The organism is Ruegeria sp. CDSA141 (assembly GCF_059612005.1).
This window is the reverse complement of sequence record NZ_JBXWPT010000003.1, coordinates 1-55,892: the sequence shown is the minus strand read 5'-3', so window position 1 is coordinate 55,892 and position 55,892 is coordinate 1. Positions and strand designations below refer to the sequence as shown.

53 protein-coding genes, 2 tRNA genes and 5 pseudogenes (1 of these 60 running past the window's edge) are annotated in these 55,892 nt (G+C 57.1%); 25 read left to right on the top strand and 35 right to left on the bottom strand.

Annotated features, from left to right (window positions below; all coding sequences use genetic code 11):
- The 4 genes in view from AC2FLP_RS06725 to AC2FLP_RS06710 are tightly spaced (at most 19 nt apart) and all read left to right on the top strand, a layout consistent with a single transcriptional unit that may run on beyond the window.
- Positions 1-185: the final stretch of an aromatic ring-hydroxylating oxygenase subunit alpha gene (locus tag AC2FLP_RS06725; protein ID WP_299899336.1), read on the top strand. Its footprint begins 904 nt before the window's first position; the window shows 185 of its 1,089 coding nt (coding positions 905-1,089); its start codon lies off the left edge, out of view; its stop codon occupies positions 183-185.
- A gap of 19 nt (positions 186-204) precedes the next feature.
- Positions 205-1,023: an aspartate racemase/maleate isomerase family protein gene (locus AC2FLP_RS06720; RefSeq protein ID WP_496682397.1), complete on the top strand. Its 819-nt coding sequence runs from the start codon at positions 205-207 to the stop codon at positions 1,021-1,023.
- Positions 1,024-1,037: 14 nt separating this feature from the next.
- Positions 1,038-1,784 (top strand): sulfotransferase-like domain-containing protein, encoded by a 747-nt coding sequence (locus AC2FLP_RS06715; protein WP_496682395.1) that lies wholly within the window; start codon positions 1,038-1,040, stop codon positions 1,782-1,784.
- Positions 1,785-1,801: 17 nt separating this feature from the next.
- On the top strand, positions 1,802-2,185 hold the full coding sequence (locus tag AC2FLP_RS06710; protein ID WP_299644568.1) for a carboxymuconolactone decarboxylase family protein: 384 nt from the start codon (positions 1,802-1,804) through the stop codon (positions 2,183-2,185).
- Between the two features lie 7 nt (positions 2,186-2,192).
- Here AC2FLP_RS06710 and AC2FLP_RS06705 read toward each other — a convergent pair whose 3' ends face one another.
- Both AC2FLP_RS06705 and AC2FLP_RS06700 read right to left on the bottom strand, forming a co-directional pair.
- Complete coding sequence (locus tag AC2FLP_RS06705) at positions 2,193-3,812, bottom strand: hypothetical protein (protein WP_496682391.1); 1,620 nt, start codon at positions 3,810-3,812, stop codon at positions 2,193-2,195.
- Between the two features lie 32 nt (positions 3,813-3,844).
- Entirely contained in the window at positions 3,845-4,156 is a 312-nt protein-coding gene (locus AC2FLP_RS06700) for a hypothetical protein (protein WP_171171326.1), read from the bottom strand.
- 68 nt (positions 4,157-4,224) lie between these two features.
- On the opposite strand from AC2FLP_RS06700, the gene AC2FLP_RS06695 reads away from it, so the two are divergent.
- Positions 4,225-5,166, top strand: a complete 942-nt coding sequence (locus AC2FLP_RS06695; protein WP_299899344.1) for a YcaO-like family protein — start codon at positions 4,225-4,227, stop codon at positions 5,164-5,166.
- A gap of 7 nt (positions 5,167-5,173) precedes the next feature.
- On the opposite strand, the gene AC2FLP_RS06690 is transcribed toward AC2FLP_RS06695, so the two are convergent.
- Positions 5,174-6,421: a DUF8225 domain-containing protein gene (locus AC2FLP_RS06690; protein ID WP_496682387.1), complete on the bottom strand. Its 1,248-nt coding sequence runs from the start codon at positions 6,419-6,421 to the stop codon at positions 5,174-5,176.
- 144 nt (positions 6,422-6,565) lie between these two features.
- The gene (locus AC2FLP_RS06685) at positions 6,566-8,548 is read right to left on the bottom strand and encodes a phosphatase PAP2 family protein (protein WP_496682384.1); all 1,983 of its coding nucleotides are present in this window, start codon (positions 8,546-8,548) and stop codon (positions 6,566-6,568) included.
- A gap of 641 nt (positions 8,549-9,189) precedes the next feature.
- On the opposite strand from AC2FLP_RS06685, the gene AC2FLP_RS06680 reads away from it, so the two are divergent.
- Positions 9,190-9,678 (top strand): GFA family protein, encoded by a 489-nt coding sequence (locus AC2FLP_RS06680; RefSeq protein ID WP_299899348.1) that lies wholly within the window; start codon positions 9,190-9,192, stop codon positions 9,676-9,678.
- Positions 9,679-9,993: 315 nt separating this feature from the next.
- On the opposite strand, the gene AC2FLP_RS06675 is transcribed toward AC2FLP_RS06680, so the two are convergent.
- The 6 genes from AC2FLP_RS06675 to AC2FLP_RS06650 form a co-directional block, all read right to left on the bottom strand.
- Positions 9,994-10,470: a hypothetical protein gene (locus AC2FLP_RS06675; RefSeq protein ID WP_496682382.1), complete on the bottom strand. Its 477-nt coding sequence runs from the start codon at positions 10,468-10,470 to the stop codon at positions 9,994-9,996.
- A 103-nt stretch (positions 10,471-10,573) separates the two neighbouring features.
- Entirely contained in the window at positions 10,574-11,056 is a 483-nt protein-coding gene (locus AC2FLP_RS06670) for a GNAT family N-acetyltransferase (protein ID WP_496682380.1), read from the bottom strand.
- Positions 11,053-11,775, bottom strand: a complete 723-nt coding sequence (locus AC2FLP_RS06665) for a glutathione S-transferase family protein (protein WP_299899355.1) — start codon at positions 11,773-11,775, stop codon at positions 11,053-11,055. Before AC2FLP_RS06665 ends, AC2FLP_RS06670 begins: the two co-directional genes overlap by 4 nt.
- 28 nt (positions 11,776-11,803) lie before the next feature.
- Complete coding sequence (locus tag AC2FLP_RS06660) at positions 11,804-12,088, bottom strand: cupredoxin domain-containing protein (RefSeq protein ID WP_299899357.1); 285 nt, start codon at positions 12,086-12,088, stop codon at positions 11,804-11,806.
- A 62-nt stretch (positions 12,089-12,150) separates the two neighbouring features.
- Positions 12,151-12,678, bottom strand: coding sequence for a DUF4142 domain-containing protein (locus AC2FLP_RS06655; RefSeq protein ID WP_299899359.1), 528 nt, complete (start codon positions 12,676-12,678; stop codon positions 12,151-12,153).
- Between the two features lie 125 nt (positions 12,679-12,803).
- Positions 12,804-12,935 (bottom strand): hypothetical protein, encoded by a 132-nt coding sequence (locus tag AC2FLP_RS06650; protein WP_366140776.1) that lies wholly within the window; start codon positions 12,933-12,935, stop codon positions 12,804-12,806.
- 160 nt (positions 12,936-13,095) lie between these two features.
- On the opposite strand from AC2FLP_RS06650, the pseudogene AC2FLP_RS06645 reads away from it, so the two are divergent.
- Positions 13,096-13,251 (top strand): annotated as a pseudogene (locus tag AC2FLP_RS06645) (DUF2924 domain-containing protein); the annotation flags it as partial.
- Positions 13,252-13,267: 16 nt separating this feature from the next.
- On the opposite strand, the pseudogene AC2FLP_RS06640 reads toward AC2FLP_RS06645, so the two are convergent.
- Positions 13,268-13,423 (bottom strand): annotated as a pseudogene (locus AC2FLP_RS06640) (IS3 family transposase); the annotation flags it as partial.
- A gap of 105 nt (positions 13,424-13,528) precedes the next feature.
- On the opposite strand from AC2FLP_RS06640, the pseudogene AC2FLP_RS06635 reads away from it, so the two are divergent.
- A pseudogene (locus tag AC2FLP_RS06635) lies at positions 13,529-13,618 on the top strand (integrase core domain-containing protein); the annotation flags it as partial.
- A gap of 194 nt (positions 13,619-13,812) precedes the next feature.
- Here the strand turns inward: AC2FLP_RS06635 and AC2FLP_RS06630 are convergent.
- The 10 genes from AC2FLP_RS06630 to AC2FLP_RS06585 all read right to left on the bottom strand — a co-directional run bounded on the left by AC2FLP_RS06630 (position 13,813) and on the right by AC2FLP_RS06585 (position 25,322).
- Entirely contained in the window at positions 13,813-14,778 is a 966-nt protein-coding gene (locus AC2FLP_RS06630; protein ID WP_496682377.1) for a Rossmann-fold NAD(P)-binding domain-containing protein, read from the bottom strand.
- Between the two features lie 9 nt (positions 14,779-14,787).
- A complete protein-coding gene (locus AC2FLP_RS06625; RefSeq protein WP_496682374.1) occupies positions 14,788-15,855 on the bottom strand; it encodes an aminotransferase class I/II-fold pyridoxal phosphate-dependent enzyme in 1,068 nt (355 codons plus the stop codon).
- Positions 15,856-15,972: 117 nt separating this feature from the next.
- Positions 15,973-16,809 carry an NAD-dependent epimerase/dehydratase family protein gene (locus tag AC2FLP_RS06620; protein ID WP_496682371.1) on the bottom strand — a complete coding sequence of 279 codons (837 nt, stop codon included), beginning with the start codon at positions 16,807-16,809 and terminating at the stop codon, positions 15,973-15,975.
- A complete protein-coding gene (locus AC2FLP_RS06615; protein WP_496682369.1) occupies positions 16,809-17,585 on the bottom strand; it encodes an aminotransferase class I/II-fold pyridoxal phosphate-dependent enzyme in 777 nt (258 codons plus the stop codon). The genes AC2FLP_RS06620 and AC2FLP_RS06615 overlap by 1 nt, the downstream gene beginning before the upstream one ends.
- Complete coding sequence (locus tag AC2FLP_RS06610; RefSeq protein WP_496682366.1) at positions 17,582-18,355, bottom strand: HpcH/HpaI aldolase family protein; 774 nt, start codon at positions 18,353-18,355, stop codon at positions 17,582-17,584. Before AC2FLP_RS06610 ends, AC2FLP_RS06615 begins: the two co-directional genes overlap by 4 nt.
- Positions 18,355-19,572: an NAD(P)/FAD-dependent oxidoreductase gene (locus tag AC2FLP_RS06605; protein ID WP_299899371.1), complete on the bottom strand. Its 1,218-nt coding sequence runs from the start codon at positions 19,570-19,572 to the stop codon at positions 18,355-18,357. The genes AC2FLP_RS06610 and AC2FLP_RS06605 overlap by 1 nt, the downstream gene beginning before the upstream one ends.
- Positions 19,572-21,281 carry a hydantoinase B/oxoprolinase family protein gene (locus AC2FLP_RS06600; RefSeq protein ID WP_117870627.1) on the bottom strand — a complete coding sequence of 570 codons (1,710 nt, stop codon included), beginning with the start codon at positions 21,279-21,281 and terminating at the stop codon, positions 19,572-19,574. The genes AC2FLP_RS06605 and AC2FLP_RS06600 overlap by 1 nt, the downstream gene beginning before the upstream one ends.
- Before the next feature lie 11 nt (positions 21,282-21,292).
- Entirely contained in the window at positions 21,293-23,371 is a 2,079-nt protein-coding gene (locus tag AC2FLP_RS06595) for a hydantoinase/oxoprolinase family protein (protein ID WP_299899375.1), read from the bottom strand.
- A gap of 122 nt (positions 23,372-23,493) precedes the next feature.
- Positions 23,494-24,408 (bottom strand): LysR family transcriptional regulator, encoded by a 915-nt coding sequence (locus tag AC2FLP_RS06590; RefSeq protein WP_117870632.1) that lies wholly within the window; start codon positions 24,406-24,408, stop codon positions 23,494-23,496.
- Positions 24,409-25,058: 650 nt separating this feature from the next.
- Positions 25,059-25,322 (bottom strand): hypothetical protein, encoded by a 264-nt coding sequence (locus tag AC2FLP_RS06585; RefSeq protein WP_117870636.1) that lies wholly within the window; start codon positions 25,320-25,322, stop codon positions 25,059-25,061.
- Positions 25,323-25,727: 405 nt separating this feature from the next.
- Here AC2FLP_RS06585 and AC2FLP_RS06580 point away from each other — a divergent pair, with 405 nt between their 5' ends.
- From AC2FLP_RS06580 to AC2FLP_RS06555, 6 genes and pseudogenes are all read left to right on the top strand, one after another.
- On the top strand, positions 25,728-26,612 hold the full coding sequence (locus tag AC2FLP_RS06580) for a DUF1254 domain-containing protein (protein WP_496682362.1): 885 nt from the start codon (positions 25,728-25,730) through the stop codon (positions 26,610-26,612).
- A 372-nt stretch (positions 26,613-26,984) separates the two neighbouring features.
- Entirely contained in the window at positions 26,985-28,403 is a 1,419-nt protein-coding gene (locus AC2FLP_RS06575) for a circularly permuted type 2 ATP-grasp protein (RefSeq protein WP_496682360.1), read from the top strand.
- A 2-nt stretch (positions 28,404-28,405) separates the two neighbouring features.
- Positions 28,406-29,347 carry an alpha-E domain-containing protein gene (locus tag AC2FLP_RS06570; protein ID WP_117870668.1) on the top strand — a complete coding sequence of 314 codons (942 nt, stop codon included), beginning with the start codon at positions 28,406-28,408 and terminating at the stop codon, positions 29,345-29,347.
- Positions 29,348-29,350: 3 nt separating this feature from the next.
- On the top strand, positions 29,351-30,148 hold the full coding sequence (locus tag AC2FLP_RS06565) for a transglutaminase family protein (RefSeq protein ID WP_117870665.1): 798 nt from the start codon (positions 29,351-29,353) through the stop codon (positions 30,146-30,148).
- Positions 30,149-30,159: 11 nt separating this feature from the next.
- Positions 30,160-30,909 (top strand): proteasome-type protease, encoded by a 750-nt coding sequence (locus tag AC2FLP_RS06560; RefSeq protein WP_117870663.1) that lies wholly within the window; start codon positions 30,160-30,162, stop codon positions 30,907-30,909.
- Positions 30,910-31,251: 342 nt separating this feature from the next.
- Positions 31,252-31,422, top strand: a pseudogene (locus AC2FLP_RS06555) (IS5/IS1182 family transposase); the annotation flags it as partial.
- A 9-nt stretch (positions 31,423-31,431) separates the two neighbouring features.
- Here AC2FLP_RS06555 and AC2FLP_RS06550 read toward each other — a convergent pair.
- From AC2FLP_RS06550 to AC2FLP_RS06535, 4 genes are all read right to left on the bottom strand, one after another.
- The gene (locus AC2FLP_RS06550; protein ID WP_496682355.1) at positions 31,432-32,448 is read right to left on the bottom strand and encodes a DUF2955 domain-containing protein; all 1,017 of its coding nucleotides are present in this window, start codon (positions 32,446-32,448) and stop codon (positions 31,432-31,434) included.
- Complete coding sequence (locus AC2FLP_RS06545) at positions 32,438-33,502, bottom strand: HlyD family secretion protein (protein ID WP_299899401.1); 1,065 nt, start codon at positions 33,500-33,502, stop codon at positions 32,438-32,440. Before AC2FLP_RS06545 ends, AC2FLP_RS06550 begins: the two co-directional genes overlap by 11 nt.
- A complete protein-coding gene (locus AC2FLP_RS06540) occupies positions 33,499-34,578 on the bottom strand; it encodes an AI-2E family transporter (protein ID WP_496682352.1) in 1,080 nt (359 codons plus the stop codon). The genes AC2FLP_RS06545 and AC2FLP_RS06540 overlap by 4 nt, the downstream gene beginning before the upstream one ends.
- Before the next feature lie 176 nt (positions 34,579-34,754).
- Positions 34,755-35,024: a potassium channel family protein gene (locus tag AC2FLP_RS06535; protein WP_234416729.1), complete on the bottom strand. Its 270-nt coding sequence runs from the start codon at positions 35,022-35,024 to the stop codon at positions 34,755-34,757.
- Positions 35,025-35,327: 303 nt separating this feature from the next.
- Here AC2FLP_RS06535 and AC2FLP_RS06530 point away from each other — a divergent pair.
- From AC2FLP_RS06530 to AC2FLP_RS06515, 4 genes and pseudogenes are all read left to right on the top strand, one after another.
- A pseudogene (locus AC2FLP_RS06530) lies at positions 35,328-35,604 on the top strand (IS5/IS1182 family transposase); the annotation flags it as partial.
- Between the two features lie 313 nt (positions 35,605-35,917).
- Positions 35,918-36,007: transfer RNA gene (locus AC2FLP_RS06525), tRNA-Ser, on the top strand.
- A 146-nt stretch (positions 36,008-36,153) separates the two neighbouring features.
- On the top strand, positions 36,154-36,564 hold the full coding sequence (locus AC2FLP_RS06520) for an Arm DNA-binding domain-containing protein (protein WP_299899395.1): 411 nt from the start codon (positions 36,154-36,156) through the stop codon (positions 36,562-36,564).
- Positions 36,565-36,738: 174 nt separating this feature from the next.
- The gene (locus AC2FLP_RS06515; RefSeq protein WP_162896718.1) at positions 36,739-36,927 is read left to right on the top strand and encodes a hypothetical protein; all 189 of its coding nucleotides are present in this window, start codon (positions 36,739-36,741) and stop codon (positions 36,925-36,927) included.
- Positions 36,928-37,142: 215 nt separating this feature from the next.
- Here the strand turns inward: AC2FLP_RS06515 and AC2FLP_RS06510 are convergent, their stop codons facing one another.
- The 7 genes from AC2FLP_RS06510 to AC2FLP_RS06480 all read right to left on the bottom strand — a co-directional run bounded on the left by AC2FLP_RS06510 (position 37,143) and on the right by AC2FLP_RS06480 (position 45,393).
- Positions 37,143-39,053 carry a DUF3604 domain-containing protein gene (locus AC2FLP_RS06510; protein ID WP_496682348.1) on the bottom strand — a complete coding sequence of 637 codons (1,911 nt, stop codon included), beginning with the start codon at positions 39,051-39,053 and terminating at the stop codon, positions 37,143-37,145.
- Positions 39,054-39,552: 499 nt separating this feature from the next.
- A complete protein-coding gene (locus AC2FLP_RS06505) occupies positions 39,553-40,206 on the bottom strand; it encodes a DUF3299 domain-containing protein (protein WP_496682346.1) in 654 nt (217 codons plus the stop codon).
- A gap of 18 nt (positions 40,207-40,224) precedes the next feature.
- The gene (locus tag AC2FLP_RS06500; RefSeq protein WP_496682344.1) at positions 40,225-41,718 is read right to left on the bottom strand and encodes an ABC transporter permease; all 1,494 of its coding nucleotides are present in this window, start codon (positions 41,716-41,718) and stop codon (positions 40,225-40,227) included.
- Complete coding sequence (locus AC2FLP_RS06495) at positions 41,718-42,404, bottom strand: ABC transporter ATP-binding protein (protein ID WP_496682341.1); 687 nt, start codon at positions 42,402-42,404, stop codon at positions 41,718-41,720. Before AC2FLP_RS06495 ends, AC2FLP_RS06500 begins: the two co-directional genes overlap by 1 nt.
- 29 nt (positions 42,405-42,433) lie before the next feature.
- Positions 42,434-43,420 carry an HlyD family secretion protein gene (locus AC2FLP_RS06490; protein ID WP_496682339.1) on the bottom strand — a complete coding sequence of 329 codons (987 nt, stop codon included), beginning with the start codon at positions 43,418-43,420 and terminating at the stop codon, positions 42,434-42,436.
- 205 nt (positions 43,421-43,625) lie between these two features.
- Positions 43,626-45,080 carry a guanitoxin biosynthesis MBL fold metallo-hydrolase GntH gene (gntH, locus tag AC2FLP_RS06485; RefSeq protein WP_496682337.1) on the bottom strand — a complete coding sequence of 485 codons (1,455 nt, stop codon included), beginning with the start codon at positions 45,078-45,080 and terminating at the stop codon, positions 43,626-43,628.
- A gap of 4 nt (positions 45,081-45,084) precedes the next feature.
- Positions 45,085-45,393, bottom strand: coding sequence for a hypothetical protein (locus AC2FLP_RS06480; protein WP_496682334.1), 309 nt, complete (start codon positions 45,391-45,393; stop codon positions 45,085-45,087).
- A gap of 144 nt (positions 45,394-45,537) precedes the next feature.
- Between AC2FLP_RS06480 and AC2FLP_RS06475 the strand changes: the two genes are divergently transcribed.
- Complete coding sequence (locus tag AC2FLP_RS06475; RefSeq protein ID WP_496682332.1) at positions 45,538-46,863, top strand: tetratricopeptide repeat protein; 1,326 nt, start codon at positions 45,538-45,540, stop codon at positions 46,861-46,863.
- A 256-nt stretch (positions 46,864-47,119) separates the two neighbouring features.
- On the opposite strand, the gene AC2FLP_RS06470 is transcribed toward AC2FLP_RS06475, so the two are convergent.
- Together AC2FLP_RS06470 and AC2FLP_RS06465 are read right to left on the bottom strand one after the other, a co-directional pair.
- The gene (locus tag AC2FLP_RS06470; protein ID WP_496682329.1) at positions 47,120-48,187 is read right to left on the bottom strand and encodes a DUF1214 domain-containing protein; all 1,068 of its coding nucleotides are present in this window, start codon (positions 48,185-48,187) and stop codon (positions 47,120-47,122) included.
- Positions 48,188-48,609: 422 nt separating this feature from the next.
- Positions 48,610-49,005 carry a RidA family protein gene (locus AC2FLP_RS06465; RefSeq protein WP_299902749.1) on the bottom strand — a complete coding sequence of 132 codons (396 nt, stop codon included), beginning with the start codon at positions 49,003-49,005 and terminating at the stop codon, positions 48,610-48,612.
- An 87-nt stretch (positions 49,006-49,092) separates the two neighbouring features.
- Between AC2FLP_RS06465 and AC2FLP_RS06460 the strand changes: the two genes are divergently transcribed.
- The 6 genes from AC2FLP_RS06460 (at position 49,093) to AC2FLP_RS06435 (ending at position 55,859) form a co-directional block, all read left to right on the top strand.
- The gene (locus tag AC2FLP_RS06460) at positions 49,093-49,812 is read left to right on the top strand and encodes a helix-turn-helix transcriptional regulator (protein ID WP_496682325.1); all 720 of its coding nucleotides are present in this window, start codon (positions 49,093-49,095) and stop codon (positions 49,810-49,812) included.
- Positions 49,813-50,082: 270 nt separating this feature from the next.
- Complete coding sequence (locus AC2FLP_RS06455; RefSeq protein ID WP_496682322.1) at positions 50,083-50,916, top strand: hypothetical protein; 834 nt, start codon at positions 50,083-50,085, stop codon at positions 50,914-50,916.
- Between the two features lie 180 nt (positions 50,917-51,096).
- Complete coding sequence (locus tag AC2FLP_RS06450; RefSeq protein ID WP_496682320.1) at positions 51,097-51,303, top strand: helix-turn-helix domain-containing protein; 207 nt, start codon at positions 51,097-51,099, stop codon at positions 51,301-51,303.
- A gap of 166 nt (positions 51,304-51,469) precedes the next feature.
- Complete coding sequence (locus AC2FLP_RS06445) at positions 51,470-53,167, top strand: hypothetical protein (protein ID WP_496682318.1); 1,698 nt, start codon at positions 51,470-51,472, stop codon at positions 53,165-53,167.
- Positions 53,167-54,210: a tyrosine-type recombinase/integrase gene (locus AC2FLP_RS06440; RefSeq protein ID WP_496682316.1), complete on the top strand. Its 1,044-nt coding sequence runs from the start codon at positions 53,167-53,169 to the stop codon at positions 54,208-54,210. Before AC2FLP_RS06445 ends, AC2FLP_RS06440 begins: the two co-directional genes overlap by 1 nt.
- Complete coding sequence (locus AC2FLP_RS06435) at positions 54,207-55,859, top strand: recombinase family protein (RefSeq protein WP_496682758.1); 1,653 nt, start codon at positions 54,207-54,209, stop codon at positions 55,857-55,859. The genes AC2FLP_RS06440 and AC2FLP_RS06435 overlap by 4 nt, the downstream gene beginning before the upstream one ends.
- Here the strand turns inward: AC2FLP_RS06435 and AC2FLP_RS06430 are convergent.
- Positions 55,816-55,892, bottom strand: a tRNA-Met gene (locus AC2FLP_RS06430). The genes AC2FLP_RS06435 and AC2FLP_RS06430 overlap by 44 nt on opposite strands.

Sequence of the window (55,892 nt, the reverse complement as noted above, 5' to 3'; positions counted from 1 at the left end):
AACTGGCGGTCCAGGATCGCGAAACGACGGTCGAGGAAGACATCCGCCTTGTGGAATCCGTTCATCGCGGGCTCAAGTCGCGGGGCTATCGCCCCGGACCGCTTGTTCTGGATCCGGGCTGCGGGGTGATGTCGGAACACTCCATCGCGCGACTTCAGCAATGGATGCGCGAGGCTGTGGATTAGTGGCCGAGGTTGCACGCTGATGCTGATGCCTGAAGTCTGGCGCCCGGAACACAAACTGTTCCCCCATCAGGTCGGGTTCACCTGCCCGCCGTTCGACTTTGACGCCGCGCCCTCGGATTTCCTGCGTATGTGCCCCGAAACCGTGGGCGTTCACGGGTGGATGCTGCACGTGCCAGACTACGTGCACGGATTGGATCAGCGGAGACAGAACTTTGGCATGCTCGAAGACTTCGTGCACTGCATGTCCCGCAACGGTGTGGATGTCTGCGGTCAGGTCGGTTCGAATTGGGTCCATGCCTGCGGGCTGGGCGTGGAAGGCGTTCGGCAACACTGCGAAGACCTGTCAGACAAATATGGCACGCGCTTTCACATGGCCGGATATGCCATGGTCGAGGCACTGCGTGACCTGAATGTCGAAAAGGTTGCCCTGAACGCCGCCTATCATTGGCCGGAATGGTGGCAGGGCACGGCCGGCTTCTTGAAGGAAGCCGGGTTTGATGTGGTCTGGGCCGGGAATTTCCACGATCAGGGCTGGTTCGGCAGTCAGGAAGAGGTCAATTCCTGTCGCTGGGTCTTTGACGGCGATCTGGCACTGAAAAGCTTTGAATATGTGGCCGACAAGGCACCCCGGGCCGAAGCGATCTTGATCAATGGCATGTGCAATTTCCGTACCGGGCCCGGTGGCTTGCCGCAGCGCCCACTGCATCTGGCCGATACCCTTGAAGATGCGCTGGGCAAACCGGTGATTGGTCATGATATCGCGCTTTACTGGCGCGTCTTCAAATCCCTCGGTATCGCACCCGGTAAACCGCACGGGCAATTGCTGAAACGTCTTTAGTTATTCGAGAGGCCATGACCATGCACACAATCCTCGCGCTCTGGGCCGTGCCCAGGTCCACGTCAACCGCGTTCGAGTGGATGATGCGGCAACGCGGTGATCTCGACTGCCTGCACGAGCCCTTCGGCGAGGCGTGGTATCAGGGTGAAGACCCGCTTTGGCATCGGTTCCAACCAGGGGACGTGACAACGCCAGGCCTGACATTGGACAGCGTGTGGCTGGACATTCAACAGCGGGCGAAACGGGGGCCAGTCTTCCTGAAGGATTTTCCGCATTACATCAACCACATGTGGAATGCCGGGTTTCTGTCGCATTTCACCCACGCCTTTCTGATCCGGGACCCGGCCAAGACCATCACTTCGATGTACAAACAATGGCCGGACTTTGCCGAAGGCGAGGTTGGCTTTCCCGAACAGCGTGCCCTGTTCGATCTGTTGACCGCACTGAACGGAACTCCGCCGCCGGTTATTGACAGCGATGACCTGCTGGAAGATCCACACGGCATGACCCGGGCCTTCTGTGACGCGGTGGGAATTCCGTTCATCGAACAGGCGCTGAGCTGGGAACCGGGCGGTGATCCGTCCGCCCACAGCTGGTGGGACGGCGGGTCGTTCCATGGCAACCTCGCGAAATCGACCGGGCTTGCGCCGCAGACACGCACGCATATCGACATCGCGGACGCGCCAGACCGTGTGAAACAGGTGCACCGCAGGATGAAACCGCATTACGATCACCTTTACAAACACCGCCTGACACACTGACACACCGGAGACCCGCAATGGCCGACATTTTCGACGAAGACCTGTTTCTGAAAGGATTGGAGCAAAGGAAGAACACGCTGGGCGCAGAGTATGTGGAGAAAAACCTTGCTGCCGCCGACGACTTCACCCGCCCGTTTCAGGAAGCCATGACGGCCTGGTGCTGGGGGTTTGGGTGGGGCGACGACGTGATTGACGCCAAGACCCGGTCGATGATGAACCTCTCGATGATCGGTGCGCTGGGAAAGATGCATGAATGGGAAATCCACTGCCGGGGCGCCATCAACAACGGAGTGTCAAAGGAAGAAATCCGCGCCATCATCCACGTGATCGGGATTTATTGCGGCGTTCCTCAAGCGCTGGAGTGTTTTCGCGTGGCCCGCAAGGTGCTGGACGAAACCTGACGACCCGTCACAGACCAACTGCCGACAAGAACCGCACGCCTTCTTCGTAGTGTCGCCTGTTCTTGAAACAGCCGGGCCAGGCCCAGCGCTCGGCGGTAAAGCCCGGCTGCAATTCCAGAATCTGTCGGGCATGTCGACGCGCCAGGGAATGGTTCCCAGCGGCGGCGGACAGCATGCACAGAACGACCCTGGGACGAACGCGTCCGGGGTCAACCCGCAACACGTTATGGGCATGCTGCCACGCGGCCTTGTCCCCGGTTATCATCATTGCAATTGCCAGGTTTGCTTCGATCCAAATAGGGGGATGCGGCGTCAATGCCAGCGCTTTCTTGCAGACCGAAACGCCTTCTTCAGCCCTGTCATCGTACACCAACAGGATGCCGTAATATCCCAACAATTCCGGGCTTCCGCTGAAACGTTCCACGACGGCAAGCATCAAGCTGCAAGCCTCTGACGTGTTGCCAGCAACACTGTGGGTGAAGGCATGGAGGGCCGAGCAGTACGGGTCCGTTGGGTTCAGATTGCACAGCTTCTTGCATTCGGCCTCTACCATTGCCAGCGTCTCGGTCGGGTTTGCATCCATGCCCAGGCGGATCATGTCCAAATGACAGAAACCGATCGCGACACGTGCCGGAAGGTATCCCGGGTCAAACTCCAGACAGGCGCGATATTGACGGATGGCATCCTGCAACCCGTCTTCTGTTGCCTGACTTTCCAGAATGCGGGCCTTCTGGAACGCCGACCAAGCCTCGGTCGATGTGGCACGACCTGACCAGATTTCTGACCAATACCCGTCGCGCAATCGGAGTTGGAGCGCCTCGACGACCTTCATGGCGATTTCTTCGACCGCGTCGAATGTTTCCTTTGCGCGAAAGCGGAACCGCTGTGTCCACAGGCAAACCTGATCCGCGGTTGACGTCAGTTGAGCGGCCACCCGCAGGCCTTCTGCGCCGACCACACTGCCGCTGAGAACATAGCCTTCAACCGGGCCTTCCTGCCTGCGCGCGTCACGAAGCTCGATCACGTCGGACATTGTGCCCAGAAGAAACATGAGCTCGTCTCGTATGGAGGATGCAGCGATGCTGATATCCGGCGTTTCCCCGACAACTTCAAAAGGCTCTACAACAACCGCTGGACGCAAACGCCCCCAATGCACCGGCAAACCGCGGCCCGCCAGAACCGGACCGTCTGACTCTGTATCGATGTCCCAATAAGCCTGCCGCTCAACCGTCAGCCATGCCTCGAACTCGGGGTCGGCAACGTCCAACCCTTCCAGCAACTCAGCGCGGTCGGAACTGAGCTGCTCGTCAAACAGATCAACCTCGACTGCTGCCAGATTGATCGACACCGTTTCACGGGTTACTTCAAGAAAATCAACTTTATGCTTGGAAAAGTGTTTGCTGAGAACACTAAGCTCTTTGCGCAACGACGCCGCGCCTTGAGCGGGCGAACTCTCGCTCCAGAGCTTGTCCTGCAACCAAGCCCTGCTGCGTATCGCGTTTTTCGACAGAAGCACCAAAGCAAGAAGAGCTTTCGCTTTGGTGCCTCGAGGCGTCACATCCTGACCGTCGTCGCAAATAATCTGAAACGGTCCGGTCAAAAAAACCTTGGTTCTTGCCTCAGTCACTAACGGCCCTCAAAAGCGTTCGGGGGTTGTCGTTAACCGCTGCATCCAAAAATGACGATACCGCCCATCGCTTCATAGGCAAGTTTGCAGCACCATGACTCGTGATCGGGGTTCGGATCCGGCTTTTTGTCACTCAGGTCCGGAACAACGATATGAACCAGATCCTTGGTGTCATAGACAAACCTGACCTCTGGGTTACCACTGTCCGCCAGGATTTCTTGAATTTTGCGTTCCGCCGCATCCTGATCATCTTGCGACCCAAGCGCACGGCCGCGCGCGGCATTCAGAACTTCACACCCCAAGTCTTTCAATGAATAATTCGGGTTGATTGTCAAACGAGCCATGTAAAATCTCCTTCTCAAACAACAATGCCCATTTGTATACCCCGTTACATGCTTATCCGGAAACGAAAATGACCGACACGTTGATTGAACGCGCTGAAACTGCTCGGCTAATTTCCGAACCCTCGTTTGCCGAATTCCCCAAGGGTGCGCCAATCCACGCGGCTTTTCGCTTGATCGAGCTGCGCAACGGGACTCTGCCCCCCAAGGGCGGGATGGGCCATCGCGTGTCTTTCGGCACCGGCCGCACACCGGAGGAGGCGGCGCGGCTGGCCGGGTTTGAGGCGATTGAGCGCTATGCCTTGCAATACAGTACCGAAGCACCACAAACCCGCGAAAGCCTGATCGCGTCGGATGGTGCATCCCATGGGATGTCAACCGAAGCGCTTGCACTGGGTGTTCCGGGCAGCGACAGAACGGTCACTTCGAAAGGTGCCGCTGCCGGTCCAACACACGAAGCCGCCGCCCTTTGGGCGGCGCTGGAGTGTTTGGAACACGCTCTTGGATCACACGGATTTGTCCATCTGGTGCCGGAGACTGCACTGCCCCACGATTTGACGCAGTGGCTGAATGTTCAACTGCGGCAACTGAGCATTCACACCCTCGAAGTCCCGGGCATCGGCCTTCTGCTGCGCGCGGTTTGCGCAGACGCGGATGGCGGCAGGCCCACCTATGGATCGGCGCTTTCCGCAAATCTGGCGCAGGGCGTCTGGCACGCAGCATCCGAGGCGGTGGTGTCCTGGCGCAACATGGTGATGCTTGATCATAACGGTGTGACGGATCACGGCATGGATGCCGAGCAGGCACGTTTATTCCGGCTTTATCGCGGCGCGCTAAATGACCGGCCCACAGCTCCGACAGAGTTGTTCGACGTTCAGGCATGGAAGACCCCGAACCCGTCGCTGACGACTGTATTGACGGCCGCAAGCAGTGCAGTCGGTCGTCCGGTTGCGATTTTTGATATGACGGCACCGGAAATCCCGCTGCCAGTGGTCAAAGCCGTGCCAGTCTGAGCACCTGTCAGGATCCGTCTTTACGAAAGCGCGTCGTGTTGCGGTTGGTCTCTGCTTCGCAACGATCCGCGAATTCCGAGAGCTGCCTGCAACGCTGGGTCTTGGGCGAGCCGCAGACAAACCGTCCCGGGTCAACATGCGGGATTTCAACAAATTCGACACGGGTGATCACGCGTAGTTTGGCAGCAACTGTGATCATGGGTCCAACCTCGATCAGACTGGCGAGTGTATAGCCCGAGACCGGGCGCGCCGATGTGCCTGTTCCCAGCATGATATCGTCCAGAAACCGGGGATCATCGTCGGCAGGCCCGAAGTCAAGGCGCATGGGCATTCCAGGTGCGCCGCGCCCGAACCGGACCCAGTCCAGAGGCACCTTGTGCTCGCCCAAGAACAGTTCTGACGTTTGGAACGACCGAAAATAAAGCCCAAGCGGATCAGAGAACGCCATTGCCTTGCCTGTAGGTGACTTACCACCTTTTCCCACGGCCAGTTCGAGCGTATCGCTCGCCAAACAGACCCCGGCATGCCGGCAGTACAGATCTTTCCGGTTCGCGAAATCAAGCACTTCTTCGGGTCGGGCACGCCGCCTGCTATCGCCATTCTTAACGACGTAAGGGAACGAGAATAAGTGCATGGTCTGGATCAGATCGGTCAAACTGTTCGTATCCTTGGCCAGAAACAAAACATGCTGGATATTCAATGGATGTTCCGGCGGATGCGCGTAATCCGTACCCACCAGCCTTTTGTGAAAACGGGCCGCGCGCTCGGAAACATCCATCGACGTCCATACCGACCGCGAGACTTCAAACAGGTCCTTGCAGGAGTAGAAGCGCCCGGACGCCGACGCGACCACCGACAGGAAGTGATCGAGATCGAAGACCGCCATGGTTCGCCACCATTCCATCAACTCGGTGGTGGCCACAAAACGCTTCGGACGCATTCTGCCGCCGGCATCGGGTCGCATTACCAGCGCGTATTCAAGGTATTCGTTGTGCAGTTCAACCCTGCTGGACCAGCCTTGGTCTGACAGGCGAGCTGCCAGTTCATCGCCCAGACAATCCCGCGGCTCTCGTGGACTGGCGCGCCATCTGAACCGATTCGATGGCTGGCCCGCCTCGATGTCACGCGGATCCATGACCAGAAAAGGGCTGACGCCTTGCCTTTCAAAAGTGTTCTGAATGCTTGAATTCCACGCTGACAGGGCAGCGTCGTTCGCGCGCTGATCGGCAAGTCCAGGCGATTGAAATACAGACATCAACGAACACCGTTGGGCATCAGAAATACAAGAATGGAAAGTCAGAGGCCTATGCCCGCGCGGTTTCATTTCCAATGGGAGGGTCCCGGCGGGTGACGAATACGGGAGCATCATGAAAAACGACCTGTCATGGGGCGGGCACCTTCATCCTGCCCAGCCCGCCTGTTCAGGCAAATGACGGGTCCACCAAAGTTCAGGCGTACTGTTCGCGATATGAATTTCACTACCGGAGGAGCGACCGCTGACGATGCTGAGGCGATCTCCATCAAACGTTTCGAGCGACATTTTCGCGGTGCCCCGGAAGTTCGCCATATGCTCGGCCAAAATGCCGACGGCAACGCGTTCACCCATTCGGACACTGTCGAAGTAGTCGCTGTAGAAATGAACCCCTGCAAAACTGCGCCCGATCGCGATATTCGCAGCCAATTTGTTCAGTTCGCCATTCAGCGTCAGTTTCTCTGAGCTGTCGTCTGGTCGCTCAGAATCAATCAGTGTTTTGCCGCCTGCAGCCGGAACAAAAACGCGCGGCATACCCGCCTCGGCCAAAGACACCCGGGACCCGTCCAGCGCATCGGTCCGGAAAAACCCCTTGAGCAATGTGACGCACGCCCCGGCAACTGCCCCATGCGCCGCGCCGTAGGACGGGTGCATCGGTGAGCCTTCTGGATACGCAATTGGCAACAGCAAGTTGCAATCGATTTTCGGCAGCCCATTATGAGACACCGCGTTGTGCGCGAACCGCCTGATGGACGGTGCAGCGGCAATGGCGTCCATCAGACTGAAGTCTTCGCTGGCGACGCTTTCCAATTTCTCCAGATGCGCTGCGGCAAACGGCTCGGCTGTTCCAAGCACCGCGCCATGACCATTCGCCACCAGAGTAGCAATATTGCCTAGCTTTTCAGGGCGGGCACGGTTGTGCACCTGAAAGGTCTGGCGTCGCACGGCCCGCAACGCCCTGGTCGCAGTTTCCGCCAGCATTGACAGCACATGGGTCCCGCCCCAATCAGCCTTGGCACCATTCGCGCAGGAATGCCCGCCCTCAGGCAGACCGTCATCTGCGTCAACACCTCGGCCCAACATCAACAGGCAAGCGTTGAAAAAAGCCTGATAGATCGTGTCAAAATGTACATAGGTTGCAAGGTCACGCGGCGTTTCAATGAATTTCGGGCCACTCGTCTCAAAGGCTTGTTCGCCGGCTGTGTCTGCCCCGTTCTGAACATCCAGCCATTCGGCCCAGTCCCGCAAATAATCCACGCCAACAGCCTGAGGAGCAACCCTTTGGTCAAGCCGCAATGCACCAAATGGCATTGCCCCTGATGCCGTTGTTTTTGCCAACCGCTGCCCTTGCGCATGCGCTTGGTCTGACGTCAGCGTGTCATGCCCCTGTAAAAGGAACTGCGACACGTATGGCCCTTCCAAGCAGCCTTGGCTCGAGCCGCGGAACAAGGTTCGGGAAGACAGACCCTGGCCATCTCGAACCCGGCGTGCCGAAGGTACTTTACCGATCTCGGCGCCGTTGGCGTCCTTTGGACAACCGTCTTCACGGAACCACTCCAACTTGCCAAGGGCGCCTACCACTTTGTCGGATACCTCGGCACCCTCTCGAATGGTTTCAAACGGCACATCCCGCAAATAGGCCATCGCATAGAGTTCAGCCATTTCTGCTGCAAGTTCATCTGATCCAAGCCTGGGTGCCGGAGCGATACCCAAAACGCCGGCATCCAAACCATTCAGGCCCAACCGGTGACCCAGGATTGGCCCTTCCCACGCACGCCATCTAAATTCACCACCCTCTGATGGCGTGGTGCGGAAGGGCCCGGAATAGGCTGGAGTATCAAACAGCGTCAGCCTGTTTCCATAATTGTCGGTGCAGGTAGGGTCAGCCACTTCTTCCAGAAATTCGGTATAAACCTGCGCGTCAACAATACCATTTTCGTCATGCCGCAAGCCCTTCGAAAAGCTCGTGGGCCAAATCCCGGCAAACAAATCTGTTTCGCCGTTATGTTCTTCGGCCGCCCTCTCTCGGATTCCAACCGGCGCGTTCGAATGACACCGATCCCGGCCCAATCCTTGGATACGCGTCTCGAGGCCCTGCCAGGGTTCAGATGGAACAGTATGTTGGGGCATGTTGTTCTCCCGATCTACCGAACAACGATTCGCATGAAGCCGTTACCGGATCGTGACCGGTAATTCGGAAAGGGTTTTTCTTGTTCTGAAACACCTTAAGACGGTCTTACGATTAAGGAGACTCGCGGCACAGAAGCTATGCGCGACCGTTGCCCTCTAATCTTTCGGGAAGATGCAATACCTAGTGCAAATAGGCATCAAGGGCTCTGACAGCTTCGACCTGCACGCGCCGGACAGAATGAAAAAGAATGTTGAGTGGCGGAGCGGACGGGATCAGAGTCGAACGTTCTCTGGCTGATAAGTCACTGTTATCGTTTGTTTGGATTCACTTGTAGGGGCCAATTGGACAGGAAGCGACTGTCGAACCAATCAGACCTTCGACGATCCACGACAATTCTGCTGCATGGCTGGAGCGGTCCTGCTCTGGAGCCAAACCAAACTTTCGGGCGTATTCCCCAAGAACTGTGCAGAACTCCAAAATTCGACCGCGAATGTGATCTCGGATCTCTTTGCCTTCGCGCTGGCGGAGCTCGAAGGTGAAACGACTTGTCGTAAATCTCATGGCGCACGAGAATTGGCAGAAAGGAAGAAGCCCGGGGAAAATAACGGGCAAGACACTTCGGCGGCAAAAGGAGAAGATGATGACCAGACAAGAAGGGGGCTGCCTTTGCGGCAGCATTCGCTATGCGGTATCGGCACCGCCAAGCCGAGTCACGATCTGCCACTGCCGGTTCTGCCAGAAAGCGACCGGCTCGGCCTACATGGTCGAACCGATTTTCGACGAGGCGGCGCTGGAGATCCTGACCGGGACGCCCAAGGTCTATAACCAGATCTCGGCCGGGTCGGGCAAGACCGTCCATATCCATTTCTGCGCCGATTGCAGCACAAGACTGTGGCTGAGTTTCGAACGCTTCCCCGGCGCGATCGGCATCTATGCCGGCACGTTCGTTGACCCCTGCTGGTTCCCGATTGAACCGGAAACGTCCAAGCACATCTTCCTTGGTGTCGCCCGGGTCGACACGGTCATCCCGCCCGGTCTGCCGACCTTTGTCGAACATGCGATGACGAATGACGGTGAACCGCAGGACGCGACGATATTCGAGAGCTGCCATGTCATCGGCAGCCATTGATCAGCCCCATCGCCTCGACAGGCGAGGCGCGCCTTCCGGCAGCGGGTGACGCGATGCGAAGCGTGCTCTATACCTCCGGGTCCCCCTTCGCGCGTGGCGTGCGGATCCTGCTTGACGAACTCGGGCTCGACTATGACCGCAACGAGGCGCTTTCGGCCCCCCGGGGCCGACGATCCGGCCTCGGCGCCCACCCTGCAGGTGCCCATCCTTCGGGACGGTGCGGTCACGCGTTTTGGAAAACGGGCTGATCGCCGAATACCTGCTGCAAACCTATCCTGAAAGACCGGCGGCAACTCCGTCACTGGCCGCTCTGGCCTACCGGCCCAAGCCCCTCTGGCGCGACAAGATGATCCTGGCCACCATCCAGACCTTCGGCACCGCGGCAACGACGATTTCCCAGATGACCTGGCCGGGGTTCGGGTCAGCGACAACAGCCACCTGGCGCGATCGGCCGAAAAGCTCCATCACATTCTGGCAAGGCTCGAGAAGCAGATCGGCGCGCGCGCCGAGGGTTTCCTGCCCGGAAGTGTCTCTATCCAGGGCATCTTTCTTGCCGCTCATGTCCATTTCATTCAGGCACGGCCGCTGGACATCGACGTCGGGCTCGAAAGGTTCGCCAAGATCGTGGCCCTGCTGGACCGGCTCGACGAGCGAGAAAGCTTCGAGGCCAATCCCGTCTGGTGGTGGACACCCGTCGTAACCGGATACGAGCCCGACGGCACACCGGTTTTGGGCGACAGCGTCTGCCCCGAAGGGTGCGGCGCCGGCCCGTATCCGAAGCGGCTTGTGCATCACTCCACAGGGGGCAGGCGTTCTGATCCGAGCCGAGTTGCCGCAGGGTCCGAACGAGGGATCGCGCCTGGCCGCGAGGGCGGCGAGTGACATTATGACAAGATTAACTGTCTGTCTTCAAACAGAATTTCAGAAAGGACGTTCCCGCACATTGAACCGGGTCGCATGCCCGCGCGCCCAGGCGAGTCAGTGCACCCAGCCTCCTTCGGCTGGGTGGCAGAAGAAATGTCACGTATGGAATGTTCGGTTCCCGGCGCGCAAATTCAAGCGCCTGCCGGGTGATGCACGCGCCAAGGCCAAAGTCCTGCGGGCGCAGGACCAGACCAAAATCCCACTCGGAACCTTCCTTCTGGAAGCAACCCCAGCCGACATAGCGTTCCCCGGCGAAAAAGGCGCAGTGGCCGAGACTGTCACGCGCCCAGCAGGCCTCCTTGGCGGCGACGAAGGCGCGTGCGTCCGTTTCGCCCCAAGGGCCTTTCAGCAAGGGCATGTGCTCGCGCAGGCGCGGGTCCGACATATGTGCGACGAGATCGGCGATTGCGACCTCGGTCAGGCGACCAAAGCGTATGTCGTGGGAAAGGCTCATGTCGACAACCGGGCCTTCGATCCCCCCTCGGTCATACAGCGCGACAGCGCGCTTTCGCGACGGCGCAGGAAAGCCGCAAGCAACGTTTGGTAGTCCGATGACACGACGTCGCGGACTGATGGACGCGGCGCCAGTGTCGCGCGCCATTGCAACACCCTCGCAAGCCCGTCGAACACACCGAAATTCGCGATGCGGTCGAAAGTATCGAAGTGTCGGAAGACCGGCGCAAAGACGGTGTCAACTAGGCTGAACCGTGCGCCCGCAAACCACGGGCCATCGCCAAGCTGATCCTCCACTAGCCGGAAACGCGCGTGCAGTCTGCCGGCCGTGGCCTCCAGCGTTGCGTCGTCGCGGGCCGAATAGAACCCGGCGATGTCGCCCAGGCATTCCGAACCTAAGCTGATCCAGGCGCGATGGCGCGCTCGGTCGATCGGATCGGCCGGGTGCAGGGGATTGAGCCGGGTCTCTTCGAGATATTCCAGGATCGCGGCGGATTCGAACAGTGCCGCATCGCCCACCTTCAGCACCGGCGTCCGCCCGGGCGGCGAGATCTCGAGGAACCAGCCGGGTTTGTCGGCAAGGTCCACAGTCACGCGGTCATGGGCGACGCCCTTTTCCGCCAAGGCTATAGCGACGCGCTGGACATATGGGCAGAGCACATGGCTGACCAGCGTCAGGTTTTCGGTCATGATAGCAGCCTCGTTATTCAACCGGTTCATGGCAGTTTACCTGCATGAACCAGGTTTTTCAGTGGTTGGATTCGGATCGGACGACCACCGTGCCCTGCATCTGCGGGTGAAAAGTGCAGAGGTAAGGGTGTTCGCCCGGCTGGTCGAAGGTGATCGCGGCGCGGGTGTCGCGCGTCATCTCGCCGGTGTCCCAGGAGCTGTCCGCCGCTGTGGCGGTGTGGGGTGCTGGATCGTCATTGATCCAGACAACGGTGTCGCCCATCGCGATCTCGACCAGTGCCGGTTCGAACGCAAATCGGGAAATACGGACCTCGACCACGTGTGGGCCGTCGTGGGCTAGCACGCGTGGGGCCGACCCGGCCAGGGCGAGCGCACAGCCCAGGCCCCGGCCAAAGTCACGTCGCGTCAGCCGATGCATGACAGACTCGCAACCATCCGTTCGGCGTGCTGCTCATGCACACGGAAGGTGACAAGCGCATCCTCTAGCAGTGCCTTCAGGGGTTCGACCGTGACCGTCGGGATGAAGCTTTCGGCGACGGTTTGGTTGACGACCTGATGATAGCCCAGCTCGTTCGTCGCATAGGCGCAATCGAAGGCCTTCCCGCTGAGCGCCATCAGCTCCGCACGCTTGGCCTCGGCACCCTCTACAAGAGCTTGGGAAAGGGCGTTGTCCTGCGGGGTCACGTTCAGTTCGGCGATTAGCGCGCCCGCAGCCTCGTTCACCGCCGAATGGTCACGGATCATCGTCAGCGCAAACTCTCGCACCGACTCGTTCTCGGAAATCGCCAGCGCCAAATGGGCATAGCGGATGTCGAGACCGCCGGCGGTGTAGGCGGTGTGGGCGATCTCGAGGTCGTTCATCGGCTCCGCGGCATGGGCAGCGAGACCGCCGCTGGCAAGGGCAAGGCCGAGGGCAAGGGTCATAGTCTTCATCGGTCATTCTCCGTTTCGTGGTTTCGGTTCCTCCGATCTGCCCGAGGATCTCCGGCGTTTGAATGCTGCCAAGTCCGCATTCCATGCTCGATCGTCCGAAGAACTGGACAATCATGGAAACCATGTTAGACCTGCTCAGCGATATCCTCACCCGCTTGTCGCTGCTCGGCACGCTCTAGTTCCGCACCAGCTTCACCGATCCCCAGGGGGTGCGCGTGCCGGCCTTCCGCGACGTGGCGCGCTTTCATTTCGCGCATCGGGTCGAGGCTCCGGTGCGGGTGGCGCGGCTCCCGGTACCGGCGCAGCTGGCTCAAGGCGACCTGACCGCGCTCAAGATGTCCGACCCCTGCAGTACGCCGAGCCGAGCTATCCGGCCGGCGAATGACGTCATGCAACTCCAACTCGACGGAGAAATACATGACCAATCAAGATCCTATTCCCGCCCGCGTGGCCGCACTCAAGACCAAGTCCACGCCAGACCTGAAGCAACAATGGCGCGAATTGCTCGACAGCGAGCCGCCGCCATTCAATCGTCGCTATTTCGAGAGCCAACTGGCGCACCGCGGACAAGAACCATGCCCTTGTCCTAAAGATAACTTGCCAGATCAGCCGCCACGTAAGACGAGCCGTTGTCGCTGAGCAGCTTCCTCTTGTGCACACCGGTAGCGCTGTTGCGGCCTGAAGTGTCCTATGCCAACTCCAGCGTGTCGGTGACATCGCTCGCCTTCATCGTTGTGCAAAGCTTCTGCTTTTGAACTAAGATTTCCACAGGAACTACGGCTTCATGCGGATCCTGCGCACCGTCTTCTACGTGTGCGAGGAACTGCCTCTACCCTCGGGTTCGGACGGGCATGCCCGTCATCTGATTGCGGCATCGCGCGACGACTACAACCAATACCGCCCGCATTCGAGCCTGAGTGGGTTGACACCAAGGGAATAAGCTAACCGGTCCGCCGTGGGCCAAAACCCGAACAGAGCTAACCAGTCAACGCGGGCTCTTTGGGGAGCGGTTCATTTCTCGCGCATCTTTCGCGGTACGTGACGAAGGTTGCGCCCAGTCAGAAGTGAGCCGATTGGACCCAGGCTGCGCCGCCGGGAAGCAGCGAGCGCATCCAGCATATAGCTGAGAGACCCTTATGGCTCACCAAGGCTTGATGCAACAGCCGAGGCAATTGCCAGGTCCTGGACCCCAAGCCCTGTCAGATCCACGACGGAAAGGCTCGCGTCAGCGAAATTTGCCCCCTCCGACTTGCCCGCAAGAATGTCGCAAAGGGACAGATCTGCCATATCTGAAACGCACCCGGCGCGCACGGCGGCGCCGAAATCGCCGTGATGCAGACATTGCGCGTGATTGTCTGTGGCGATGATGGCGGCGCGCGCCAATACCTCGGGGGCCAGTTCGATCTTGCCGGGACTGTCGGCACCCACCGCCACGATATGGAGCCTGTCCGTCAGATCATCCGCGTGAAGCACCGGCGATGTGGCCGGGGTCGTGGTCACGACAATATCCGCAGCATGGCAGAGATCGCGCCCGGTGGATGCGACCGAGACGGTAAAGCCCTTCTCTTCCATGTCAGTGACATAGGTGCGCATGCTCTCGGGAGAGCGCCCTTTCACGATCAGGCGCGAGATCCCGGTCTCGGCACGGATCGCCTCGGCTTGCAGGCGGGCCTGTGTGCCGGTTCCAACGATACCCAGCGTGGCCTCTCGTTCTGCCGGCTTCAGCGGGGCCGCCAGTGCGCCGGCTGCGGCCGTGCGCATCTGGGTCAGCCAGCCCTCGTCCTGCAGGATCGCAACAGGGCGGCCAGTTTCCGAAGACAGGACCAGAACCAGACCATCATTCACCGGCAAGCCCCGGTACGGGTTTCGGTAGAACCCGGTGGCAAGCTTGACGACGAACCACGGCCGGCCTTTGGCCTTGGCCCCCTTGATGTGGCAATCGCCAAGCAGCTCGCCAACCGCTCCCGGAAACAGGAACTGCATCGGCTCGGGCTGGTCGATCAGCCCGTTTGCCATGTCGATGAACCCTTGTCGCACCGCCGCAATGGCAGCGGGCATGTCGATCAGCTCTCGCAATTCGTCCAGTGCCACAATCCTCATGATGCTGCCTCAGGCCCGGAAATCGGCGTAGTGGGTTTCGAAATGCGCACGCATCGCGGCCAAACCGTCTTCGAACACCTGTTCGCGGCCGAAACCGATGCGGAAATGGTTCTGCGGGATCTCGGTCAGCTCCGAAGCATAGATCGCGCCGGGCAATAGAAGCACACCGCTTTCTTCCAGCAGTTTGCAGCAAAACGCATCGCCCCCTTCCGGCCCGACAAAGCGCGGAAAGGCCACGCACCCGCCCAGGGGGCGCGTCCATTCGATCAAGCCCGGGAAATCGGCGAAGAGCCGTTCCAGCGCCACAACGTTTCGGGACAGAAGCGCGTGGTTGCGCGCAAGGATCCGCTCGCGCGCCTTCAGCGCGATCAGGGCCAGCACCTCAGAGGGGCCGGAATTGCAGATCGACAGGTAGTGCTTGTAGCGTTCGACCCGTTGCAGCAAGTCCCTGTCCTGCGCCGCGATCCAGCCGATGCGCAGGCCCGGCAGGCCATAGGCCTTGGACATCACATTGAGCGAAATACCGCGTTCGTAGATATCGGCGATTTGAGGCATCCGGTCGGCGGGGTCGAGTTCGACGCCGCGATAGACCTCGTCGCTCAGGATCCAGATGCCATGCTCGCGGGCAAGGTCGATCAGCGCCTGAAGATCGTCGCGCGGCATCAACATGCCGGTCGGGTTGTGCGGAAAGTTCAGCGATAGCAGCCGCGTGTTCGGGCGGATCGCGGCGCGGATGTCATCAAGATCAACCCGCCAGCCGCCTTTCATCTGCGTCCGGTGCATGGGCACGCCAGTGGCGTCGCAGACCGACAGCGGAATGGTCTCGGCGCTCGGGTAGTTCGGGGTCGGCACGATGGCATGGGACGCGCCATCCAGCAGAACCTTGGACACCGCGTAAAGCCCCTCGCCCGCGCCCGCGAGGCACAGGATATTCTCGGCCGCCAGTCCGTCATAGGTTGCCGCGATTTCCGCCCGCAGGGCGGGCGCCCCCCATGTCTCGGTACAGCCGAGCCAGAGCTTTTCATAGGCGTCCCGATCTTCGGGTGTGGCAAGCGCCAACAGGTCCGGCACCGACATGCTTTCCAGGTCCTAGGCCGTCATGTGGTGGCGGGCGGTGAATTCCCATTCCGAGAAGAACACTTCCAGGCCGAAATCGCGCATCGGGCGGGGTGCCGTCATCGAGTGGTCCTTCCTTCAGGTCTTTTTCGTATCGTCCACGATTTTCATCGTGGCAAGGCCGCTATTGCCCAATTCCACGGCCGCGAATGGTCCGCCGTGGCACGTGTTACCGGGGTCGCGCGGGTCCAGCGGAGGCGTCTCAGCCAGGATCTGTTCGGCGAATTGCTCGGCATTGTCCTTCGGGCGATAGCCAAGGAAGCTGGCCTTGCTGTTGTCCACCGGGCAGCGGTCGTTGTTGGAAACCCCGTAAACAACGGCGAACCCGGTCACCGGTGTTTCGATGCTGCGCTGCACCAGCTGGATCAGGTCATCATAGGACAGCCAAGACCCAAGCGCGCGGGCACTGGTGACCTGCGCACAGGAGAGGATGCGCATATGCACGCTTTCCAGCCCGCGCTTGTCCCAGTAAAGCGATCCCAGATCCTCGGCGAAACACTTGGCCAGCCCGTAAAAGGTATCGGGGCGATGGCGAACCTCGGTGTCGATGAAATCGGTCTTGGGGTACATTCCGACAGCGTGGATGGAACTGCCATAGACCACCCGCCGCAATCCGTTGCGCGCCGCGGCCTCCCAGATGTTGTAGGCGCCGATGAAATTCGGCCCCAAAAGCTTCTCGAACGGCCCTTCGTCCGCATAGGCGCCCATATGCACGACCATGTCGGCGCCTTCCAGCGCGCGCATCATGTCGTCAAGGCTGGCAAGATCCGCCTTAGCATAGGTTTCGCCGTCATAAAGCGTGCCGATATCGTCCGCGATGTCGGTCGAGACAAGCTGGTCGCACATCATGGTCAGCGGTTCGCGCAAGTAAGAGCCAAGCCGCCCGGCGGCACCTGTCAGGACGAGTTTCTTCATCAGTTGGATTCCTTTTCAAGTTGGGCTACCGCTGACGCAATGCCGGTCATAGCATAGGCCTTGGAAACGCCGTTGACCGTCAGCGTGCGGTCCTTGAGGTCCGAGTTGATCGCAGCGAAAGAGCGGAACTTGCGCCCGTTGCACAGGATGTGTTCATCGATTTCGTCCGACAGGATCATCACCTGCGGATGGTCGGCCAGCACCACGCCCAAGCTGCGCAGATCGTCGTCGGAGTAAACGGCGCCGGCCGGGTTGGAGGGCAGGTTCAGTATGATCCAGCGCGTGCGCGCCGTGATGGCGCGGACAAGATCTCCGAGTTGTAACCGAAACCTGTTTTCGGCCACGCAAGGGATCGTGACGGGCCTGCCGCCAAGGATCAGAACGATATCCTTGTATTGGCCGAAATAGGGCGCGCAGAGCAGGACCTCGTCGCCGTCCTCCAGCGTGGCCCTCATCGCGTTGAAGATCACCTGCTTGGCGCCGTTGGCGACGATGAACTCGTCAACGCCATGGGCGAGATCTTTCTCACGACGCAGCTTGTCGGCCACCGCCTTGCGTAGTGCCAGCGTGCCGCTGGTGGGCGGGTATTTCGTCTGTCCAGCCATGTCAGCAGCATGGGCGGCGTGCTTGATGTGTTCGGGCGTGTCGAAATCCCGCTCGCCGAGCCCGAGGTCAATCACGTCCTCGCCGCGCGAACGGGCCTCATTCGCCGCCTGACTGACCCAGGCTGACGCCGAAGGCTTGACCGGATCCAGCCGCGACGACAGCGCGATCATGCCATGCCTCCGCGCACCTGCGCCAGCAGCGCGTCGGCGCCGCTGGCCAGGATCGAGGCATCGGTGCCGCAGGCCACAAATGTAAAGCCCTCGTTCAAAAGCTCGGTTGCAAAGCCCGGGTCCAACACCAGCGTTCCGACCGGCACGCCCTTGGCGATCAGCTTTTGCGCCGCCGGTTTGATCAGCGCCCAGACCTCGGGGTCCATCGGCTTGCCAAGCTTGCCGATGTCGGCCGCGATATCCGCCGGGCCGAAGAAGATGCCCGAGACGCCATCGACATCGGCAATCGCCTCGGCCTGTTCAACGGCCGCACGGGTTTCCAGCTGCAGCAGCACCGCCGTTTCCGCCTCGACGCGCGCCGTATAGTCGCTAATCCGCCCGAACTTGGTCGCCCGCGTCGCGCCAGAGACACCACGGGTCCCGTTGGGCGGATAGCGCGTGGCGGCCACCGCGCGGCGCGCTTCCTCGACCGTCTGGATCATCGGAAACAAGAGCCCCGGCGCGCCCAGATCCATTAGCCGCTTGACCGCCACCGGGTCGTTCCATTCGACACGCACGATGGCGGTTGTGTCGCTGGCGGCAAAAGCCTGAAGCTGCCCCAGAGTGCTGAAATAGTCGTTCGGGCTGTGTTCCATGTCGATCAGCGCCCAGTCATAGCCCGCGGGCGCTACGACCTCGGCCGAAAAATTGCTGGCAAGGCTGATCCACAGGCCGACCTGTTTGCGCCCCGCCGTGAGCGCCGCTGTAAAGGGATTGGCGGCAAGCTGCATCAGATGATGGCCTTTTCAATGATCGGGCAGTAGTTGGGGATGCGCTCGTAGTTGAAGGGCGTCAGGTCAAGCGCCCGATAGCCGCCATAGGTGATCCATTCCGCCGTACCGCGCCCCATCGCAGGGGATTGTTGCAGCCCGTGGCCGGAGAATCCGTTGAGGAAGAGGAAGTTCTCCACCTTCGTGTGCGGCCCCAAGATTGCGTTGTGATCGAAGGTGTTCATGGCGTAATGCCCGGCCCATTCGGATTGCACCTTGATCGCCTCAAACTGCGGGATTCGGGTGGCAAGGATCGGCCAGACGTGGTTTTCCCACAGCGAGAAATCCATCGCGAAATCGTCGTAGTCCACCGCCGGGTCGATCTCGGAATGGCCGCCGCACTGATAGGTGCCGCCGCCGTTTTCGCGCACATGCACGCCGGATGGGTCGATGGTCAGCGGCAGATCCATCTCCAGCGGCTGTTCGGCCTTGAAAATCCAGGAATAGCGCTTGCGCGGCTCCACCGGGGTCTCGATGCCGGCCATGGCTGCGGTGCGCGCCGCTCTCGGGCCCGAGGCGTTGACCACATGGCCGCAGGCAATTACCTCGCCCGATTTCAGCGTGACGCTGCCCACACGCGTGCCGGCGGGGTTGAGCGTCATCGCCACGACCTCGTTCTCGACATATTCCACGCCGCGTTCGCGCGAGGACCGTCGCCACCAGTCGAACACGGCCGACCCGTCCCAGAAGCCCTCGTCCACCGTGTTGATCGAGCCCAGCACGATGTCATCGACATTGTAGAAGGGATAGGCGGCCCTGATCTGGTCGGGCGTCATCAACTGCGTGCCTGCCCCCGCCGCGACCTGAACCTTGTGGCTTTCACGCAGGACATTGGCGAAGGCGTCATTGTCGGCCAGATACATGTAGCCGAAATTGCGGATGCTGAGTTCCGGCACCCGTTCGTCACCGCCCAAGTAGCTGCGCAGGTTCTTGACAAAATCCGCCGCGAACTGGCTGATCCGCACGTTGAGCTCGGCCGAGAACTGCTGGCGCATGCAGCTGTTGGTGTGGGCTGTTGAGCAGGCCTGGTAGGTCGTGTCGCGTTCCACCACCAGAACCGAGCCGTCGAAATCCTTGTTGTCGCTTAGAAACCAGGCGGTCGAGGCCCCCATGATCGCCCCGCCGACAATCACTACGTCATACTGGGCCTGTTTCGGGCTTTGCGTTTGTCCGGCCATCAGGCGATCTCCCCTTTTGCGACGGCATCCTCGACCGCCTTGATGTCATCGGCCGTCAGGCCGTAATCCCGCGCTGCGGTTTCCGCCGAGATGTATCCCCGCGCCAGATCGCGCAGGACCATATCCCGTGGCCGCTCGGCAGGGTAGCCATAGCCCGCGCCACCAGGGAAAGCCATCACGACGCGGCGCCCGTGGGGCACGAACTGCTTACCCTTGCCGCGCATCGGCGTGCCATCGTCCAGCGCGATGGTGGTGCAGGCCCCGGCCATGCCCCCGCGCCGCCCGCGCGCGGGATGTTCGACCCGATCGAACATCGCCTGGATGTCGAACTCGTGGCCTTCCATTGCGCCGACCTCCATGTATTGGCCCAGCCCGCCACGCGCCTTGCCCGCACCGCCGCTGTCGGGGCGTAGCTCCTTGCGCCAAATGATCACGGGCCCCGCGTGTTCCGTTGCCTCGATCGGCATGGTCATCACGCCCGAAGGGAAGGCGGTTGCATTAAGCCCGTCCAGCTCAGGCCGCGCGCCGGAGCCACCGGAATTGAAGGTCAGCACCTCGGCGCGCCGTGCGTCGACTAGAGTCGGCGCGTCAGAGCGCGGGCGCAGCGAGACTTGAAAATTACACAGGCATCCAGCCCCTTCGGCAGGCACCAGACCCGGCACGATCTTGTCGAATGCGTCATAGACCGTGTCCGGCACGAAGTGACCGACGATGTGGCGCAGCGCGACGGGTGCGGGGTGCAGCGCGTTGACGATGGTATTTTCCGGGGCCGTGATCTCGAACGGGGCCAATGAGGCTGCGTTGTTGGGGATCGAGGGCGCAATGGCGACCTTCAGCGCATAACACGCATAGGCCTTGGCATAGACCAGCGGGCAGTTGATGCCCTTCTTGTCGAGCCCTGAGGAGCCGGTGAAATCCGACACGATGCGGTCTTCGTGCACCGTGACGCGGACTTTCAGCGTGATCGGCGCGTCGAACCCGTCCACCGTCATTTCGCCTTCGGCGGATTTTCGTGGCAGGGCGGCAATGGCTTCCAGCGTGGCGCGGCGCGAGTTTTCAAGGATGAACGCCGCGATGCCATCCAGATCATCCAGATCGAACTCGGTCATCATGTCTATCAGGCGGCGGTGGCCGATCTCGTTGCAGGTGGCCAGCGCGTAGATGTCGCCGATCAGCTGGTCGGGTTCGCGCACATTGCCGCGAATGATCCGCACCAGCGTTTCGTCCACCTCGCCCCGCTCGGCGAATTTCATGATCGGGATATAAAGCCCTTCTTCATAGACGCTGGCCGCGTCCGCTCCGAAGCCGCGCCCACCGATATCGACGATATGCGCGGTGCAGGCGAAGAACCCTACCGGCACGCCGTTGTGGAACGACGGCGTGACCATGGTGATGTCGTGCAGGTGGCCGGTGCCCTCCCACGGGTCGTTGGTGATGTAGACATCGCCCTCGAATATGTTCTGCCGCCCGATGCGGCGGATGAAATGCGCCACGGCGTCAGCCATCGCGTTGACATGCCCCGGGGTGCCGGTGACGGCCTGCGCCAGCATGTTGCCGTGGGTGTCATAGACCCCGGCGGACAGGTCGCCGGCCTCCCGGACGGAGGTCGAAAAGGCCGTGCGCACCAGCGCCTGCGCCTGTTCCTCGACCACCGAGATCAGCCGGTTCCACATGACCTGATAGGCGACCTTTGAATGTTGCTTTGTCATGTCGGCGCTCCTTACCCCTTGGTCACGACGTCGATGCAGCCGTCGGGCTGGCAGATCGCGTCGCGGCTTGCGGGAACGATGATGGTGGTTTCGGCCTCGGTCACGGCGGCGGGGCCGTTGGCGCGCTGGCCGGTCTGCATGGTCACCCGGTCGATGACCTGGGCCTCGACGAAGGCCCCGGACGCGGCATCGAACACCCGGCGCTGGCCTTGCGCGACGGCGGTGCTTTCGCCGGCCGATGCGGCCACAGGCGCGACGGCTTCAGGCGGTGTGGTCGCATTGACCGACCAGACGGTGATCTCGACATCCAGACCCGCGACCGTGCGGCCGAAGAGCTTGGCATAGTCCTCTTCGAAGCGTGCCAGGAAGGTGGCAGCATCGGGATTAATGGCCTGTTCTTCCGTCAGCGCGATGGGAATTTCCCAGCCCTGTCCGGCATACCGCATGTAGACCTTGAACTCCGAAAGGATCTCCGAGGTCTCGTCGCAAGTCCGCACGAAGCCCGTGACCTCGGATTTCAGCTCTGTCAGCAGCGCTTTGATCCGCGCGGGGTCAAAACCGCTGAGTTTCATGTAGACCGAGCGGTTGGCCTCGTAGCTGTAGGGCGCGCGCAGGAACCCGATGGCCGAACCGACCCCGGCACCGGGCGGCACGATCAGGCGGTCGACACCGAGCTTTTCGCACAAACGCCCGGCATGGAGCGGCGCCGCACCGCCAAAGGCTATCATGGTGTATTCCGACAGATCCTCGCCATTCTCGACCGCGTGAACACGGGCCGCGTTGGCCATGTTCTCGTCCACGACCTCGGCCACGCCAAAGGCGGCCTCGATGGTGTCCATCGACAGCGTGTCGCCGACATGGGCGGTCAGCGCCGTTTGCGATTGGTCGGGGTGCAGTTTGATCGCCCCACCAGCGAAATTGTCCGGGTCCAGCTTGCCCAGAACAAGGTCTGCGTCCGTGACCGCAGGCCGCGTGCCACCGCGCCCATAACAGGCCGGGCCGGGTTCGGAGCCCGCGCTCTCGGGCCCGACTCGGATCTGGCGCATGTCGTCCACATGGGCCAACGAACCTCCGCCCGCACCAATCTCCACCATGTCGATCACCGGGATCGAGATCGGCATGCCGGACCCCTTCTTGAACCGGTAGGTCCGCGCGACCTCGAACACACGGCTGGTCTTGGGCGTCTGGTTCTTGATCAGGCAGATCTTGGCGGTCGTGCCGCCCATGTCAAAGCTCAGCACCTTGTCGATGCCGTAGCGCGCGGCGATATGGGCGGCAAAGACCGCGCCCCCCGCCGGACCGCTTTCCACCAACCGCACCGGGAAATCGGCGGCGTTCTGAAGCGAGATGATGCCGCCGCCCGAATGCATCAGGAAGACGAGGCATTTTACGCCTTCGCCGCGCAAACCCTCTTCCAGCCGGCCGAGGTAGGAGGCCATCAGCGGCTTGATATAGGCGTTCGCCACCACCGTGTTGAACCGTTCGTATTCACGCATCTGCGGGCTGACCTCGGACGAGATCGACACCGAGACATGCGGCAGGCGCTCGGTGAGAACCTCGCGCACCATCTGCTCATGCGCCGGGTTCAGGTAGGAATGGATGAGGCCCACCGCGACGCTTTCGAAACCCGCCTTTTCGATCCGCGCGGCCAGCGCCTCGACCTCGGCGCGGTCCAGAGGCACCATGACCTCACCACGCGCGTTCACCCGTTCATTCACGGTAAACCGGGACTGCCGCGGCAAGAGCGGCTCTGGCAGGGTCAGGTTCAGATCGTATTGCTCGAACCGGCTTTCGGTGCGCATTTCAATCACGTCGCGGAAGCCTTGCGTGGTGATCAGCGCCGTTCTGGCCCCGCGCCGCTCGATCAGCGCGTTGGTGGCCAGCGTCGTGCCGTGGATGATCTGCCCGATCTCACCGGGCGTGATGCCGGCCCTGGCGCAGACCTGGTGCATCCCGTCGATGATCGCGTTTTCGGGCGCGGTATAGGTGGTCAGCACCTTGGTGGAAAAGATGTTATCCCCTTTTTCAAGCACGACATCCGTGAACGTTCCCCCAATATCCGCGCCAAGCCGGATCGCACGCCTGTTCATCCCGTGTTTCCTTTCGACCAACCAGAGCAAGCGGCGGCGGGGATCGACCCCGCTCGGCCCTCGGTGCCCAGTCTTAGGGCCTGCTGAGGAAAACGAAAAATTGGAATTTTTTCTTGTTGTGGTTATGTTGTGTTATCCTTGGCCGCCTCGGCCGTCAGCCGGGCGAGTTCGGCGGCATAGCGCACGAACCGCGGCACGCGCCGGTCGTCATAGCGCGCAAAGACTTGCAAGGGGCTGGGCGTCCAGTCGCAGTTGAGTTCGACCAGCCGGCCCTCGGCAACAGCCTCCTGCACGATCGCCCTGGGCAACAGCGCGATGCCCATCCCGTCCACCGCCATCGGCAGGCAGGACGCAAGGCTGCTAGAGTGCACAACCCGATCGCGCGACAGGCCGTTGTGATCGGCAATTTCGGCCAGCTCACGCACGGCCACGGTGTGCCGCGCATGGGTCAGGACAGGATGGGCAAACAGGTCGGCGAGCCCGATATTGCCGCCAATACCTTGTGCCATTTCCGGCGTGGCAACCCAGACGTAGCTGTAACTGCCAAGCGGGATCGTCCCGCGCAATTCGCTGGAAAATGGTGCTGTCTGCAGCGCCAAATCCAGTTGCCCGCTGACAAGGCCACGGTCGATTTCGCGCGACAGATCAACTTCTAGTTCAACGCTGACCGATGCATAAGACGCCCTGAACGCGCGCAGAAAGTCGTGCAGCCATGTGCAGGCGATCAGCTCGGTTACGCCCAGGCGCATCCGCTCCCTGATCAGATCCCGCCGGTTGGCCTGTTCGAGAAACGCCTCGCCTGCCAAAATCACCTGTCGGGCCGCCTCGACCAGCGTCTCCCCGGTTTTCGTCAGCCGGACCGATCCCGCATCCCGGTGCATCAGAACGACCCCGAGAGACTTCTCCAGCGCCGAAATCCGCGCCGAGACATTCGGCTGTGTTGTTCCTAGTGCCGCCGCCGCCTTGCGAAACGTTCCGGTGTCGACCACCAGGACGAAAGCTTCCAATTGTTTGATGGTGATCCGACTTTTTATCATGCGGCTCTCAAGGATAAGAAAAATCTATCCTCATTTTGGCAGATTGACGCCGGAAGGGGAACGGTTCGGCCCGCTCGCGCGATATGGGGGCTGCGAGGGCTCCTTGATCACCATGCCAGTCAGCACTGTTTGATGTGTCCATGTGTTGGCGAAGGAGGGATCTTTGAACGTTTCGTGGAACTAGGCGCAGAACTGGTTCTCACCACCCTTCAGTGGGACGAGGCGTTTGACATAGGTTCTGACACATTGACGGACGTTAACGACGACGATTACCAACCACCGTTCCCACTAACCGCGAAGCTGGAAAAGCTAACGATAAAAATCGACCGGCCCCAGTTGAGTCAAGCCGACATTCAAAAGCTCGAAGACGCGATGCAAAGAGCAAGCGACCTGTTGGCTCAAAGGGTTGAGAGGTTGCCTACTTGCTTGAATCGGGCAGTGGAAAACCGGATGGTATATTTGTCCGCTTCGTCCGAAAAGTAGACGTTCAAGCAAGTTGCCGCGAATGGCCGCTTCGAGCCCAAACTCGACCATATTTATCTGGGCGTAAGGCTGTCAGAGCGAGAGACGAAAGTGGGTGCCAGTTCGTTTACAGCACAAGATGTCTCCAAACGCGCCCCCCAATCCCGGTATTGTATGAGCCTTGCGGGTTATCGTAGATCAGAACTAGCTGCTTCAGACTTTTGAAACACCAGCAAGGTCATAAAAACACCGCCAATTAGCATTGTGTGAGCCGCAGCCGTTACGCCAAAAACAAAGTAGCTTCCAACCATGAGCGAAAAGATAGCGCTCCACATCCAGGCCAGCATTTGCATCAGCAAATGGGCGGTGGGAAGGGACTGGTTTTTTAGAGGATTCTTAGTTTCGTTCATTACTGAATCCCACGTTGATTTAACGTCCAATCTATTAGTCATGTTTCTACTCCCATTACCTTTATCAATGACCCAACTGGAAACGCTTAGGCGTCTCTAGAACCCGCGCTGGCGATGAGAAAAGGTATTGGCCGACAACGCGGTCCACAGTGTGTGGTAATACTGGAGATACGTGCCAAAAGCGTTAGCGGACCAATATAGGCTCAGCTCCGCTGAAAAAGATTGAAGCATTTGCTATGCAGCAACGCCCAAACCGTCTTAGCCCCAAGGGCAGTTTTGTCCGCAACTCGGACATAGACCCGATTTTGCTGAACGACCGGTCCTGGTGAAAGCAGACATCGCTCAGCATCGCCCCGATTTCGTCGGCTCGAACGTCTGCTTCTGGCCGAAAACGTCAATGTTGAAAACTTTGTACGCGCCGAGTCGGATTTCAATATCCTGGGCAACATGCAGACCTTCGGCTTTAGCGTGGGTGAGTTGCATCACCTGCGCGAACCTACGACCACCGAAGACCAGCCGACCATCCGGATGAATCAGGATACCCTGTATTCCGGAATTGTGCTGGACCTGTCAAAGCCTGTGGAGATCACACTGCCCGACCTGGGCGGGCGGTATCAGTCCCTGCATTTGGTCAATCAGGATCACTATATGTTCGCTGAGGCCCAACCCGGAACCTACAGGCTGACCGAAGACAAAGTCGGCACCCGCTTTGCCCTCGTGGCCTTCCGCACATTCGTTGATGTCACCAACCCAGACGACATCGCAAAGGCCCATGCAGCGCAGGACGCGATCGTGACAAGCGGCGGTGGCAAAGGACCCTACGAGGCACCAGATTGGAATCTGGACAACCTTGGGGTCGCGCGCAAGGCGCTGAGTGATGTCGCGGTGCTTGGCTTTGATTCAAGATATGCGTTTGGAACCGAAGACGAGACACGGCCCATTGACCACCTTGTTGGCGCTGCCGCGGGTTGGGGCGGACTGCCTTTCACTGCCGCGTCTTATGTAATCGCCAGCGTTGCCGAAAATGATGGCGCAACCCCGCATGCTGTGACGGTAAAGGATGTACCAGTAGACGCGTTCTGGTCCATCACCATCTACAATGCAGACGGTTATCTGGAACCCAACGATATGGGTGTGAACAGTTATAACAACTTCACTGCAACACCTGACAATGATGGGGCCTACCCGATCCATTTTGGTGGCTGTGACGATGATCGCGTCAACTGTATCCCGATTTCGCCCGGCTGGAACTACACAGTCCGCTTGTATGAGCCACGCGCCGAGATCCTGGACGGCAACTGGACGTTCCCGGCTTTCGAAGCCGTGGATTGAGATAGGCTCGGCCCAAAGTCGTAGCTCAATGCTGACATTTTCGGCGTTCGTCACCATGATCGGCCTTGGGCCGGAAGTGGTAGTTGGACTGGCTTGAATGAAGGTCCGTTCCGTCCGCATAGCGGTCGTCCACACCGAGTGCAGCGAACGTCTGTTTCGAGCCCAAATCCGGACGTTCAGATTCAGCACAAAGCAAGATGCTGTTGAGCGCAAAACTATGAATGTGACTTCAACTGGAAACACGAATAACGCCATCTTGTTAAGATCATCACATTATCCATTTAGCCTGAAAATTAGACGCTACTTCCCGAGGCAGCATCCAACCAAGCCTGAATGACTTGAAAATTCTGATTTATGCGTGAAACTTAAAGCATGAGTGAGTATTATGATGAAATGTTCAACGGCGATGGATCACTCAAAGGTCCATACGAAGAGATCGGCCGTTGGTTCAATGCTGAAGACGCATCACGACTGAGGGCCAAACAGCGCGAAGCCGAAGAGGTTTTTAGGCTGACTGGCATCACCTTTAATGTTTACGGCAAAGTCGAGGCCGAGGAGCGATTGATACCGTTTGATATCGTGCCGCGTGTCATTTCGGCACGAGAGTGGCAGCGGCTGGAACGCGGTATCGAACAGAGGGTGCGGGCAATCAACGCATTCCTACATGACATTTACCACCGTCAAGAAATTGTCCGGGCAGGGCGTGTGCCAGCAGAGATAATTGCCGGAAACGAGGCCTTCCTGCCGCAGATGCTTGGTGTCTCACCGCCCGGTCAGGTCTATACACACATTGTCGGCGTCGATCTGGTGCGAACCGGACCAGACGAGTTTTTCGTTCTGGAAGACAATGCTCGTACGCCATCCGGGGTCAGCTATATGTTGGAGAACCGGGAAACGATGCTAAAGATGTTCCCCGAGCTTTTTAGCGCAACCAATGTTCGGAATGTTTCAGACTACCCCCGTAATCTGAGGCGGTCTCTTGCTGCCTGCGCACCGGCTTTCGCAGACGGAGAACCTACTGTCGCGGTGTTAACCCCCGGCATCTATAATTCAGCCTACTACGAACATGCGTTTCTTGCTGATCAGATGGCCGTGGAGTTGGTCGAAGGCCATGACCTACGCGTTGTCGATGGGCGGGTCTGCATGCGTACCACCAGAGGCTATAAGCCCATTGACGTACTTTACCGCCGGGTAGATGACGACTTTCTGGACCCTTTGAATTTCAACCCCGATAGCGCTTTGGGCGTACCAGGTATCCTGGACGTTTACCGTGCAGGAGGTATCACGATCGCAAACGCACCGGGGACCGGTATTGCTGACGATAAGGCGATTTATTCCTACATGCCTGAAATCGTTGAATTCTACACGGGTGAGAAGCCCTTGCTGCAAAACGTCCCAACCTGGCGCTGCAGTGATCCTGAGTCTCTCTCCTACGTGCTGGACAACCTGTCCGAGCTTGTTGTGAAAGAAGTACACGGGTCTGGCGGCTACGGAATGTTGATCGGACCGACCGCCAGCAAGAAAGAGATTTCGGCGTTCCGCGACAAGCTCAAATCGCGGCCCGGGAACTACATTGCTCAGCCGACGCTGTCGCTTTCGACGGTTCCGATCTTTGCGCGCTCGGGACTTGCGCCCAGACATGTTGACCTAAGGCCGTTCGTTTTGGTGTCACCCGAGGGGATCAAGATCACCCCTGGCGGTTTGACCCGCGTGGCGCTTAGGAAGGGATCTCTAGTCGTTAACTCAAGTCAGGGTGGCGGGACCAAAGACACCTGGGTTCTGGAGGACTGACCATGCTGGGAAAAACTGCAGGTGGGTTGTTTTGGATGTCCCGGTATCTAGAGCGAGCGGAAAACACGGCCAGGCTGCTGGAAACAGGTCAGCGGATGGCGTTGACCCGTACTAAGAACTCCGCTGAGGAATGGGCCTCTGTTCTGAAAACGGCCGGAGTTCTGGATGCGTACTACGCCAAATACGATGATGTTTCAAAAGACAACGCGGTGGATTGGGTGCTGCGCGATGCTGATAATCCATCCTCGATCAAGTCAGTCATCAAACAGGCACGAGACAACGCGCGCCTTGTTCGAACCGCGTTGACCCATGACGTCTGGAGTGCAGTAAACTCCACTTGGATGCAGATCGATGAAATCATGAAGCGCCGTGTGAATGAGCGTGATTTGCCTGCAACGCTGGAACTTATTCGCCAACAGGCGGCTTTGGTTCGTGGTGCCACATTGGGAACCATGCTGCGCAATGACATTTTCGACTTCACCCGTATTGGTACGTTTCTCGAGCGGGCCGACAATACCGGGCGCATTCTCGACGTTAAGTACTATGTTCTTTTGCCCACGGCCTTTTCAGTTGGCTCATCACTGGACAATATACAATGGGAAAGCATCCTCCGCTCTGTTGGTGCGGGTGGCGGGTATCGAATGACCCATGGAGAAAAAACGCGGCCGTCTGATATTGCCCAGTTTCTAATCTTGGATCAGCGCATGCCTCGCAGCCTGCACTTTTGCTGCAGAAAAATTCAGGAGAACCTGTCATACCTGCAGAAAGACTATGGCTTTGCCGGGCCTTCGTGCGAGGCGTCTAAAGTTCTCTACGAGAAATACCTGGATCAGAAAATCTCCGATATTTTCGAGCTCGGACTGCATGAGTACATTCAGGATTTTCTGACAGATCTCGGCAACTTAAGCCGTCAGATAGAAATCGATTATCGGTTTTACGAGTAGCCAATGAAACTGCACATTCGACATGAGACACGATACGATTACGACGCGCCAGTTCCATTCGGGCTGCAGCAACTGAGGAAGACACCAAAGTCATTCCGCAATCAGAACATTGTAAGTTGGAGCACCCAAATTACCGGCGGGCGCAAAGAACTGACATTTGAAGACTATCACCGCAACACCGTGGAGTTGATCAGTTTCGACGCGAACACCCAAAGTATCTCGTTGATCTCTGAGGGCGTTGTCGAGGTGGAAGACACCCATGGCGTCTTGGGGCACCACGAAGGGTCGACGCCTTTGTGGCTATTCAAAAGGGGCACCCCGCAGACAACGCCGGGGAAAGGGGTTGCCGAACTGATAAGCGCGTTGCCCAAAGGTGAACCGCTGGAACAGATACATGCTCTGTCCGAAACAATTCGAGCTCAGGTCGCTTACGAAATTGGAAGTTCGCACCCGGGCTGGAGCGCTGAAGATGCACTCAAAGCTGGGGGCGGTGTGTGTCAGGACCATGCGCATATCTTCATTACATGCGCACGACAGATTGGAGTGCCAGCACGCTATGTATCGGGTTACTTAATGATGAACGAAACGGAACTTCAGGATGCGACCCATGCCTGGGCCGAAGTGCATTTGGACGGGCTTGGCTGGGTGGGGTTTGACGTGTCAAATGGGATCTCACCTGACGATCGATACGTACGCGTCGCAACCGGGCTGGACTATGCCCAAGCCGCACCGGTAATAGGGAATAGAATTGGGGCAGCGGGCGAGCAATTGACAGTGCAGTTGCAAGTCGCACAGCAGTGACGGAGAATTTGATGACCTATGCTGTGGGCATGCGGCTGAATCGCGGGCTGGTATTCATGTCCGATACGCGCACGAATGCAGGCGTGGACAATGTTTCGACCTTCAACAAGATGTTCAACTGGACAGTCGAAGGTGACCGGTCGATCACAATCCTAACGGCCGGAAACCTGGCCACTACTCAGGCCACGATAAGCCTTCTGGAAGAACGAACAAAAGCGCCTGCAGATCGTTCACCATCGATCTTAGAGGCACCGACAATGTTTCAAGTCGCGCAACTGGTCGCGGCAACATTAAACGATGTCATTGAAGAGCACGCCCGGACTGGTCAGCAAGCCGACAGCGCTTTTCATGCGACACTCATTCTAGGCGGCCAAATCAAAGGTGGCCCGTCACGCCTGTTTCTGATCTACCCCGAAGGTAACTTTATCGAGGCCGGCGCCGACACCCCGTTCTTTCAGATTGGTGAGACGAAATACGGTCGCCCTATTTTGGTGCGAGCCTATGATCCGGAAATGAGTTTTTCAGAAACCGTAAAACTCTTGCTTGTCAGTTTTGACTCCACGATTAAGGCCAATCTGTCTGTCGGGGCTCCGCTTGACCTGCTTCTATACGATGAAGACAGCCTTGACGGCGGTACGCGGTCAAGATTCGAATCCGACGACCAGTATTTTCGCATTGTTTCCGATGGATGGGGTGACGCGCTGAAATCGGCCTTGGCCAAACTTCCAGAATACAGATCGGGGCGAAAATCAAACGATTGAGGGTCCGCTATGTCCGCAGCCCTCCGGCACAAGCGGGCCAATTGCGGGACAATCCGCAAGACATCTTCAGCGCTTTTCAACTCTGGGTCTGCCATCCGTCCCAACGCGGTCATTAATTTAAGCAGCTAGGGCATGCGTAAAATTGGCCTACTAGATTCTAAGTTCCACAGACGTTCGGCAAAGGCCAAATCCTGCTCCCGCAACCAAAATTATCAGTAAAATATCAAGAACTTAGCGCTCCAAGGGGCGCTCCTTGCGCTTGGGGCATCCGCATCCGGCGCTGCAACGGTGCTGCGCCACGGAGCAAACTAAAGATACCAAAGAGTACCTACGGGCCTGCATCCCGGTCGAAAACAACGCAAGACGCCGTTCAAGTACGACAAGCGCAGATACAAGCGGCGAAATCGCATCGAGATTTTGTTTGGCAAGCTCAGGGATTGGAGGCGCGTGGCGGCACGCCATGAGCGTTGTCCCAAGGTCTTCATCTCAGCAACCGTCATCTGCTGGTTATGAATCCTGACCCTAGCTGCATTGAGCTGTCTGGCGCTTTTTTTCCGGCCAGAATTCATCCACCACAACATATGCGATGATCACAAAGATAGCGGCGCTGGCAACTTGCATAACCCGAGTGATGCTCTTGACGTCAGCCTCGTCTGAAAACGGCGCAACCGACCCGCCATATACGATCAGAGCCGTTGTAATAGCTGAACCGGCTGCCGCGGCGAGCGGAGCTTGAGATTTTCCAAGCGCTCCGAGTGACAGACAGAAGAAGAAACACAGCAGAATGGGTGTCAGAATAACCGGAGCTATGACGTTTATTTCATAGCATACGATAGACACCGCAGCCCCAAGGAGGTTTGCCGTTAGCATAGATTTTGCAACTGTCTTGCCGGCCGCAGGCATCGCCGCAAGTTGCTGGCTCAGCAACGCGACAAAGAACAGAACCAGCAAAGCAGACGCGCCGGAAACAAAAAACGCCATAGCAAACGGAATGGTGACAAGCGACATCCTGACTATTCGACGATGTGGGTCGAAGTCCGGCGACGATACAGCTTTCTTTTGAGCTGCCGTTTGAGTTTCAGCAGGTATCAGTAAGAACATCAGCGTCGATACCATGCCTGCAAACAGCAGGTTCAACGGAATCCAATACACCAGCACCAAGGCCAGATCCTGTGATTGCAGAACCAAGTTCGGGATCATCAACGCCCCCATGAGAGCTATGACACCCGGTAAAACTCCGGCGCCGGAAACCGACCACATGAAAGATAGGATTATTCCAATTGCCACGAGAATGAGGAACACGAGTGGATAAGGCGAGAAGATCGACGACATAAGGAATGAAATGAACATCAATCCAATAGAGAAGACAAAAAGCTTGGCAAATGCTGCTAAAGGCAATGCGGCAGGTGCTTGCAGAAAAAGGGCCGTGAACACCGCGCCAACAACAGCGAGTGGCCAGCCAAGAAACAGGCCCAAGGAAAACACGCCAGTTACACCCAGTGCAAGCCGGGTGACAGAGCGTTGGTCCTCAGTACGCATAGGACAGAATTGAAACCAAGCGAATGTAGGTACGACCAACGAGGTTCAGCAAAGTGTTGTCACTTAGGTACATAATCACATCGGCCTGTCCGTTGAGCTGAAAGCGAAGGTCATCTTCTGTGCTTCCAGCTTCGTAACCGGGCAAAACAATCCGGACCGGGAACCTTTCAGGCTCTCGCAAAAACCCTTTGGTGCTTGGCGGGCTCGCCAATTGCCCGGGCTCATCACCGCCACTTAAGGAAACGGCCGCACTAAAGCTCTCGATGACGCCCGAAACGATTTTACCGGGATGCATGTCCAACACGACATCAACCGGAGACCCTATGGAGGCTCTTCCAAGGTTGTTCTCGGTAAAATACGCCTCGATCCAGACGTCAGTTGCGTCCAGAAACGTCAATAGATCCTGACCGGATCGCGCATACGTCCCTGGCGCTATCAGCAGATTGGATATGACGCCCGTCGCCGGAGCGCGTAGTTCGGTCCATTCAAGGTTCAGTTCCGCATCCGCCAATGCAGCCAACGCGCGCTGGATTTTCGGGTTTTCAATCCCGTCGTCACCAAGCCTCTGTTTTGCTTTTTCCAGATCCGCTTTTGCGTTCTCAAAGTTTGCCTCAGACTCTGCAAGTTGACCTCGTGCATCATCGGCCTTTGAGACGGCAATCAACCCTTTCTTTTCAAGCGCAAAAACGCGTTCCGTTTGAATGCGCATCGTATCCAGATCACTCTGCGCCCTTGCCAGCTTGGCTTGTGCAGCTCTTACCTCTGCCGAGGATGCACCCACTTCCTGCGTGGCAGCTTCGAGGTCAGCTTCCGCCTTGTCGCGCTGAATTTCATAGGGTCGGGGGTCGATCCGGACAAGGACATCTCCGGCCGAGACAATCTGACCATTTTCGACCAGTACTTCAGTCACGGTACCAGTCACCTGCGGGACGATCTGGGTCGCCACGGCTTTCACTCTGGCGTTCCCGGTAAATGGCGTTTTCCGATCAGCGACCAGGTACCAGACAAGAAAAATCAGAATGACAGCCAGGGTTGTCCAGATCGTCTTCCTCATTTCGCCGCACCTTCTGCAGCGGCCTCGGCTTCGGGCGAGGTATCAATCCAAACCTTGAACAACTCATAAAAGACGGCAAAGAGTACCGGCCCCATGAATACGCCGATCAAACCGTACGCCATCATACCTCCGAGAACACCGATGAGGATGACCAACATGGGAGTCTCGAGGCCTTTTGAGATGAACACGGGTCTTAGGAAGCTGTCCATTATTGTGACGGGCACGGCCAATATGGTGAATATCAAAGCAGTTCCGCCGGACATGGAACTCCATGCGTAGATAATAACCGGTATAAGAACCAATCCGGGCCCGATTTGGATGATCGAGAGTATCAGGCAGATAAATGCCAGCGTGGCGGCCGAAGAAATTCCGAACAAAGCCAGCAGTATCCAAACGAAGACCGCCTGAATGGCTGCTACGCCGATCACGCCTTTTGTCACGTTCCGAATTGTTGCACCTGCCAGTGTTACGAATTCACCGCCGCGCGGTGCGAAAACACGGTTTGCAAAGCGTTGGAGACCTTGGACCAAATTTGGCCCGGGGCTGAACAACGCCCCCATAATCAATACGGACAGGGCCAAGCCAAGAAGCCCGATTCCGATGCCCAACACCTTTCCGAAGAGCGATTTTGTGATTTCAAGGATTTGCGCGCCGTATTTTGCAAGCGCGCCGTCCAGATTCCGCTCGAACATACCCCAAACATCGGAAATTTTGTCTCCAACCAATGGCAGTTCCTTAAGGCCCTCGGGCGCAGGCGGGACTTTCAACTCACCCTTGTCTGCTTGTTCCGCGAACTCAGACCCAAGTTCTGCAGCACCGGATATCGCCGTAGCAACCGGCCCCAAGGTCAAAACAAGACCCACCAAAACCAAGATCGCCGCCGCAAGCTTCTTCCGCCCTCCCAACTTGGATTGCAGCCAATCAAATGCCGGGTACAGCGCAACGCAAAGGATCGTTGCCCAGATAACCACGCTTGCAAGCGGGGCGACCATGATCAAGGCGCTGTAGAGGAACAGTCCGAGAAAGAGCAATCGTATTGCCAGATCGACAATCTTCGCGTCCTGAGTCTTTTCCATTCCATCCCTCCATGTGTTTTTCGAATGTTACACTCAAAAAACATAATATGTATATTTTTTTGAATTTTGGTGATCATCTATCAGCTTGAAGACACAAATGAATCCGGGCCACGGCTTGAGGGTCCCAGTCAAACCAATGCCTGGGCATGAACTCGATTTGGCCAAATTGGGATAATCTACTTGTCCGCTTTTTTGTCGTCCTGGGACAAGATTGTATCCGCCACTGTGGTCGCCGCGGTTACGAAGACACCGAGGCCCACGACGATGTAAATCATTGTGAAGATCTTCCCTGCCGCGGTTTCAGGTGAGAAGTCACCAAACCCCACGGTCGAAATTGTCACGACAGAAAAGTAGATTGAGTCGAGCCAACTCCAACCTTCGACAAAGTGGTAAAAGACCGAGGCCCATAAAATCATTCCAACCGTGAATGCAAGAATGCCTTTCACTCTGCCGTCCTTGAGGGCGACGCCTATCCCTCGTGTTATTCTGGTTAGTGAGTTCATCATGTCCTCATTGTTTGATGAATTCACATATAACAGTTATTGGATGAATGTGGAGAATCCAGGGAAACCGGCTGCCTGTCGGTTGAAGGATGCGTCGACCCGCCAAAGGGTCCTGACCCCTTGATTTCCGTTTGGCAGAGTAACTCACGTTCGATAACGAGCGATAAACACGTCTGATCTCTTGGGGGCGGCCGACGCCTAGATGGCGCGTCTTGAACCCGTTGCCCAAGTTTCCCGGCAAGCCGCGCGTTCACTGCCCGTTATATCCATGCGGTCATCCCGCCGCGTGAGAACACCAAACTCTGAAACAACCAGCGCAGAGGCAATAGCCCGGAACGAAGCAGTCAACGCATCGCGATACCTGGGCCGTGCCCTGTGGCGGCGAAGGAGCGGATATCACCGCTGGATCCATGTCGAGAGCAAGACGAACTGCGTGAAACTTCGTGTTCAGTCACTCATGGCTCGCACCTGCGACTGACAGGTCGTGGAAATCCGGGCAGGCGTTGGGGTCCTGAACCACTAAACCGCTTTTGGCACACCCGTCAGAGAGCCCGTAGGATTAGTCCGTCCGGGGGGTAAGTCCGTCCGGGCAAAGGGGAAGTCTGCCCGACAACGGATTTGTGCAACAAAGCCCATCCGACCCCTTGGGAAACGCGATTCTATGAATATTGCTGAATGTTGGGGCTTGAAATGCGTTAATCAAATCTGACCCAAAACCGGTGGAAGACGCAGCTATTCTGCGCTTTTTCAATGACTTCGAGCGAGTCGGTAAAAAAAGCCAAACAATGTAGAAACGGCCTTGTATTTCCGTCGCTTGCACGGATATACCCGTCGACGGAGACGTGGCCGAGTGGTCGAAGGCGCTCCCCTGCTAAGGGAGTAGGCCCGGAAGGGTCTCGAGGGTTCGAATCCCTTCGTCTCCGCCATCAACCTATTTCAGTGAATTGGCATGGCGTGTTTAACATGCTGTAAATATATAAATAATCGGTATTTACCATCTCATAGTATCATCTTGAGTTTTACTAAGTTGCTCTTAGTGTATTTCATTGAGTGGTATATATTGTGGTATTTCATGGCTGCGCTCAGCGGGAAGCAGACAAAGAAGCTGGTAGAGAATCTTGGCCCGGGTCGGCATGGCGACGGTTCTGGCCTGTACCTTGTTGTCGATCCCTCGGGTGCGCGACGCTGGGTCGTCCGCGTAACAGTCAAGGGACAGAAGAACCGCAAGGGCGCGCCGCTGCGCACAGATTTTGGATTGGGCGGCGCTGACGTCGTCACACTGATTCAGGCCCGCGAGAGGGCACTGGAATACAGGCGTATGGCGAAAGCAGGGTTGAACCCTCGATTCAACGCTCAACGTGAATTCCCGACCTTCGAAGAATTCAGCCGTCAGGTCCACATCGACCGCCTGCCTACATGGAAGAATGCAAAGCACGGTCAGCAATGGCTCAACACCTTGCGCGACTACCTGCGGATCGCATGAAAGGCGGGCAGGTCCATCGTGTCCCCCTCACCGACGAAATGCTGGCCATACTGGAGCCGCTGCGTGCGCTGGCGTCTGACTATGTGTTCGAGGGTCAAAAGCGGCATCATCCCTTGTCAAACATGTCCATGCTGATGCTGCTGCGCCGGATGCGGCAGGATGGAGTCACCGTGCATGACCGGTACCAAGGAAAAGCAGTCATTCGACAGAACTGTTTCGATGGCCGCTTCGAGCCCGGAGCGGATCTTCGTTTCGCTGTTGGAAACGAAGGAGCAACGAAGGAACACATACCTAGCGACACAACCCGGCATCGAAAACGGCCATCATTGCGCTTCTCAGGCGAGCCACATCTTCGTCCACTGAAGCGGAGTGATCGCATTTTAATGACGGCAATACCTCGACCCGGATCGTTCCGCACTTGGCACTTGCTGGCTGCCCTCTGGGCGCACGACCCGACAAGCACCCTGCACCCCGCCTCTATTCGGCAATGGCGAGGGCACATCAACAGAAAGTCTGACGTTGGCGATTGGCATCATTACCAGGTGTGAACCCATACCCGACCGACATTGTAAATCGAGCTACTGTTGCGGCGAGTACCAAATCGGCGAAGTGTAGGCGCGTTCCTGTGCTGTCATTGGGACGTTATCTGGCATTTGTATTCCAAATTTGACGGCATCATACGCCGTCCATCGAGGGGTTGGAATTTCTATGACCCGGGCATAATAGAATGCGCTTTCCGAAGGATCGAAATCCGGGTCTTCCCACACGGTTCCCAGCTCAGAGGCTCCAATTGTGTTGGTCCACGAGGGGATAGAGAGCTCCACTGTGGTGCCTACTGAAGGCAACTTACCAGCGGCATCTGGTTCGCGGGCCCCAGACCAAGCCACGTCATAGACTTTTTCCTGCTGTTGGCCTTCGGCGTTCAACCAACCTTTTATGATTTGGATGCGATCCAGATTTGCTCCCATAGGGTCGCGAAGTGCATAGACTAAAAAGGAAGGGGCGCCTTCCCCGGAACTGAGGTTGCCACCCATCGGCACGCCTTTGGAATAACCCACCAGAGCCAAGTCACGTCGCAGGGCATCTTCTTCTTTGAAGCCATAGCCTCCGAACATTCGGACGCGCATTCGTGGTCCTGTAGTTGCATAGGTCTCGCGCCGATGCATCGCATCCCAAATTGCTTCGCGAGAGTTTTCCTCAGCCCACACCCCTGTCAAACCACCGGTAATGTACTGCGACGAACGCAGCGCAACGGTCCCGTCAGCATAGGTCTTACTGACATGTTGGCTGCGCTCTGCGCTAGGCTCGTACCCAGTGAATTTCCCGAAGAAATTGTCGTTGTCAGGAGCCGTCAAACCTGTGTGCGTGTCGCTCGCTCCACTCAGGCCAAACTTGAAAGGGTTTACTCCCATGGTCTTTTCCAACGATAAGCCTCGAAGCAACCCAGAGCGTGCGTATTCGCCAGGCAGCATTTCCGGCTCTTTTGGAACTGAAGCATCCAGATTTCCGTAATCCCACGTTTCGAAGTCGGCAAATTCATCGTCAGGTGACAGGAATGGGTGGGCCTCACCATCTCCCTTAATCTGGGTTGGTTCGTACAGTCTTTCCCATTTGTTTCGCGCTTCTGAGTATGCGGGATCTAGCGGCACCCCATCCGCGAAGTCATCGACTAAAGGGAACATCCAGCCGTTAGACAAGTTCCCGTTATGTGGAATAGCAAGCACACGCCCGCCTGTCGTTTGCTCATAGTTCTCCAACCACTTCCAAAGATCACGAGGGTTAGGTGAGCCCACCGGTGGCGTTGTTGTGTAAGGCAGTACCTGTCTTGTGAGCTCAGGGCCGTCGCGAAAGATCACATTTCGGTGCAAATTGTTCCCTGCAACAAGAGACGTCCATTCATAGGCGATAAAGGTGCTGAACACGCCGGGATCATTGTACTCTTCAGCGGCATCGATAATATCGCCCCAAACACGGGCATACGCGGGGTTGCCCGGTTGATAGTTCAGCGCAGGGGAAACCTGTCCTTGAGCAAACGCCGCTGTCAGCTCGAGCGCAGCCGCCAGAGCGGCTTCTCCACCTTTGTTGAATTCTTCATGGAAATATCTGCCTTGCTCATCTGCTAAGATGTTGGGAGCACCTCCGATGATGTCGGTGATAGCACCCATCGCATCCGAATGATCTGTAATCATGAAGAAATCGAGAGGCATCGACAATTTTACAGGTTGCCCCGTGTTCGACACAACTTCTTCGCCACGCGCAAACCGATAGGCATCACGCGGCATGAGGCGCGTACCGCCTCCACCAGCATCGCCGGAAAGACCAGTATGAACGTGAGTGTCACCAAAATAGACTTGTGTTGGATATGCGCGTTCGGCGTAAGGTGAATAAGGTCGACCGGAAGGACCGGAAAGGCCCGACGGATTTATTGCATCCTGAGCTAAGACTGGGCTCCCCAGAATGAGAGCTGCTGGCAAAACATAGCGAAACAATTTTTCCTCCATAATTTAAGGCACCATAGCACAACTCTGCTCCGGAATTTTTTCCGACTTAGTTCGAAGGTTTGCTAAGTCCGCAAAGTACACGTTCAAGCAAGTTGCAGCGAACGACTGCATTGAGCCCAAACTAACGGATGCCGCGACACGCACGAAAGGCGGCTTACAAGCGCGGTATGCGATTCGATTAAGAACTCTGATCAATAAGTCAAAGAGACAACATGATCGATCAAGAGCAATGAAAAAGAGTTCTCGCTACTTATGATAAGCAGATTAACCAGCGAGGGTTGCCGGGTGTACTTGTGAAACCCATGCGCGCGGATTGGTGTGGTCACAAAATGGCGGTTTGTGACAAAAAAATCGCCGTATTGATCATCAAGGAGCTTCAGGAGAGATTTGCAGCGTCACATCTGCACGAACCAAAGATCCTGATACAGGGGTGTGGTGCAAAGATGTATCCCGGTGAAGCCATAGAACGGACCTCTAGTCTGACTGATCAGTCATAGATTTCTACCGACAGCGCATCCATCGCATATGAGGTTTCGATGTTGGCCTGGCCGTCCACGTAATTGAGTGACTGGGACCTGCTCAGTGCCCGCATTTCCCCGCTTATCCAGACTGGCTTATACAACTCGTCGATTTCGAAGCCTTGTTCGTATCGCACATAGACCATCTGATTGGCTGGAGGTGGTGGTGTGTGAATGCAGGCTCCAACTGTCGGAACCAGAAGGAATTCGACCGCCTTCTGGTCTACAATATCCAGGGGAAGGAGATAGCCGGGAAGGCGCACGTTCTCCCCCAAAAGGTCAAGGTTCGGTTCGCGCGCGGCAATCAACCGTTGGTTCATCACGATTTCGCGTTGTTCAAACAACCAATCCGGATCAAGGCCTTGAGATACGAGGTCTTCGCGGATCTGAACCGCTTCGGCGCGCTTCTCGTCATCCGCAGTGTCCGCATGCAGAACCTCAATCCGATAAAGCATGGCCAACGCATTGACCTGAGAATATTCTAGGGTGGCAAAAGGATCGTGGTAGGGCCGCTCTTCAGGAAGGAGATCCTGCCAACTTATGTTGCGCGGATCCGCTGCAAGAAGAGGCCCCGCAATCGCAAGGGCGAATAAGATATTCAGAAAATGCGCAATGGCCTTCATTTCAGCGGATCCTCTTATTCAAAGCCGCACCGACAGTCCGTCTGATAGCGTCATACGGTACACCCTTAACGCAGGTATAATACTGGCAAGAAGACCAGAGCAGAAAACGAGGGCTATGAGAAGAACCTCGCGAAAACTCGGCAGGTCAACACCGATGCGAAGCCCAAAATTTGCGGCAAGAATCGGATCTATCACGAGCGTGAGAGCGCTGAGCGCGATTACTCCAAGCACGATGCCGGCCGACAACAATAAAACGGCTTCAAGCAAGATCAGGGAAAAGACGCCGGCTGGTGTTGCGCCCACGGATCGAAGGATCGCAAATTCACGCCGCCGGTTGTCGAGCGAAGCAGACAACATGACCACCATGCCGATCATTCCAGCCACTGCCACAGCGCCTGCCATCAGACGCAGCGCAGTCTCGGCCGTACTGGTAATCGACCAAAGCTGCAACAGCGCAACATTAGGAAGAACAGCAGTCAGTGCCTCGTCGCGATGGTCTGCCAGTTGCCGTTGAATTGAAAGCACCGCTGTCTTCTCCTCAAGCCCGGCAAAAATCGCGTTGATGGCCCCCGGTTCATGATCATGGCCACCGTGATCGTGCCCGCCAGAAGTCCTGACAATTTGCCCCTCGTCTTCATGGCCGCTTCCGTGAGCATGACGGTCGTCATGATCCCGATGCCCTTCTTCGTGCTCGTCAGGGTCGCTGTACTCCGCATGGTGATCGTCTTGTCCATGGCTTTCGCCATGATTCACATGCCCGTCAGCAAATACGCTGTCTGCGTGATCTTCGCTCTGGGAATGCGCGGTGTCATGGTCTTCGTGTTCTTCGGCGACTTCAGGTGCATCGACCAAAACAAACGGGTCCGCACCCTCTGATGTACGTTCTTCGTGTAAGGCGTCAAAACCCTCGAGCGAGACAAAAACCATTCGGTCAACGGCCGTCCCGGTATGCCCCAGCACGCCGGTCACTGTGAAAGGCGCTTCGTCGTGGACATCAAAGGCAACTTCGCCCGAACCATGGGCATTCACAATCGCCGTGCCGAGCCCATATTCAAACACCCGTGCAACTTCTGCACCGATCACTGCGCCATCTGCAGACGAAAAAGAGTGTCCTTCAGAAAAGGTCAGATGTCGGCCGCCGCTGTGACGAAAACGATCAAAGTAATGCTTGGACGTGCCAATCACTGGATATCCACGATGGTTGTCACCCATCATGATCGGCACTGTCCAGCTTACCTGGGGCAGATCTTCGATCATCTCGTAGCTGTCCCAGGTGATACCGGCGCCTGTTGTACCGACACCAAAAACCGTTGCCATCAGGATCTGCACATCGTTTCCGCGTGCCGCAATGATCAGGTCGATACCTGATGCAGAATTGGCAAAACCCGCTCGTGCCTCTGTTCGCAGTCGTTCAACCCCAACAATCAAAGCCACGCTCAAGGCAATGCTAAGAACAGTCAACGCAGCGATAAAGCGGCGATTGAGAAGGCTTTTCAAACAAAGGTTGAACATCACGTTTTGCCCGCGTTCAGCTTTGGCAGGTCGACGCTCCGATCGAAGTGTTTTTCCAGGCTGCGATCATGGCTCACAAATAGCAAACTCGCCCCTGATGCATTGCATTCCTTCAGCAACAGCTGGACAAACGTGTCTTTCGCTTCCTCATCCAAAGCCGAGGTAGGTTCATCCGCCAACACAACTTCGGGCGCCCCTATCAAAGCCCGCGCCGCCGCAACTCGTTGTTGCTGCCCAACACTCAGGGCGCTGGCAGGTCGATTGATGAGCTCAGTATCCTCAAGACCCAGCTCACTTAGCAACCGTGTTGCGGTAGCCTTGGGGGCTGGCCCTGATCGATTGCGACGGTGCGCTGAAAATCGGCAGGGCAACAACGTGTTTTCAAGCGCACTGAGCCAAGGCAAAAGATTAAAGACTTGGAAAACAATCCCCAGATGATCCACGCGAAAACGGTCACGATCACCTCCGATCAAAGCCCCGACATCCGTGCCTGCAACGCGAACCGCGCTTTGCGGTACATCGATCACGCCGGCAATTGCCGAAAGCAACGTGGTCTTTCCGCTGCCACTGGGGCCTCTCATAAACACGCTTTCCCCGGCCTCAAGATCGAAGTTATCGACTGAGAGCACCGGATCGTGTTGACCGGGCCACCGAAATACCAAGGATTTGAGTTCGACAGTTTTCATTGATGACACCGATGCTTTGGTCAGGTTTTTCAAAGATAATTGAGCTTTTTGGTGATCCAGAAAAGGATTTCTGCCAAAACACCAATGGCTCCGGCTTTGTCTGTCTTGACCAAAGCTGTTCCTGACGTTCCAAATTGCAATGAATTACTGTCTGCATCCGCAGGTAGTTCAACCAAAACGATGTAGCTGGATATCCCAGCTAGTTCCCGCAATGAGGGAAGACCTGATCTTAGATCAACAGTACCTTCGACAGTTCCGACCGGAAAATCTGAAATACGGCCGGTAATTTCTCCACCGGGTTCCGTTCTAAATGCAAGCCGGATTTCGTCACCGACCGAAACATTGGCTCGACTGGATTGGGGAAGAGTAGCAATTATTGCATAGTCTCCCGGTTCGACAAAAGTAATTGCCCCTTGTAGCGGAGTGGCGCGGTTACCTGGTCGGAGTGAAACAGCCGTAACAACGCCGTTTCCCGGAGCTTTCACAACTGTTTGCTCTAAATCCCAAATAGCTTGCGCAAGCGTCTGTTCAGCCTCCACAACACCTGCGTCACGCCCGTCGATCTTCGCGGCGATACGCCGCTCAAGGCTTGTCTTCCGGGCTTCGGCTGCGCGGATATTCGCGGTCAACTGGTCGATGGTTGAGACAGCCTCTTGCAGTTGGAACGTGGTTGATGCCCCGCGTTCTTCCAAACGGATGATGTCATCACGACGTTGAATTCCGAAAGTCAGCTGAGCAGTCAAGGATTCAATCTCGGCCTCGGCAGCTGATAAATCTGATACCAGTTGATCGGCAGATGACTTTGCAGTTTCCAAGACGGCTTCGAGCCGAGAGACCTCGGCTTTATACACCTCATTGTCTATTCGAAACAGAGGCTCGCCTTTTGCGACTTCCTGGTTTGGCTCGACAATGACTTCTGTAACCGTGCCGGCCACATTCGGAGCAATATTCGTTGAAACACCCTGAATGGATACCGGGCCAGTCGGAGTTGTGTGGTTCAGCGCACCGATGACCACCAGAGCGATAACAGCAGCTACACCGTAAACCAGAGTTTTCCAGAACCCATTCCAGGGGAGAAGGTGAAACTTGGAAAAGACCAACCAGACTATTCCAAAGTAGAGGCCGAGTACTATTAACAAGACTTCATTCCTTCGTGATGTTTCCGGAAAGTTTGAACGACCACCCGAGCTTACGAGTGATCGCCCTGTTTGTCATGATGACTTAATTGTCGTTTTGCTCTTCCAACACTTTGCGGTTGGCTTCACGATGGCGCCACGCCGCACCCATACTTTCCTTCAGATTTTCGGGAAGCGCATCCAGAGGAACAACAAGATCGTCATCAACTGGCCACTCTGTCAGCAATTCAGGATGATATCCTTCGGGATAGTACAGCTTAGGATCGATCTCCATATCTCGCACGTAGGGTTCTTGAATGTCTTCACGCTGATGCGGCGGCTTGGGCACGATCAACTGACCATTGCTAAAGTCAAACTGCGGCGCTCTTGAGTTCGGAAACTCGGGCAATATGCCTTCGCGAACCCATATCTGATCTTTGGTGACGTTCACAACGATCCCGTCAGGCGCTCCAAAGTGATAGGGGCCTTTCCAGTGCTCTCGGATTTCCGCCACGGTTTCCTCGATCTGATATGGGTCATAGCTCATGTGAGTGTTCATCAGAAGCCTGGGTTGTACCAGATTGGCAATGTAGCCGGCAGCGTAGCTGGGCGTATGATGGGTATCGACGGTATAACGCCCGAGGAAGGGCGGCACGCCTTGAACTCCAGAGGAGATTTCGATGATTTCCTGCTGCTGTTCCGTGACGAAGACATCACAGCCTTTGGCAAAAGGAATGTCGATCATGTTGGGTCGACCGTCACCTGTCCAGATAAAGCACATGCCATTCCAGTCCATCCGGTATCCCGACGCACCGTCTTTGGCATGGCTTCTTTGCCAATGTGTGACTTTGACCCCGTCTTCGTCATAGATCACGCCACCATTGTCACGGAAATCAAATTCGTTGACTTCGATGTCCCAACCTTTGCCAACGGGAAAGACACTGAACGCGTCCCGGTGCCATCCGGTCATCATTTTCATGCCTTCTACCATCGTTGCAGTGCCGTACTCTTTGGTGCGGCCGGATGGGCCATGGACCGTCAACTGCTCGTGCCATCCACCTGCCCAAGTTCCGAACATCCACAGGTACGGCAACCCACCAAAGTGGTCTACGTGCAGGTGCGTGATAAAAACATCAGTGATTTCATTCAGTGCATATCCGCTGGCAATGATGTTTGCAGGTGAGCCTTCACCAATGTCGAACATGAAAATCTTACCGTTGCCCAGCTCAACAAGAATCGCCGTGTTCATTTGCCCAGGGCGAATGAACGGGGCAGATCCCATGAAGATAATTCTCATCTCATTGGGCTGTACATCTTCTGTGCGTGGGAACCAGTTTGCCGCGCTTTTCAACCACGGTTGTGGAGAGATGCCCTCAAAGGTCAGACCTTCTTTCCAACGCCCCATGGGGACGCCGCCGGTCAGTGCAGCCTCAATATCTTCTTGGGATGAGGGCTCCTTTACAGGAGGAGCCTGACCGAGCGTACTAGTGGCGAACAATGTCGCTGCGGCGGCGAGTGCGCCGAGTGGCTTAATCGATTTCTTGCATCTGTCTTGCAGCATATTTTCAGTCCTTTGTTCGAGCCTTTGTGAATATGGGAGCCACTTCTGAAATTGATTTCGGGACGATTTCTGATTGGATGACCCAAGAAAGATGTTCGGCGATTTCTTCAGCCAGGCCATCAAGGCTTTCCGTGACGGGATCGATCAGACATGCTGGAGTTGTTTTATTGACCTTCTGCGGTCTCTCCAACTCGGCCGAGAGCAGCTCGAAATCCTGGCAAAGCGTCTCAAATCCATGATGAGTCTTTCGCATGTGGCGGATGCGGTTGATTTGGTCAGGGAAAGTGAGTTCTAGTAAACTGACGTCTGTCATCGTCCGGCCACTTGGTTCCTCTCTGAGCACGAGCTTGAGGGCACAAGGCGTATCGCGGTAGGGTAACACCGTGAAATTAGGGTGACATCCAGTTGGTCAGGCGGCAGTATTGTTTTGAAAATACAGCAAAACTTGATTTGCGAGATGGCTGAGCAAGATCTGACACTTGATCCGGAACGGCATCCAACCCGCGTAAGGGAAGCCTTGGAACGCGTGTTGACCAGTGACACGTTCGCCAAGGCGGAACGCCTGCGGAACTTCTTGAACTACGTAGTTGAAGAGGCCATTGAAGGCAGGTCCGAGGCTATTCTTGGCAAAACGATCGCTCAGGATGTCTACTTCAAGAGTTTTGCCAGTGATGACGGCCACATCAATGTTGTCCGTGTGGATGCAGGTCGGTTACGGCGGAAGCTCCAACAGTACTATGAAACGGCAGGTGCTGGAGACAATCTGCGCATTCACATTGATAGCGGAGGCTACGCGCCTTGGTTCGAGGACCGCTCTGGTACAATTCGGAGCAATGTCGATCATACGCCATTCAGGCCAGGATTACCCTGGCTGATTGGCATCCCTGCCGTCACCATAGCGATCATTGCTCTTGCTTACTTCTTGGGCGGGCGCATGGAACAGGTTGTTGATCTCAACCCAAAGACATCCGCGCGCTCACTTGAGCGACAGGCTCTATCCGCTAAATCACCCGCTGCAGTACAGGCGTCAAACTACTGCGATCAAGCTCGGGGCCTGCTCTTTCCAATCGCAACTATCGATAACCAGATCCTGGCCAGCGACATATTTAGAATAGCAATAAATGAGGCTCCCGATTTTTACTGTGGATATGCCGGATTGGCCCATAGTCTGGGAACCCAGGCTCTACTAACGCGAGACGAGGAAGAGCGTGACGCGCTGATACTGAATTCAGGACAAATGGCTCAGAAAGCTGTGGACATTGCGCCCTCAAACGGTTGGAGCCAATCGGCAATGGCATGGGTATCTTACGTTTCCCGCGACTATGACAGGGCATTGGAGTATTCAGCACTCGCGCAGTCGCTTCGACCCAATGACGGAAACGTTCTGGACTTTCGCGGCGTGATACTACTGGTTATGGGTCGCTTTGAAGAAGCGTATGACGTCAGCGACCCAAGCCACCGCAGAGAGATAGGAAGTCATCGGTTTGCCCACAGGAACATTCACGCGGTTGCCAGTTTTCACATCGGTGATTTTAGGGAAGCAATCGCGTCTTTGAAATTTGCGAGTGACAATGGTGACCCCGTCAGTGCACTGTCTTTGGTATTTTTGGCGGCTTCCTATCAAAGGTTGGGCAAATCCAAAGAGGCACATGCAACCTTGAATCAATTGAAACAGTCGTGGCCAGAGTTCAGGCCAGATCTTGTTCTAGCAGCATTTTATTCCAGTCCAAATCTATCGGACGAAGTGATTTCAGCCCTAACAGATGCGGGATGGCGGTTTTAAGATATTCCTTTTCGAGCCATGGTTGGAGACAGGCACATGTGCGTAAAGTGTGTTTTACCGCCAACACAGGAGAACACATCCTGGTAGTGTTAAGGTACGCCGAAAGCGGTCATCGGAATTTGTTGTAGCTAACGGCAGCTTTGTCCGCATTGCGGAACTACGGGTAGTTTTCTTGAATGTCCACTTTCGGCCAAAACCAACGTCGGCACACACAAGGCGAAGGCAAATAGTGCTTTCATGGTCTGTTCCTTTTTAATCAATTCACGGATTGAGCGGCAGGAAATGTCCAACTGCCATCCAGAACTTCGAGCCCCGGACGATAGAGCCGCACGGTATAGTTCCACCCGTCCATGACGGGCAGGCAGTTTACTGTATCCGTGTCACAGCCGCCCAGATGTACCGTCATGCTGCCGTCATCGTTGGGTGTTCCGGTGATCGAGTTGACGCTGTAAGCATCGCTCGCGTTCTCCTCAAAGAAACCTGCTGCATTATAAAGGCTGACAGACCAGAACGCCCCAACCGGCACGTCTGCCGGGACGTCGATCTTGTAGGAGCCGACGGGCAGGTTTGGTTCGACACTTACATAGAAGGCCTCGGTTTCCGGCAAGCCACCCCAGCCGGCCGCCGTGCCGATGAAATGGCGCACTGGATCAACCTCGGACTTGGCACCAAAGGCGCGCGTTGCATCAGGCGCAAATCGGCCCAATCTCAGGGTCTCTGAGATCAAGTCCTCCAGATCCTTTTCATTGTAATCTGGAGCGATGAAGGGGTTAGACGACGCCGCATTGATCGACATCGCGTCCTGGATCGCATTAACGGCAGCCACGTCCTCCGGATCTGACGCGTCCACCAGTATGCGCATGAACACAATGACATAAGGGGTGTCGAATGTCGATGTATCCAGCGTGTAGGTGCCACCGCCAAAAATGACGTCGTTGATATAGTGGTCCTGGTTCACAATCATCGCGGTCATATAGCGCTCACCCACCTCGGGCAGCGTCAGAGTCGCGCCCTCGCTGATGTCGACGACGGCCGTGCTGTAAAGCGTGTCACGGTTCATGCGGATCGTCGGCTGGTTTTCCACCGGTGTTGGTGTGCGGAAATGGAAAAATTCATTAACACTACCGGCCAGTGAGACGTATTTGTCCAGCTCTGCATCCGTCGCTGCACGGGTAAAGTTATCAACCGTAACCGGAATTTCCCGACTGTCGACAAGCGCGTCAAGCGTGGCGCTTGTGGATTGTGCCTCGGCGCCACCAGAGACCAAGGCGGCAACGCAAAGGGCTGTAACAAACGGCGCGGATTGGGAAAGTCGTTTTAGCATAGGGTTGTTCCTTGGTTCGTTCAAAGCAAAATGTTTACACAGGTCACTAAAGAGGCCACTAAGGACGGTGAAGTTGCTGTGGCGTCACCGCAGCATTTTACCACCGTGCGCGTCTCATGCGTTGTCACAGATCATATGTCCCGCTTTCCGCCCTTTCTTCCAATTCGTGGCTATCACCTCGTTTGTCACTTTGGGCTCCGAGAGGACCCTGGAGCCGTTGCAGAAAGGGTCCTTGCCCCGCCAATAACTGATCACACGGATCGGCCCTTTCCGGTCCTTCGTTGTAGTGTCAAGCGTTGCGGTGCAGCTTCACCAGACCGGCTATTCGCTGCACACGCGAAACTAAGGTCAATTCAAACTCACGCTATGTGCGACGATGTAGCCATTTAGCTCTTTAGGCTATATGGCTGCTTCAATTTGCATTAAGCCGCTGCTGTCGCTTCGATTTCGAACAGCAGTCCGGGGATCGCGAGGCGGGTCACACCCAGCAAGGTCATGGGGGGAGCCACATTATGCGGTCCAAAGCGCATCCCCATCAGGTCGAAGTTTTTCAGGGCCTCATCCACATCGGTGGCATAGATGCCGAGCTTGACGACCTTGCTCAGATCAATGCCTGCCCCTTTCAGCACGGCTTCCAGATTGTCTAAGGCCAAGCTGATCTGTGCGCGCATGTCACCGGGATGCTGCGGGGCGCCGTTTTCGTCCACGGCTGTTTGACCTGCGCAAATCACCTGGCGCGTCGCACCGTCGATCACTTCGGCCTGATTGTACCCCAGTTTAATCGACCAATCCCACGGGTTCACTGCTGTCCGTTCCATGTCGAACTCTCCTTGTTTTGCGCTACTGAAATCGGTGTAAACCTAAAAGGTGCCAAAAGTTGTCACCATTTGTGGTAAGGTGCCGATATGAACATTCGACTCAGACATGACACCATCGTGCGCAGCCTTCGCCGCCATGGCACATCGACTATTGATGCCCTTGCCGATGAGGTAGGAGCATCCCGCAGGACAGTGCTGCGCGATATTAGTGCACTGAGAGATGAGGGCTATGTGATCCATTCCGATGTCGGGCGCGGAGGTGGGGTGCAACTCGACCCCCAATCGATGCAGGCGACGGCCAAACTATCGGTGCCAGAGGTTTTCGCGCTACTCATTAGCGTTGCGGCGATGCGCGCGGCGGGGAACTTGCCGTTTTCGGAGATGGCCGATGCCGGGCTTGCCAAGATCGAAAAAGCCTTGCCCGGAGATAAGGTGCGCGATCTGCGCGCTTTCCTCGGCTGCCTGCATATTGGACAGTTGTCACCGCTTCAGGACTTATCCGATATGGGCAAAATGGCGCCCGAGCTATTACCCGCCTTCGAAGCGGCGTTTCTGGGTCGGCACCTCATCCGCTTTGGCTATCGCGACTCAAAAGGTCGCAACACCACACGCGAAGTGGAACCGCAAGCAATGCTGATCCTCCCGCCGCTATGGTACCTCGTTGGCTGGGACCCGATGCGCGACGATTTCCGTCACTTCCGTATGGATAGGATCAACAGCCCGGAAGCCGTTCCTGATAGCAGTTTTCGGCGGAGATATGTCCCGTTTGAAGACGACGTCTGCCCATATAGAGAATTGCAAATGTGATCGGCAAAGCGACGGGTCACTCGGCAGGCGCATGTATCCACTACAGTGCGGTGTGCAGTCTGCTACCGAAATAGCGTTTAAACCGCCTTGGACGATCAAGCATTAGCTGGAGCACAAGCTGTTCTCTTCCTGTTCTATTGTTTATGTGCAACTTTTGGAGGGGTCGACTTGCTTCAACCGGCAAGCTTCCTCAGCAATCGGTACTGCCTTGATACACGTAAGCTTTTGGATGTGCGACCAGACCCTAGAATGTGCCAAACGGAGAACAACATGAATGCTAACGCGGACAGCGGTCTGAAGGGCAATCGAGACGTTACAGATACTGAAGGTGACTATTCCATCTATCCGCACATGGATGGGATCAAAAGCTCGATGTCGTGGAAGCTTGGCTGTTATGGAGAACGCGGCGCTCTTTCCAAGGACATGATCGGGAGCTTGGCTGAACAGTTTGACCTGCCAACTAAGCTCGTAAGCGAACTCTCTGTGCTTCTTGGGAACTGCCTCAATAACGACGACGACATCGCAATCAATCTGACTGAGGTCCGACGCTCGCAAGCGATTGAACGAGGTCAAAAGCACCTCAAGCAACTTTTGCGGAAAGCCAAACAGAGTTCCATTGGTCCCCAAGAACTCCGGAAAGCATTGGGCTCGCTTTCGACTTATTTCGCGGCGACGCCAGAAGATGGAGACCTTCTTGACCAAGTCCTCGACAAGCTTGAGACCGCAACGACTCTCACTCAGGACGTCATAGATGACATTCGGCGCATCTGTGCGACGCCCGGCGCGGTTGCAGAGATGTCGCCACGAGACAAGCGGTTCTCGCGCGACAAACGCCGTCAGTACATCGTCGAGAGTTGCTGCTATATCTGGAAAGATGCCGGTCGCCCCCTGACCTATACGACATATTCAGACGGTCGCTCCGGAGGACAACGGCAAGGTCCGCTCGTAAGCTTTATCCAGGCTGCCGTGAGTATCATCACCGAACCGGAGCAAATCCTGAGCGGTGAGACGATCCGCGTGGATATTGACGATTTTCGCGACAAGCTTGGGCGCGAAGAGAAGGAGCGTTGGGGCCCGCCGGAATCGGGCAATCAATACACTTAGAATGAGCAAGCCTGCGTTGTCATGGTCATGGCATGACACGCGTTCCTGCCAAACCCCCATCTGACGACCACGCGCACCAGCAGGTTGAGACAGCGATAGGCCAGTTGGTCCGATTGCTGGCTGCCCAGGCAGTACGGGAACTAGGCCGGGATGCCTCTGACCAAAAGGAGGCGCATCAGGATGCCACAGATCACTTCCAAGAAGAACCGACCCCGCCAGCTTCTGACGGTGAAAGACGTCGCTGAACTGGACAATTGTTCCGAGAAGACGGTGCGCCGTGCGATTGCGTCAGGCCTGCTTGAGGTTATTCGGGTCGGCCCCGGCGGACGCCTCATCCGCATTGATCCGGCAGCACATGCCGCCTACCGGCAGGCACAGTACTGGTAGGTAATCACGACCATTAATGTACATTAATGTCAATAGCTTATGGCATTTTCGGGAAGAGGGCCTGCCCGTAAATTTCGGACTTTCTGTGCTACGCTTTTCCCGAATCGGACCTCCTGTCCACACCCGTCCACCCGAGACCTGACATGTCCAAAGGAACGCAGACCCGATGACTAGCCAGAGCCCCGTTCCATTTACAATAGCCTTCGTCAAAGCCGACACACCGATGTTTGCCGAGCTTATCGAACAGCTGCGCTCCGATAGCTCTCTGACAGACGGACGCCGCCGCGATATGATCTCCGGCCTGCGCCGTACATCCAAAGCCCTTGGATTGCCTCCTGAGGATGTGCCTTGCGATAGCCGCTGGTTGCAGTCCCGTCTGTCCAAAGTCACACCGGCTGCACTCGGTCTTTCACCAAAGAGCTGGCAAAACGCGGTCAGTGATGCGCGGGCTGCGCTCGCGCATTTCGGGCTGGTGGAACGGCGCTTCAACCGGATCGATGATCTGTCTCCAGATTGGCAAGCGCTCTGGGCGAATGTACTGGCGTCCGGCGACAAGACATTGCAACCCGCGCTCTGTCGCTTCGTGCATTTTTTGAACCGGCAGGGCGTTGAGCCTGCCAACGTATGTTCAGACCATGCCGCGGCCTATCGAGAAGCCCTTGTGCATAACGAGATCAGCAAATCACCGGATGTCGCATATCAGGCTGCGGTCAACGGCTGGAACCTGGCGGTCCGACGTATTTCACAATGGCCCAAGGCCACCCTGCCCCTGGAAACGCGCCAGAAGGTCATCACCTTTCCCGTGACAGCATTTCCTACGCCGCTCCAAAGCGAGCTTGCAAAATTGATGCATCTTCTAGCCACTCCGGACCCGCTGGCAGATGACGGTCAGAACAGGGCACTCCGACCCGCGACCCTGTCCCAATACCAAAGACAGTTGGTTCGGTTTGCCTCCGAACTCGTTCACTCTGGTATCCCGATCGCGGAGATTAGCAGTTTGTACACCCTGGTCGATCCGCTGATAGCGGAACGTGGTCTCCGCCAGATGCTATCGCGCACCAACAACCAGACCACAAAGATGATCAGCGAGATAGCCGCGTTGGTCCGCAACCTGGCCCGGATACTCAATGCACCCGAACACACCCGGGAATCACTGGCTGGGCTTGCAGCGCGTCTTGCGGTAAAACCTCAGAATGGCATGACCCAAAAGAACCGAAGCAGGCTACGCGTGTTGCAGGAGGAGCGACACCAGCTGCGCCTTCTGCTCCTGCCTGAACGGGTTTTCGCGCGACCAAGCGGCACCTCCAAGCCGTATGGCTGGGCTCTGGCGCGCGAAGATGCGCTCGCCATCGCCATCCTTCTGGTCTGCCCGGTTCGCGTGAAGAACCTGGCTGACATCCACCTGGAACGCCACCTGCACCGTCCCGGCGATGGCCGAGCCTACCTGGTTCTGGAAGGCGGCGAGACTAAAAATGAGCGACCTGTCGAGTTCGAGATCCCACGGGATGTATTGCGCATGATCGACGCCCATCTCAAAACTCGCTGTCCGGAACTCTGCCCCGCGGGAACGCCTTGGCTGTTTCCGCGCCGAAAGAGTTGCGATCCAATCGACCCGAACGCCCTTTCGGCACGCATCTCCAAACGGATCCGGAAGGAAACGGGGTTGGAGATGAATGCCCACCTGTTTCGGCATTTCGCGGTGATGAACTGGCTCGACGCCAATCCCGGCGGCTACGAGGTTGCGCGCCGTTTGCTCGGGCATTCGGAGGTCAGCCACACCATCAACATGTATTCCGGTCTTGAGGCACGGTCGGCGACACGCGCCTTTGCTGACCTGATCGATGCCAAGAAAGGGCGTCGCTGATGAGCCTTATTCTGCCGCTCGACGAATGGCCCGCGCAAGACCAGGAGATGTGGCTCAACCTTCAGGCGGGAGGTGGACCGCTTGACGATTGCGGCACGCTCTCACATCTACGCGCGACCTCGCTGAAGACTTTGGAGTTGCGCTATGCCCGATGGCTGCAATGGCTGATTACAAGCGATGCGAATGCGATCACACTGCCTCCGGCTCGACGCGCGACTCTGCCGCGCCTGTCCGCTTGGCTTCGGGACCTCTCACACACCCGGCCAATGACCCGGTTGATGTTCATTGACGGCGTTTTGCGTATCCTCTCCGCGGCTGACCCGACACAGGACTGGTCCGCTCAGCGGAGATTGAAAGCGGGATTGAAGCGCACCGCAGGACGGGGTGATCGGGATCGCAAACTTGGGCGTGTGTTGTCCAGCGAGGTTCTATTCCGTGCAGGGCTGATTCTGGCGACGGGTCATGCAGAAGCGGCGCCAACACCGCTGCGCTGTATGATGTGCCTGCGGGATGGCACCATGATTGCCATGCTGGCTTTGATGCCGATGCGGCGACGCGCCTTTGCCGGCCTTCGGATTGGCATATCCTTGCATGTCACAGCAGACACCATGACCGTCGCGCTCCCGGGGGATCTGACCAAATCAGGGCAGCCATGGGAGGCTGATGTTCCCCAGAGCGTTGAGCCTCTCTTGCGTCGTTATGTCAACGAAGCCCGCCCCTATTTTTTGGAGCGTGGCCAACAGCAGCACGATGTCCTATGGGTTGGCAAAACTGGCTTACCTTTCAAAGAAAACGCGCTAGGCCCCCGAATTGCTGATCAAACGCTTAAGCTGACGGGTTGCCGCATCCCACCGCATTTCTTCCGGGATGCCGCCGCAACGACATTGGCGCGCTCCTCTCCGGAACACGCAAAGCTGATCCGACCAATATTGGCTCATACGAGCTTCGGAACGGCAGAGCATCACTACATTCACGCCCAAACCATTGAAGCAGGCCGCGACTACGCGGATCTGATCAACCAGAAGAAAAAGGTCTGTCGATGACCCGAGTCGCAATCTATGCCCGTTTCTCCAGCCAGATGCAGCGAGACGCATCGATCGAAGACCAGATGCGACTGTGCCGGGAGCGGGCAGAACGCGAGGGCTGGAACATTGTTGAAGCCTATTCGGATTGGGCGGTCTCTGGCGCGTCCATGTTGCGTCCCGGGCTGCAAGCGTTATTCAATGCAACCCAGGAAAGACGGGTTGATCTGATCTTGGCGGAGGCGCTGGATCGCTTGAGTCGAGACCAGGCAGACATCGCTGCGATTTTCAAACGCCTGAGCTTTGCAGGGGTCGGCATCATGACTCTGACCGAAGGCGAGATCAGTGAGTTGCATGTGGGTCTCAAGGGGACCATGAACCAACTGTTCCTCAAAGATCTGGCAGATAAAACTCGGCGCGGTCTTCGCGGGCGGGTGGAGCTTGGACGCTCCGGTGGCGGCAACAGCTATGGCTACGACGTCGTCCGGCGTCTCGGGCCCGACGGCCAACCTGTTACGGGGGAACGAGTGATCAACGCAGCGGAAGCTGAGATTGTCCGGCGGGTGCTTCAAGAGTTCACCGAAGGGCACTCCCCAAAAGCCATTGCGCGCCGCCTCAACACCGAGGGTGTCCCAGGCCCCCGAGGTAAATTTTGGCGTGACACGGCAATCCGGGGGCACCGCACTCGTGGAACCGGCCTTCTTAACAATGAGCTCTACATCGGCCGCCTGGTCTGGAACCGGCTGCGTTACATCAAGGACCCCGAGACCGGCAGACGCGTTTCCCGTCTCAACGAGCCCTGCAAATGGATCATCACGGAGGTCCCCGAGCTGCGGATCGTCGGGGATGAGCTTTGGGAGGCGGTCAAACAGCGGCAAGGCGAGATCGAAGCCGATCCTCGCGTCAAAGCCATCAAGGAAACCCGGTTTTGGGAGAAGCGTCGCAAGAAGCACCTCCTGACAGGTCTTGCATTCTGCGGCACCTGCGGAGGGCCGCTCGCGACAGTCGGGCGCGACTACCTCGCCTGCTCTGCTGCCCGCAAACTCGGCACTTGCACGCACATGCAATCCATTCGCCGCAACGTTCTGGAAGACGCCGTTCTGAATTTGCTTCGTCAGCGTCTGATGCAGCCCGACGCAGTGGCCGCTTTTATCAAGTCCTTCAGCGAAGCCGCCAACGCAGAAGCAGGTACAGCGGAGGAAGTCCGGACCCGTCTGCAATCCGACCGGGACAAAGCTGCGCGCAAACTGAATGGGCTTTATGACGCAATCGCCGAGGGCATTCGCACCACCGGACTTCAAGCAAGACTCGAAGAGCTCGAAGCGGAGATCGCCGATCTTGTGGCGAAGCTCTCAGAACCTACGCCCTCACCGGTGCGACTGCACCCAAATCTGTCCGAACTCTATCGCTCCAAGGTCGCAGATCTGGCACAGGCGTTATCGGATCCGTCGATCCGTACCGGAGCCTTGGAGATTATCCGGGGCTTGATCGAACGTGTTACGATCCAACATGAACAGGATGGCGTGCAGATCGAACTGGAGGGTGTCCTGGCAGCAATGATTGGGCTGGCCCAGAATGAACAAAGCCGCCCTGAGGCGGCTTGTTCGAGGCTCTGTTCGACCAAGGTGGTTGCGGGAGTAGGATTTGAACCTACGACCTTCAGGTTATGAGCCTGACGAGCTACCGGGCTGCTCCATCCCGCG

Excerpts from the sequence above, each read along its gene's own strand:
- AC2FLP_RS06615 (WP_496682369.1), bottom strand. The coding sequence starts at position 17,585 with ATGATCGCGCTGTCGTCGCGGCTGGATCCGGTCAAGCCTTCGGCGTCA.
- AC2FLP_RS06475 (WP_496682332.1), top strand. The coding sequence starts at position 45,538 with ATGGCTGAGCAAGATCTGACACTTGATCCGGAACGGCATCCAACCCGC.
- AC2FLP_RS06720 (WP_496682397.1), top strand. The coding sequence starts at position 205 with ATGCTGATGCCTGAAGTCTGGCGCCCGGAACACAAACTGTTCCCCCAT.
- AC2FLP_RS06715 (WP_496682395.1), top strand. The coding sequence starts at position 1,038 with ATGACCATGCACACAATCCTCGCGCTCTGGGCCGTGCCCAGGTCCACG.
- AC2FLP_RS06570 (WP_117870668.1), top strand. The coding sequence starts at position 28,406 with ATGCTGGGAAAAACTGCAGGTGGGTTGTTTTGGATGTCCCGGTATCTA.
- AC2FLP_RS06520 (WP_299899395.1), top strand. The coding sequence starts at position 36,154 with ATGGCTGCGCTCAGCGGGAAGCAGACAAAGAAGCTGGTAGAGAATCTT.
- AC2FLP_RS06625 (WP_496682374.1), bottom strand. The coding sequence starts at position 15,855 with ATGTCGGTGCCGGACCTGTTGGCGCTTGCCACACCCGAAGATCGGGAC.
- AC2FLP_RS06600 (WP_117870627.1), bottom strand. The coding sequence starts at position 21,281 with ATGACAAAGCAACATTCAAAGGTCGCCTATCAGGTCATGTGGAACCGG.
- AC2FLP_RS06655 (WP_299899359.1), bottom strand. The coding sequence starts at position 12,678 with ATGAAGACTATGACCCTTGCCCTCGGCCTTGCCCTTGCCAGCGGCGGT.
- AC2FLP_RS06595 (WP_299899375.1), bottom strand. The coding sequence starts at position 23,371 with ATGAACAGGCGTGCGATCCGGCTTGGCGCGGATATTGGGGGAACGTTC.
- AC2FLP_RS06695 (WP_299899344.1), top strand. The coding sequence starts at position 4,225 with ATGACCGACACGTTGATTGAACGCGCTGAAACTGCTCGGCTAATTTCC.
- AC2FLP_RS06620 (WP_496682371.1), bottom strand. The coding sequence starts at position 16,809 with ATGAAGAAACTCGTCCTGACAGGTGCCGCCGGGCGGCTTGGCTCTTAC.
- AC2FLP_RS06515 (WP_162896718.1), top strand. The coding sequence starts at position 36,739 with ATGACCGGTACCAAGGAAAAGCAGTCATTCGACAGAACTGTTTCGATG.
- AC2FLP_RS06665 (WP_299899355.1), bottom strand. The coding sequence starts at position 11,775 with ATGAACCGGTTGAATAACGAGGCTGCTATCATGACCGAAAACCTGACG.
- AC2FLP_RS06455 (WP_496682322.1), top strand. The coding sequence starts at position 50,083 with ATGAATGCTAACGCGGACAGCGGTCTGAAGGGCAATCGAGACGTTACA.
- AC2FLP_RS06540 (WP_496682352.1), bottom strand. The coding sequence starts at position 34,578 with ATGGAAAAGACTCAGGACGCGAAGATTGTCGATCTGGCAATACGATTG.
- AC2FLP_RS06700 (WP_171171326.1), bottom strand. The coding sequence starts at position 4,156 with ATGGCTCGTTTGACAATCAACCCGAATTATTCATTGAAAGACTTGGGG.
- AC2FLP_RS06690 (WP_496682387.1), bottom strand. The coding sequence starts at position 6,421 with ATGTCTGTATTTCAATCGCCTGGACTTGCCGATCAGCGCGCGAACGAC.
- AC2FLP_RS06435 (WP_496682758.1), top strand. The coding sequence starts at position 54,207 with ATGACCCGAGTCGCAATCTATGCCCGTTTCTCCAGCCAGATGCAGCGA.
- AC2FLP_RS06470 (WP_496682329.1), bottom strand. The coding sequence starts at position 48,187 with ATGCTAAAACGACTTTCCCAATCCGCGCCGTTTGTTACAGCCCTTTGC.
- AC2FLP_RS06460 (WP_496682325.1), top strand. The coding sequence starts at position 49,093 with ATGAACATTCGACTCAGACATGACACCATCGTGCGCAGCCTTCGCCGC.
- AC2FLP_RS06480 (WP_496682334.1), bottom strand. The coding sequence starts at position 45,393 with ATGACAGACGTCAGTTTACTAGAACTCACTTTCCCTGACCAAATCAAC.
- AC2FLP_RS06605 (WP_299899371.1), bottom strand. The coding sequence starts at position 19,572 with ATGGCCGGACAAACGCAAAGCCCGAAACAGGCCCAGTATGACGTAGTG.
- AC2FLP_RS06550 (WP_496682355.1), bottom strand. The coding sequence starts at position 32,448 with ATGCGTACTGAGGACCAACGCTCTGTCACCCGGCTTGCACTGGGTGTA.
- AC2FLP_RS06610 (WP_496682366.1), bottom strand. The coding sequence starts at position 18,355 with ATGCAGCTTGCCGCCAATCCCTTTACAGCGGCGCTCACGGCGGGGCGC.
- AC2FLP_RS06495 (WP_496682341.1), bottom strand. The coding sequence starts at position 42,404 with ATGAAAACTGTCGAACTCAAATCCTTGGTATTTCGGTGGCCCGGTCAA.
- AC2FLP_RS06440 (WP_496682316.1), top strand. The coding sequence starts at position 53,167 with ATGAGCCTTATTCTGCCGCTCGACGAATGGCCCGCGCAAGACCAGGAG.
- AC2FLP_RS06680 (WP_299899348.1), top strand. The coding sequence starts at position 9,190 with ATGACCAGACAAGAAGGGGGCTGCCTTTGCGGCAGCATTCGCTATGCG.
- AC2FLP_RS06585 (WP_117870636.1), bottom strand. The coding sequence starts at position 25,322 with ATGACTAATAGATTGGACGTTAAATCAACGTGGGATTCAGTAATGAAC.
- AC2FLP_RS06565 (WP_117870665.1), top strand. The coding sequence starts at position 29,351 with ATGAAACTGCACATTCGACATGAGACACGATACGATTACGACGCGCCA.
- AC2FLP_RS06575 (WP_496682360.1), top strand. The coding sequence starts at position 26,985 with ATGAGTGAGTATTATGATGAAATGTTCAACGGCGATGGATCACTCAAA.
- AC2FLP_RS06670 (WP_496682380.1), bottom strand. The coding sequence starts at position 11,056 with ATGAGCCTTTCCCACGACATACGCTTTGGTCGCCTGACCGAGGTCGCA.
- AC2FLP_RS06675 (WP_496682382.1), bottom strand. The coding sequence starts at position 10,470 with ATGCACAAGCCGCTTCGGATACGGGCCGGCGCCGCACCCTTCGGGGCA.
- AC2FLP_RS06650 (WP_366140776.1), bottom strand. The coding sequence starts at position 12,935 with ATGCGCGAAATGAAAGCGCGCCACGTCGCGGAAGGCCGGCACGCGCAC.
- AC2FLP_RS06560 (WP_117870663.1), top strand. The coding sequence starts at position 30,160 with ATGACCTATGCTGTGGGCATGCGGCTGAATCGCGGGCTGGTATTCATG.
- AC2FLP_RS06505 (WP_496682346.1), bottom strand. The coding sequence starts at position 40,206 with ATGAAGGCCATTGCGCATTTTCTGAATATCTTATTCGCCCTTGCGATT.
- AC2FLP_RS06450 (WP_496682320.1), top strand. The coding sequence starts at position 51,097 with ATGCCACAGATCACTTCCAAGAAGAACCGACCCCGCCAGCTTCTGACG.
- AC2FLP_RS06685 (WP_496682384.1), bottom strand. The coding sequence starts at position 8,548 with ATGCCCCAACATACTGTTCCATCTGAACCCTGGCAGGGCCTCGAGACG.
- AC2FLP_RS06445 (WP_496682318.1), top strand. The coding sequence starts at position 51,470 with ATGACTAGCCAGAGCCCCGTTCCATTTACAATAGCCTTCGTCAAAGCC.
- AC2FLP_RS06465 (WP_299902749.1), bottom strand. The coding sequence starts at position 49,005 with ATGGAACGGACAGCAGTGAACCCGTGGGATTGGTCGATTAAACTGGGG.
- AC2FLP_RS06545 (WP_299899401.1), bottom strand. The coding sequence starts at position 33,502 with ATGAGGAAGACGATCTGGACAACCCTGGCTGTCATTCTGATTTTTCTT.
- AC2FLP_RS06590 (WP_117870632.1), bottom strand. The coding sequence starts at position 24,408 with ATGATAAAAAGTCGGATCACCATCAAACAATTGGAAGCTTTCGTCCTG.
- AC2FLP_RS06580 (WP_496682362.1), top strand. The coding sequence starts at position 25,728 with ATGCAGACCTTCGGCTTTAGCGTGGGTGAGTTGCATCACCTGCGCGAA.
- AC2FLP_RS06500 (WP_496682344.1), bottom strand. The coding sequence starts at position 41,718 with ATGTTCAACCTTTGTTTGAAAAGCCTTCTCAATCGCCGCTTTATCGCT.
- gntH (WP_496682337.1), bottom strand. The coding sequence starts at position 45,080 with ATGCTGCAAGACAGATGCAAGAAATCGATTAAGCCACTCGGCGCACTC.
- AC2FLP_RS06630 (WP_496682377.1), bottom strand. The coding sequence starts at position 14,778 with ATGAGGATTGTGGCACTGGACGAATTGCGAGAGCTGATCGACATGCCC.
- AC2FLP_RS06710 (WP_299644568.1), top strand. The coding sequence starts at position 1,802 with ATGGCCGACATTTTCGACGAAGACCTGTTTCTGAAAGGATTGGAGCAA.